The organism is Burkholderia sp. BE12 (assembly GCF_002959955.1).
In the GTDB taxonomy this organism is placed as follows: domain Bacteria; phylum Pseudomonadota; class Gammaproteobacteria; order Burkholderiales; family Burkholderiaceae; genus Burkholderia.
The window spans coordinates 1-57671 of record NZ_PREY01000035.1; the positions used below are offsets into that span (position 1 = coordinate 1).

Below are 57671 nucleotides of genomic sequence, written 5' to 3' on the forward strand. Positions count from 1 at the left end.
GCTCTGGCCGTCGCCCCGGGCCCGCCCGGACGCGATCCGCACCGGCATCCCGTTCGTGCGTTTTTCCCCGCAATTCGACTTTTGTGCGCGCGCAACAATGGCGATGCCTCGCGCCAGGCGCCATGCGGGCACCTCGAGTCCCGCATGGCGCCTGGCGCGGCGCGCTTTAAAAACCACATCTCACGAGGACATACCATGCAACTCCAATCCCATCCGGCATGCCGGCCGTTTTACGAAGCCGGCGAACTCTCGCAACTGACCGCCTTCTACGAAGAAGGCCGTAACGTCATGTGGATGATGCTGCGATCGGAGCCGCGGCCGTGCTTCAACCAACAACTCGTCACCGATATCATTCATCTCGCACGCGCCGCACGCGACTCGGGTCTCACGTTCGACTTCTGGGTGACGGGCTCGCTCGTCCCCGAGCTGTTCAACGTCGGCGGCGACCTGAGCTTCTTCGTCGACGCGATCCGCAGCGGCCGGCGCGACCAGCTGATGGCCTACGCGCGCTCGTGCATCGACGGCGTGTACGAGATCTACACCGGCTTCGGCACCGGCGCGATCTCGATCGCGATGGTCGAGGGCAGCGCGCTCGGCGGCGGCTTCGAGGCCGCGCTCGCCCATCACTACGTGCTCGCGCAGAAGGGCGTGAAACTCGGGTTCCCCGAGATCGCGTTCAACCTGTTCCCGGGCATGGGCGGCTATTCGCTGGTCGCACGCAAGGCGGACCGCGGCCTCGCGGAATCGTTGATCGCGACCGGCGAAGCGCACGCGGCCGAGTGGTACGAAGATCGCGGCCTGATCGACGAGACGTTCGACGCCGGTGACGCGTATCTCGCGACGCGCACCTTCATCGACGTGACGAAGCCCAGGCTGAACGGCATCCGTGCGATGCTGCGCGCCCGCGAACGCGTGTTCCAGCTGTCGCGCTCGGAGCTGATGGACATCACGGAAGCGTGGGTGCATGCGGCGTTCACGATCGAGCCGAAGGATCTCGCGTACATGGAACGCCTGGTGATGCTGCAGAACCGGCGCGTGTCGAAACTGCGCACGGTGTAACGCGACGGGCGCCGCCGACGGCCGGCGGCGCCCGTTTCCGGAACGACGCTCAGGCGATCAGCCTGAGCTTTCTCGTCTCCGCGAGCCACGCCTCGAACGCCTGCGCCGGCATCGGCCGCGCGTAGTAGTAGCCCTGCGCGTGATCGACGTCGAGCTGCTTGAGGAACTCGGCTTCCGCATGCGTTTCGACGCCTTCGGCGACCACCGCGAAATTCAGCGCCTTCGCGAGCGACACGACCGAGCGCACCAGCGCCTGCGAGCGCGGATTGCGGTCGATGGCCGTGATGAAGGTGCGGTCGAGCTTGATCGCATCGAGCGGCAGGCGCGACAACTGCGACAGCGACGAATAGCCGGTGCCGAAATCGTCGAGATGGATCTCCGCGCCGAGCTGGCGGAATTGCCGCATCAGCCCGATGGCCGCTTCCTCGTCCTCGATGAAGCAGCTCTCGGTCAGCTCGATGTCGAGCAGGCCCGGCTTCAGCCCCGCGCCGTCGAGAATCGACGCGAACTGGTGGACGATGTTCATGTCCTGCAACTGCCGCGCGGACACGTTCACCGCGATCCGGATGCCGAGCCCCTTCGCCTTCCACGCGGCGGCCTGCGCGGCCGCGGTGCGCATCACCCAGCGCCCGAGCGGCGCGATCAGCCCCGACTCTTCCGCGAAACGGATGAACTCGACCGGCGCGACGAGCCCGCGATCGGGCGATTGCCAGCGGATCAGCGCCTCGACGCCGTGCACGTCGCCCGTCGCGATATCGACCACCGGCTGGTAGTGCAGCACGAACTGCTCGTCCTCGAGCGCCTTGCGCAGGTTCGTGTCGAGCCACATGTACTTCGCGACCTTCTGGTTCATCTCCAGCGAAAACACGCGATACGTATGCTTGCCCGCTTCCTTCGCGACGTACATCGCGGTGTCGGCGCTGCGGATCAGCGTCTCGAGCGAATCGCCGTGCTGCGGATACATCGCGATGCCGATCGAGCAGCTCGTGTAGACCTCCATCAGCCCGAGATGGATCGGCGTGCGCAGCCGCTCGAGAATGATCTGCGCGGTCGCTTCGAGCAGCGGGCGCGTGCCGTGTTCGAACAGCACGAGGAATTCGTCGCCGCCGAGCCGCGCGAGCGTCGCCCCGGACGGCAGGCAGCCGCTGATGATCGCCGACACGTCCTGCAGCAGGCGGTCGCCGGTGATGTGCCCGTAGTGATCGTTGACGCGCTTGAAGTTGTCGAGATCGAGAAACAGGATGCCGACCTGGCCGCGCGTCAGCTCGCTCTCCTCGGCGATCGCCGTGCGGATGCGCTCGCTGATCGCATGGCGGTTCGGCAGCCCGGTGAGCACGTCGGTGGTCGCGAGCTCGGTGAGCCGCTGCTGCGCGGTGCGCTCCTCGGTGATGTCGATGCCCGAGCAGATCAGGAACTGCTCGTCGACGCCGCTGCCGCTCTGCACGAACTTGTTGCGGAACTGGAACAGGCGCGGCCCGTTGACCGTGTTGATGTAGCGCTCGACCGCGAACGACTGGTTGCTCGCGAAGAAGCCCGTGATGTTGCTGCGCGACTGCGCACCCTGCTCGGGGCTCATGAACAGCTCGAACGCGCTGCGGCCGATCACGTCGACCTCGCGCTTGCCCGTCACTTCCTCGCACAGGCGGTTGAAGCGCTGCACCATCCCGTTGCGATCGAGGATCACGACGAGCGAATTCACTTCGGACACGACCTGCTCGGCGAACGCGAGCCCTTGCGACAGGTCGCCGGCGACGGACGCGGTATCGGAATAGGCGGACGCCGTGCCGGCCCAGTCGACCGTATTGACCTTCCTGCCGACGAGATGGAGGCTGACCGGGTTGCCGAACAGCACGATGTCCAGCACGAGGTGCGACGTGACACCGGTCAGCGCGCGGATGCGCGCGGCCTGTTCGACCGTCAGCGCGACAGCGACATTGGTCAGCCCGCGGACCGCGGCCAGTTCGAGCGCGTTGCTGTCGCTGCCGAGACGCCAGCAGGGGCTGCGCGTACCGACATGCGCCTCGAGCACCGCGCTATCGTTTTCGTCATCCATGGACACGCCCCGATCCAAAAAAACGCACAGTGTAGACGGAGGCGAGCAGGCCCGCCGCCTTCCCGGGCCGCGCCGTGCGCGTGCCCGGCAGGGCAGCCGTGATTGCCGTGGCGGCCGCCTCGTCCCGTACTTGTTTGCAGCTGATGCAACCGGCGTTCGCGCGTGATGCGCGCAGGTTCTGCCTTACGAATGATGGAAGCCATCTTATCAAATGACGATGAAGATTGGCACTCACATTTAGAGAAGAGTGTCAAGGAATCGGGACTCGATTGGCAAGCCGGATTTTTCGTGTTTGGTCGCTTGCGATCGGACGGACGACGCGCCGCGCGCCGAGGGCCGCGTGCCGGGCCGGAACCCATGACGGGCGGGCGTTCGAGGCCGATTCACAGATATGGGGCCGGATCTTATGACAAGACCGTGGCAGCAGGGTCGAATCGCATGCCGCGATCCGGTTTCCGCCATTTTTGATTCCGTTCGCGAGTGAATGCGCAGCTTTATTCCACAGTTCGTTGCAATGTCCTTCACCCGCCCCCGCGTATCCGGCGCGGGGCCCGCGCCGGATGCACCGCTCAGTCCGGCGCGCCGTAGCCGCCGCCGCCCGGCGTTTCGACGACGAACACGTCGCCCGGCGCCATCTGCGCGCGGCCGATGTGGTCGAGCGCCTCGACCGTGCCGTCCGCCCGCTCGATCGTGTTGCGGCCGAGCGCGCCGGCCTCCCCGCCCGCCGCGCCGAACGGCGCGTGGATCCGGTTGTTCGACAGGATCGACGCGGTCATCGGCTCGAGGAAGCGGATGCGCCGCACCGCACCGTCGCCGCCGCGCCAGCGCCCGCCGCCGCCCGAGCCGGCGCGGATCCGATGCGAATCGAGCCGCACCGGATAGCGCCATTCGAGCACCTCCGGATCGGTGAGCCGCGAGTTCGTCATGTGCGTCTGCACCGCGCCGACGCCCGCGAAGCCGTCGCCCGCGCCGCTGCCGCCCGCGATCGTCTCGTAGTACTGGTACCGATCGTTGCCGAATGTGAAGTTATTCATCGTTCCCTGGCTCGACGCGACGCAACCGAGCGCGCCGTACAGCGCGTTGGTGATCGCCGACGACGTCTCGACGTTGCCCGACACGACGGCCGCCGGATATTCGGGGTTCAGCATCGAGCGGGCCGGCACGATCACGGTCAGCGGCTTCAGGCAGCCGGCGTTCAGCGGGATGTCGTCGCCGACCAGCGTGCGGAACACGTAGAGCACCGCCGCCATGCAGACGGCCTTCGGCGCGTTGAAGTTGTTGTCGAGCTGCGCGGACGTGCCGGTGAAGTCGATCTCCGCACACCGCGCCGCGCGGTCGACGCGAATCGCGACGCGAATCTCCGCGCCGTTGTCGAGCGGGTAGCGGTACGCGCCGTCCTGCAGCGCGCCGATCACGCGCCGCACGGCTTCTTCCGCGTTGTCCTGCACGTGCCCCATGAACGCGAGCACGACGTCGCGGCCGAACTGCGCGACCATCCGGCGCAATTCGTCGACGCCCTTCTGATTCGCGGCGACCTGCGCGCGCAGGTCGGCCATGTTCTGCTCGACGTTGCGTGCCGGATAGCGGCCGGATGCCAGCAGCGCGCGCGTCTCGGCGTCGCGCAGCACGCCGGCCGACACGAGCTGCCAGTTGTCGATCAGCACGCCTTCCTCGTCGATATGGGTCGAATCGGGCGGCATCGAGCCCGGCGTCGTGCCGCCGATGTCCGCGTGGTGGCCGCGCGAGCCGACGTAGAACAGCGGCGCGTCCGAGCCGTCCGCGAACACCGGCGTGATGACCGTCACGTCCGGCAGGTGCGTGCCGCCGTGGTACGGGTCGTTCAGCATGAACACGTCGCCGTCGCGCATGCGGCCGCGGTTGCGCTCGATCACCGTCCGGATGCTTTCGCCCATCGAGCCGAGGTGCACGGGCATGTGCGGCGCGTTCGCGATCAGGTTGCCGTCGCCGTCGAAGATCGCGCACGAGAAGTCGAGCCGCTCCTTGATGTTCACCGAGTACGCGGTGTTCTGCAGCCGCAGCCCCATCTGCTCGGCGATCGACATGAACAGGTTGTTGAAGATCTCGAGCCGCACCGGATCGGCATCGGTGCCGAGCGAGCGGCGCGTCGGCAGCGGCGTCGTGCGCGTCAGCACGAGGTTGCCCTGGGCGGTCATCCCGGCGCGCCAGCCGGGCTCGACGACGGTCGTGCCGTTCTTCTCCGCGACGATCGCCGGGCCGTCGATCGCGTCGCCGGCGCGCAGCGTGTCGCGCACGTACAGCGCCGCGTCGTGCCAGCGGTCGCCGGAATAGAAGCGCACGGCCGTGTGTGCCTGCGGCGCCGTGCCTTCCCCGCGCGGAGCGAGCGGCGCGAGGTCGACCGGTGCGTCCGAGTGGCCGATCGCCTCGACCGACGCGAGCTCGGCGACGAGCGGCGTGCCGGGCATCAGGAACGCGTAGCGCTGCCGGTACGCGGCCTCGAACGCCTGCTGCATCGCGGCGACGCTGCCGGCCGGTACGTCGAGCGCCGAATCGGTGCCCTGGTAGCGCAGGTGCACGCGCCGCTCGGTCGCGATCCGCTCCGGCGGCACGCCCTGTTCGAGCAGCGCGCCGATGGCCTCGTCGGCCAGCCGGTCGAGCGCCGCGTTCAGCGCCGGCAGCGACGCGTCGGTCAGCACGGCCTCGACCGCGCGCTCGCGCATCGCGGTCTGGTCGGCCAGCCCCATCCCGTACGCGGACAGCACGCCCGCGAGCGGATGCGCGAACACCTGCGTCATCCCGAGCGCATCGGCCACGCCGCACGCGTGCTGGCCGCCCGCGCCGCCGAACGTCGTCAGCACGTAGCGCGACACGTCGTGGCCGCGCTGCACGGAAATCTTCTTGATCGCGTTCGCCATGCTGCCGATCGCGATCTCCAGGAAACCTTCGGCAAGCGTCTCGGGCGTCTCGCGCCGCCCGGTCGCCGCGTGAATTTCATCGGCGAGCGCCGCGAACTTCGCGACCACGCCGTCGCGGTCGAGCGGCTGGTCCGCATGCGGGCCGAACACGCGCGGGAAATGATCGGGCTGAATCTTGCCGAGCATCACGTTGCAGTCGGTCACCGTCAGCGGGCCGCCGCGCCGGTACGCGGCCGGCCCCGGGTTCGCGCCGGCCGATTCGGGCCCCACGCGCAGCCGCGCGCCGTCGAAGCCGAGCACCGAGCCGCCGCCCGCGGCGACCGTATGGATGCTCATCATCGGTGCGCGCATCCGCACGCCGGCCACCTGCGTCTCGAACGCGCGCTCGAATTCGCCGTTGTAGTGCGACACGTCGGTCGACGTGCCGCCCATGTCGAAGCCGATCACCTGGCCGAAGCCGGCCGCGCGCGCCGCGCGCACCATCCCGACGATGCCGCCGGCCGGACCCGACAGGATCGCGTCCTTGCCCTGGAACGCATCGGCGCGCGTCAGCCCGCCGCTGCTCTGCATGAACTGCAGGTTCACGCCCGGCATCTCGTGCGCGACCTGCTCGACGTAGCGGCGCAGGATCGGCGACAGGTACGCGTCGACCACGGTCGTGTCGCCGCGCGACACCATCTTCATCAGCGGCGACACCTCGTGCGACACCGACACCTGCGTGAAGCCGATGCGGCGCGCGAGTTCGGCCAGCGCGCGTTCGTGCGCGGTATGGCGGTAGCCGTGGATCAGCACGATCGCGAGCGCGCGCACGCCGTCGTCGAACACGCGTCGCAACGACGCTTCGGTACCCTGAACGTCGAGCGGCACGACCACGTCGCCATGCGCGCCGACGCGCTCGTCGATCTCGACGACCGTCTCGTACAGCGCGTCGGGCAGCACGATCTCGAGATCGAACAGGCGCGGCCGGTTCTGGTACGCGATGCGCAGCACGTCGCGAAAGCCGCGCGTCGTCGCGAGCGCGGTGCGTTCGCCCTTGCGTTCGAGCAGCGCGTTGGTCGCGACCGTCGTGCCCATCTTCACCATGTCGACCCGCTCGGGCGTGATCGGCTCGCCGGCCGCGAGGCCGAGCAGATGGCGGATGCCGGCCACGGCCGCGTCGCGGTACTGCTCGGGGTTCTCCGACAGCAGCTTGTGCGTGACGAGCGTGCCGTCGGGCCGCCGCGCGACGATGTCGGTGAACGTGCCGCCGCGGTCGATCCAGAATTGCCAGCGCGCGGTGTCGGAGGGAACGGGGGAAAGATGTCGGTCGGTCATGATGGTCGATGCGTCGTTGAATCGAGGGACGAGCGCCGCCGCACGGCGCGCGTCGCGCGCCGCGTGGGGGTACCGGTAAAAAGGGGAAAAAGGGAGAAAGCGCCGCGCGGGCCGCTGCCGCTTACGCGGCGTCGAGTTCGCGGCCGCGGGTCTCGGGCAGCGTCAGCGCGGCGACGATCACCACGCCGTACGCGGCGACCGCGAAGATGCCGATGCTCGTGCCGAGCCCGTACTGCTTGGCCAGCGCGCCGATCAGGAACGGGAACAGCGCACCGATCGCGCGGCCCACGTTGTAACAGAAGCCCTGGCCGGAACCGCGCACGCGGGTCGGGAACAGCTCGGTGAGGAACGCGCCCATCCCCGAGAAGATGCCCGATGCGAAGAAGCCGAGCGGGAAGCCGAGCCACAGCATCGACGCGTTGGTCAGGTGCAGCGACGTGTACGCGAATGCGATCACCATCGAGCCGACCGCGAACAGGATGAAGTTCGGCTTGCGGCCGAGGCGGTCGGTCAGGTATGCGCTCGTCAAGTAGCCGACCCACGAGCCGAGGATGATCATCGCGAGATAGCCGCCGGTGCCCATCACCGTGAGGTGCCGCTCGGTCTTCAGGAAGGTCGGCAGCCACGTCGTGATCGCGTAGTAGCCGCCCTGCGCGCCGGTCGTCAAGAGCGCCGCGCGCAGCGTCGTCGTGATCAGCTTCGGCGCGAAGATCTCGGTGAGGCGCGGCGCGTCGGCCACTTTCGCCTGCGCGGCCTTCTCCTTCTCGTAGACGTCCGGCTCCTTCACGTAGCGGCGGATCGCGACGACCAGCAGCGCGGGCGCGAGCCCGACGAGGAACAGCGCGCGCCACGCCTGCTCGGCCGGCAGCACCGAGAACAGCAGCGCATACAGCAGCGCGCACAGCCCCCAGCCGATTGCCCAGCCCGACTGCACGAGGCCGACCGCCTTGCCGCGGTCGCGCGCGCGAATCACCTCGCCGATCAGCACCGCACCGGCCGTCCATTCGCCGCCGAAGCCGAAGCCCATCAGCGCGCGCGCCGCGACCAGTTGATGGTAGTTCTGCGCGAGCCCGCACAGCGCGGTGAACACCGCGAACCACAGCACCGTGAGCTGCAGCGTGCGCACGCGGCCGATCCGGTCGGACAGGATGCCGGCGATCCAGCCGCCGAGCGCCGACGCGAGCAACGTGATCGTGCCGATGAAACCGGCGTCGGCGAACGAGATGCCCCAGGTCGCGACGAGCGTCGGGATCACGAACGACAGCATCTGCGTGTCCATTCCGTCGAGCATGTAGCCGACCTTGCAGCTCCAGAACGCGCGGCGCTCGCGCGGCTGCGCCTCCGCGTACCACGCGAACAGGCCGCTGCGCTCGTGGCTCGCGGGCTCGGCGGCGGGCGCCGCGAGGGTCTTGCTTTCCATGGTGATGCTCCTGTCGTGATGCGCCGTCAAATGGCGTGTGGTGCGGTGTGCCTGTCGTCGGTGTGTCGTCGGTGTGTCGCGTACGGGGCGATCGGCGGGTCAGAACACGGCCAGCGACGCGTTCGTGATGTCGGTCATCAACATGTGGCCGGGCGTATGCGCGATCGCGATCGGCAGCTTCGCGTCCATCAGCGCCGTTTGCGGCGTCACGCCGCACGCCCAGAACACCGGCAGCTCGCCGTCGCGGATCGTCACCGCGTCGCCGAATTCGGGCGCGTTCAAATCCTCGATGCCCAGCTCCCGCGGGTGGCCGATATGGACCGGCGCGCCGTGCACGCCCGGGAACCGGCTCGTGATCTGCACCGCGCGGATCGCGTCGGCGCCGCGCAGCGGCCGCATCGACACGACCAGCTGACCGCCGAAGATCCCCGCGCGGCGGTTCGGGATCGACGTACGGTACATCGGCACGTTGCGCCCCTCCTCGACGTGGCGCAACCCGATTCCTTCGCGGGCGAGCATGTCCTCGAACGAGAACGAGCAGCCGATGGCAAATACGACGAAATCGTCGCGCCACAGCGCTTCCAGCGATTCGACCCGCTCGGTCAGGCGGCCGTCGAGGTAGACGTTGTAGCTCGGCACGTCGGTGCGGATGTCGAGATCCTCGCCGAGCGAGTCGATCCGGAACGCGCCCGGTTCGCCAACGCCCAGCAGCGGGCAGGCCTTCGGGTTGGCCTGGCAGAAGCGCAGGAAATCGTGCGCGTACGCGTCGGGCAGGATCGCCAGGTTCGCCTGGGCAAACGGGCCGCAATGGCCGGCGGTCGGGCCGCGGAACGCGCCGCGGCGCACGGACTGGCGGAATTCGGAAGGCGTCATGATAGTCGGTCGCGGAATCGGGATGGGGTGGCGATGACGGTGGTGTGTCATCGGATACGGCGAAGAATAGAAAAGAAAAAATTTTGTCGCCAACGAGTTTTTTTGCGTCCGTTGTATAGAATTTCTTAACGAATCTGCGGGTTTTCCCCGGTCCCGTTCATTTTTCGTCGCCGGCAAGCTGCGCATCCACCGCTCGCCCGACCGCCATGAATACCCGTTTTCTCGAAACCTTCGTCACGCTCGCCAAGCTGCGCAACTTCCGCACGACCGCGGCTGCGCTGCATGCGACGCCGGCCGCGATCTCGCAGCGCCTGAAGGCGCTCGAGGACGAACTGCACACGGTACTCGTCGATCGCGACAGCCGCGCGTTCCGGCTCACGCCGAACGGCGAATACCTGCTCGGCTACGCGAAAGCCGTGGTCGAGGCGACGCAGGAGCTGCAGGCCGCCGCGTCCGGCGAGCGCGCGCTACGCGGCAAGCTGCGGCTCGGCGTGATCGAGACGGTCGTGCACAGCTGGCTGCCGCACTATATGCGGCGGCTCGCGGCCGACTATCCGCAGCTCGAGATCGATCTGACCGTCGATGTCAGCGTCGTGCTGCAACGCCGGCTGATGGCCGGCGAGCTCGACCTGATCATCCGCGTGGAAGGCAGCGACGAGGCGTCGGTCGTGTGCGACGCGCTCGCGAACTACCCGGTGCGCTGGATCGCGCGCGCGGGGCTGCTGCCGAACACGCGCACGGGCCTCGCGCGGCAGGTGCTGCGCCAGCCGATCCTCACCTACGGGCGCGGGACCGCACCCCATCGTGCGCTGGAAGACATCGTCCGCACGCTTGCGCATGCGCACGGCGTGCCGCTGTCGGAGACGCGCATCACCGGGTCGCCGTCGATCTCGGTGATCGTGCAACTGGTGCGCGACGGCTTCGGTGTCGCCGCGATTCCGGTGCTGTTCGTCGACGCGCTGATCGAGAGCGGCGAAGTGGTCGAACTGCCGCTGCAGCCGTCGCCGCCGTCGATCGTCGTGTCGATGTCGCGGCGGGCCGACGCGCCGCGGTTCGTGCACGGGGCGTCGATCGCGGCACGCGCGGCATGTCACGAATATTGCGAGAAGAGCACGCGGTTGCTGGTCGAAGCGCTTTGACCGTGCAGCGGTGGACGACGCGCGTTCGACATCGCGACGCGAATCGCCCACAATCGCGTTCGGCGCGTCGCCGGATCGGCGCCGCGCATCGCGAATGAAGGCCGGGCCGTCCGGCCTTCGTCGCCTCGCATGACCGTGCACGACAGGAAGGCAACATGCAGATTCGCTCCGCTTCGCCCCGCCTGAACCTCGCGCGCGTCGTGATCGTCGCGCTGTATGCCGCGTCGCTGCTGCTGCCCGTCGCGGCCGAACCGCCGAATGCGGCCGGCGCGGTGAGCTGGTGGCACGGTTACACGGTGCTCGCGCTCGGCGGGCTCGCGATCCTCGACCTGCAATTCGCATGGCTCGGCAATCCGCTGCTCGTCGTCGCACTGCTCAGGCCGAGCCGTACCGTGTCGGCGCTGCTCGCCGCGGTCGTGGTCTTTGCGCTCGGGTGGCATACGATCCCGACCGACGCGAACTACGAAACGATCCGCACGTTCGGGGCCGGGTACTACTTATGGATTGCGGCGATGGCTGGCGCCGCCGCGCTGCCGTGGATCGCTGGGCGCAGGTCGCACGAGGGCGGTGCGCCGAGCCGCACCGCCGATGCCGCGGCTGCGGCCGTGCCGACCGGCACCGGCAGCCCGGTCCGACCGAATGCCGCACCGGCAGCGGCCCGACCGTTTAGCCGGCAGAGCGGCTGGACCGTGACGGCAAACGATACGCGCATCGCGTCGACCGACCAGACCGGGACGACGCGCGGCATCGCGCTGTCCGACCTCGGCGCGATCCTGATCGAAACCAGCGACCACGGGCCGTTCGTGTCGGATGTCTGGTGGGTCCTGTTCGATACGAACAAGCAGTTCGCGTGCGGGTTCCCTCAGGATGCACACGGCGCGAAGGCGGCGGTCGACCGGCTGCTGGACCTGCCCGGCATCGATCACCGCAAGGTCATCGACGCGCAGACGTCGATCCAGCACGCGACCTTCCCGATCTGGGAGCGCGCGGCGAGTAGGCCGGCCGCGCAGGGAGAAGCCGGGGCGGCTGCCTGAGCGGCAACCCTTACGCGGATGGCCCCGCATGCGGCGGCGTCAGCTTGCCGTCGCCATACTCGCGAAGCACCTGCGAAATCACGACGCGATATCCATCGAGCCAGCGCGCCTGCTTCGCCTTCGCTTCGAGATGCGCGGGATGCCGCATCAACTGCCGCAGCGCCGCCTCGGATTCCCAGTAGTAGACGTTCTGGATCAAGCCGGCTTGCGCGTTCTCCCACGTTTCCTCGCCGAGATAGCCGGGCGTCGCACGCGCCATGTCGGCGATCTGCCGGTCGAGCCGGTGGAATTCGTCGTCGTACTGCCCGGCGCGAAAAATGAAGGTCGACGCGTACATGCGCTCCATCCGAACGATTGAAAGAGCGGCAAGTGTAAGGCACGCACGGCGTGCCGCGATCGTCAGGCGGCGAGCGGAGCGGCGTCGATGCCGGAACAGTTCGCGCAACGACAGCGGCCGCACGCATTGCACGCGAGCAGGTAGGTGTCTACCACGGCCGCCGCACCGAATCCTGATAGCGCGTGAGGATGAAGCGCGCGACGTCGTCCGAGTGATACGCGGCGACGAGCCGCGCGACCCACGGCTTCGCGCGATCGGCGTCGCGCACCGTGAGCACGTTCGCGTACGGCGAGCGGGCATCCTCCAGGCTGATGCCGTCGCGCGCGGGCTGCAGCCCGGCGCGGGCCGCGTCGTCGCTGTCGATCGCGACGAACGCGGCCGTATCGAGCGCCGCGTAAAGCCGGTCGCGGCGCAGCGCGACCAATTTCAGCCCGAGCCGGTTGCCCGTGACGTCGCGCAGCGTCGCATGCAGGCCGGCCGTGTCGCGCAGCGTCACCAGCGTGTCGTTCTGCAGCAGCACGAGCGCGCGCGCCATCCCGCGCGGATCGGCCGGAAGCGCGACCGTCGCACCGGGCTGCAGTTCGTTCAGGTTCTTCAGCTTGCGCGAATAGAACGCCATCGGCAGCGTGACGGTCGGCGCGACCTCGGTCAGCGCGACGCGCTTGCGGGCGCGGGTCGCGGCAAGCTGTTGCGCATCCTCGAAGCTGGCCGCATCGATCCGACCGTCGGCCAGCGCCGTGTCGATGCGCGACGCATCGTCGAATTCGACGACGTCGACGCCCAGCCCTCGCGCGGCGGCCACCCGCTTCACTTCGTCGAGGATCTGCGCGTGCACGCCGCGCGTGACGCCGACGCGCACGGCCGGCAACGCGGTTTCGGCAGCCAGCGCCGCTCCCTGCTGCGTCGACGCGCACGCAATCAGCAGCCACGCTGCAACGAATCGTCCGATGGCGGTCGTCATGACGCGTCCCTCAGAATCGTGCGAAACCCGATATGCGACGCACCGAGATCGGCTTCCTGCCGTTCGCGCGACGACGCACGATAGCGCACGCAGTAATCGCGCGAGCACAGGAACGAGCCGCCCTTGATGACCATCGGCGTATCGTGCGGGCGCGTCGACGGCGCGACGGCCGCCGTGTCGCCGTTCGTGTGGGATTGATGCGGGCCCGTGTACGCGTCCTTCGTCCATTCCCATGCGTTGCCGATCATGTCGTAAAGACGAAAGCCGTTCGCCGCATAGCAGCCGACGGGCGCCAGCCCGGCGTGGCCGTCCTCGGCCGAGTCGAGCACCGGAAACGCACCCTGCCAGTAATTCGCGGCCGGCTTGCCCTGCGCGTCGCGCGGCGCCGCATCGAGCGATGCGTCGTCACGGCCGGCCTTGCCCGCGTATTCCCATTCGGCCTCGGTCGGCAGGTCGCGGCCGAGCCAGTGCGCATACGCGAGTGCATCGCGCTGCGTGACGAGCGTCACCGGCAGATTGCCGAGCCCCGCCACGTCGCTGCCGGGCCCGCGCGGATGCCGCCACGATGCGCCCTTCACCCACGACCACCACGCGAGGTCGCGCGCGTTCATCTCGTCGCGCGTCGGCACATGGAACACGGCGGCGCCTCCCTGCTGCTCGGCCTCGGTCACGTAGCCAGTAGCCTGCACGAATGCGGCGAACTGCGCGATCGTCACGTCGGTCTGGTCGATCCAGAAGCCGCCGACGCGTGTGCGACCGTCGCCGACCGGGCGCTCGTCCGCATAGCCGCGCGTGCTGCCGAACACGAACGCACCGCCGCGCAGATGCACCATTCCGGCCTTCGGATCGTCGCGCCACTTCGACGGCAGCCCCGAATAGCGTTCGCACTGGCGCTCCGAACCGAGCGGCGCGAGCGCTCGGCCGCGATTGAGGTCGTCGAACGCGCCGCCAGCCGGCGCCGCCGGATTCGCATAGCCCGCCGCGAACGCGGCGGCGAACAGCGTGGCGGCCAGCGCCGCGCCGATCGTCCAGAAACGGAACCGCATCGTGTCGCCCTCCGCGCTCAGTAATAGCCGCGCGGACGCAGCGGCTCGACGCCGCCGACGTTGCTCATGTAGGCCTTCCACTGGTCGACGAGCTTGCCGATCACCGACGGGTTCTGCGCGGACACGTCGGTCGTCTCGCCGCGATCCGACGCGAGGTCGTACAGCTGCCAGTGCCCGTCGAGCGGCCCGAGCGGCGGTTCGGTCCACAGCGCCTTCCAGCGGCCGTCGGCGCTGCGCAGGTACGCGCGGCCATACGCTTCGTCGCCGAACGGCGTCGTGTGCACCTCGCCCGTCGCCGAGCCCGTGAGCACCGGCAGCAGCGACTGGCCCGTGACCGGATACACGTAGCGGTTGTTGTAGACGACCTTGCCCTTGTTCTGGTCGACGCCCGTCAGCGTGTTGACGAGCGGCGGCGCCGGCTGCGACGGCGGCGTGACGCCCGCGACCGCAAGGAACGTCGCCGTGTTGTCGGTCACGTGCGTGAACGCGCGCAGCGTCGGCAACGGCTGCGACTGGCCCGGCAGGTGCACGATGGTCGGCGTCGATACGCCGCCTTCGCCCGAATAGCCCTTCGTGAGCCGGAACGGCGCCGCGCTCACTTCGGCCCAACGCAGCCCGTACTGCAGGCGCTGCGCATTCTGCTTGCCGTTGTCGGTGCCGAGCGCCGAATAGGTCGGCTCCTGCGCGTTCGCGGTATCGGTTGCGGTCGGGTCGGCGCCGGAATCGATCGGCCAGCCTTCCGCGCCGTTGTCCGACTGGAACATGATGAACGTGTTGTCGTATTCGCCGATGTCCTTCAGGTGCTGGATCAGCAGGCCGATGTTGTAGTCGAGGTTCTCGACCATCCCCGCGTAGATTTCCATGTAGCGCGCCTGTGCCCGGCGCTCGGCCGGCGACAGGCTCGCCCACCGCTTGTCGACCTTGCCGGGGCCGTAGTCGCCGTAGCCGTCCGCGGCCGAATGCACTGCGTTGACGTACTTCGCGCCGGCCGTGCCGTCGTTTGCGGTCGCGGGCGATGCGGCCGTCGTCTCCGGCAGCCCGTCGAACGGTTTGAAATCGGCGGGAATCAGGCCGAGCGCCTTCTGCCGCGCGATCCGCGCGTTGCGGATCGCATCGTAGCCGGCGTCGTACACGCCCGCGTACTTGTGCAGCCACGGATCGGGCACCTGCAGCGGCCAGTGCGGCGACGTGTAGGCCGCGTACGCGAAGAATGGTTTGCCGTCCTGCTTGTTCGCATCGATGTACGAGATCAGCTTCTGCGTATAGAAATCGGTCGAATAGAACACGGCCGGGCTGCCGCCCGCGCCGCCCGGCTGCCCGGGCTGGCCAGGCTGCACGTAGCGGCCGTCTTCCGTGTAGTTCGACGAGCCGGCCGGCTCGTGCGCGAAGTGGTTCGTCGCCGCGCCGCCGAGCAGCACGTAGCTGCGCTCGAAGCCCCACTGGTCGGGGGTCTGCCCGCTGCCCGTCGCACTGCCGACGATCCCCGAGCCGATGTGCCACTTGCCCGCGATGTACGTGTGATAGCCGGCGTCCTTCAGCAGTTGCGCGAACGACAGCGCGCGGTCGTTCAGGTAGCCCTCGTAGCCGGGCAGCCCGCGCCGCTCGTCGGTCGGCACGCCCATCGTGCCTTCGCCGACGAGATGGTGATCGGTGCCGGACACCAGCATCGCGCGCGTGATCGCGCAGACGGCGCCCGTGTGATGGTTCGACAGGATGCGGCCCGACGCGACGAGCGCGTCGAGGTTCGGCGTGTCGATCTCGCCGCCGAATGCGTGGATGTCGGAATAGCCGAGATCGTCGGCCATGATGTACAGGATGTTCGGGCGTTTTGCCGGCGGCGCCACGCTGGCCTGCGGCGGCGGATCGCTGTCGACACCGCCGCACGACGCGAGCGACAGCGCACCGGCGATCGCGGCGCAGACGACACGGAAACGGAAGGCATGCAACGGCGACGCGGGCTTTTTCATTGTTGTGGAACGCTCGATCTACGGGATCGGCGATCTTAGCGTCGCGCGCGCGGCGCCCAAAGTCGGATTCGTCACATGCTAACGGGGTGGGGGAATATGCGATGCAGGCTCAATACGGGCCATTTCGCGCGCCCCGCGCCGCGATGCGTCAGCCGCGCCCGCCGAGGCTGCCGCCGCCGTCCACGGCCAGCACCTGCCCCGTGACGAAACCGGCTTCGTCGGACAGGAAAAACGCGATCGCGGCCGCCACGTCGTCAGGCGTGCCGAGCCGGCGCGCGGGGATCGTCGCGAGCACCTTGCGCTCGGCTTCGCTGCCGACGGGCCGTGTCTGGCGGAACAGTTCCGTCTCGATCGGCCCCGGCGCGACCGCGTTGACGGTCACGCCATGTTCGGCCAGTTCGAGTGCCCACGTGCGCGTGCAGCCAACGAGCGCGCTCTTCGCGGCCGAATACGCGGTGCGATCGAGGCTGCCGAAAATCGCACGGCTGCAGATGTTGACGATGCGCCCATGACCGCGCGCCTTCATCGCGTCGGCGAAATGCTGCGTGACCTGGATCGCGGCCCGCACGTTCAGATCGAACACGGCCTGCAGCGAGCCGAAGTCGATCTGCCCGAGCGGCTGCGGCAACGCGATGCCGGCGTTGTTCACGATGCCGTCGATATCGGCCGACGCACCGATGCGCGCGAGCGTCGCGGCCGTCTGATCGATATCGGCGAGATCGCATGCGAGCAATTCCCCGGGGAAATCGACGCCCTGCGCATGCCGCGCGAGGCCGATGACGCGATGGCCGCGCCGCGCAAGCATCGAGCTGACCGCGAAGCCGATTCCGCGCGACGCGCCGGTAACGAGATAGGTGCGAGATGACATGATTCGTGCCTCGTGCGAAAGAATCGAAGACGGCGCGATGCGTGCGCTGCCGCGCGGTGCATGCATGTTCCGCACGATTGTGCGTCACGCGGAAAAAACGCGTACGGTCGCCGTGATCCGCTGCGCGCGAGCGGGCCGCCCCGACGAGAATCGGCAGCGCGCGACGCAACGCGATCCGCCATGCGAGCACCTCGCCCGCCAGCCACGCGAGCGCGACGAGCAGCGGCGCGAGCGCCCCGACGAGAATCGGCTGCTGCGACATGCCGAGCTTCGGGCTCAGCTACGTCCACGCGACATACGCTGCGTCAACCGACCCTGCGCGACGGGCGCGGATCGCGCTCGCCGCGATCCGGCGCACCCCGCCCGTCTGTGTCATCCGACGCCAGCATCCGCGGAATCTCGTCGACCAGCGCATCGATGACGACGCGCACCTTCGACGGCACGTGCCGCGACTTCGGCCGCACCGCGAACACCTCCGCGCCCGATACGCTGTTGCTGTCCATCACGAGCGCGAGCCGGCCGTCGCGCAGGTACGGCGCCATCAGCCAGCACGGCAGCCATGCGAGGCCCGCGCCGGCGGCGGCGGCCTCCGCGATCGCCTGCAGGTCGTCGAACCGCAGGCGCCCGGCCACGCGGTGATCGTGCACCTCGCCGTCCGCGCCGATGATCCGCCACGGCACCGGCTGCCCGCCGCGCGAATACGCGATGCCGACGTGCGACGCGAGTTCGTCGAGCCCCGACGGCCGGCCATGACGTTCGAGATACGCGGGCGATGCGCAGATGCCCATGCGCTGCACGCCCAGCCGCCGGCCGACGAGCGCGCTCGTGTCGGCTAGCTCGCCGATGCGCACCGCGATGTCGACGCCGTCGTCGATCAGGTCGGCCAAGCGATCGCTGAACGACACGTCGATTTCGAGTCGCGGATGACGCTCGACGAGACGCCGCATGACCGGCGCCACGCATTGCCGCCCGAACAGCACGGGCACGCTGACGCGCAGCCGCCCGGACGGCTCGCGCCGCCCCGCGTCGAGCGCGGCCTCCGTTTCGCCGAGGTCGGCCAGCAACCGCCGGCATTGCTCGTAGTAGATGTTCCCTTCGTCGGTCAGGTTGAGCTGGCGGGTCGTGCGCTGCAGCAGCCGCACGCCGAGACGAAGCTCGAGCCGCGCGACGACCTTCGCGACCGCCGAACGCGTGACGCCGAGCCGCAGCGCCGCCGCCGCGAAGCTGCCCGACTCCACGACCTCGACGAATTCCGCGACGCCTCTCAGCCGCTCGTCCATGTGATTCCGCTCCGGTTCGTTCGCAAGTTTGTGTCCCGTATGGAAACAGTTCGTGGCCAAACTCTCGCCAATGCGTCCCGATACGCAACACTATGATAGTCCGGTCCCCTTCGAACCAGGAGTCGAACATGCATGCATGGCAACTGAAACCGGGCGACGGCGTCGCCGGGCTCCGGCGCATCGACGCCGTCCGCCGGCCGGTCGGACCGACCGACGTCGTCGTGAAGATCCACTCGGCCGGGCTGAACTATCGCGACCTGATGTTCGCGCGCGGCGATTATCTCGGCATCGGCGACGCGCCGCTGATTCCCGTGGCCGACGGCGCGGGCGAAGTCGTCGAAACCGGCCGCGACGTCACGCGCTTCAAGCCCGGCGATCGCGTCATCAACACGTATTTCCCGCGCTGGCTCGACGGGCCGCCCACGCCGGCGAAAGTCTCCGGTTCGCCCGGCGCGCAATTCGACGGCGTGCTGGCCGAACACTTCGTATCCGACGAAACCGCGCTGGTCGCGATTCCCGCGCATCTCGACTATGACGAGGCGGCGACGCTGTCGTGCGCGGGCGTCACCGCATGGAATGCGCTGTTCGCCGACGGGGGCCTGGGCCCCGGCTCGACCGTCGTGCTGCTCGGCACCGGCGGCGTATCGATCGTCGCGCTGCAGCTCGCGCACGCCGCGGGGCTGCGGACGATCGTCACGTCGTCGAGCGACGCGAAGCTCGAACGCGCGCGTGCACTCGGTGCGGATGCAACGATCAACTATCGCGCGACGCCCGAATGGCAGCATGAAGTGCTGCGGCTCACCGACGGCGCGGGCGCGGATCTCGTCGTCGAGGTCGGCGGACGCGACACGCTGCCGCGCTCGGTCGCCGCGACGAAGCTGAGCGGCATCGTGTCGGTGATCGGCGGCCTCAGCAGCTTCGGCGGCCCCGAACTCGGGCTGCTGTCGCTGATCGGCGGCATCCGGCGCCTTCACGGGATCATGGTCGGCAGCCGCGCGATGCTCGACGACGTCGTTCGTCTCGTCGACGCGAAGCGAATCCGGCCCGTCGTCGATCGCGTGTTCGGCTTCGACGAAGTGCCGGACGCCTATGCGTACCTGCAGTCGGGCCAGCATTTCGGCAAGGTCGTGATTCGCGTCGCGGCGTGACGGAGGGAAAGCGGGAGAAAGCGGCGCGACGCACGGTCACGCACGCGCATCGGCGGCGACGGACGGCGAGCATCCGCCATCCGTCGCCGCCCGCTTTACCGCACTCCTCCGTTAAAACTTGTGACGAATCCCCGCATGCACCATCAGTTGCTTCGACGTCGAAGACAGGTCCGCCGCGCCAGGGATGAGCGCCTGATCGAGCGATGAACCCGTCGCGTCGCCGGCAACCCGCTGATACGCGCCCATCAGGTACACGTCCGTCCGCTTCGACAGGTTGTAGTCGGCCATCAGCCCGATCGAATGGATCTTCGGCTTCGCGCTGCCCGTCGTCGCGTCGTAGCGCACCGTCGTGTACACGTACTGCGCGCCGACGAAGAACGCGGGCGTGAACTGGTATTTGCCGTTCACCTCGAAGTTCTGGTACTTGATCGCCGTCACCGTGCCGCCGGCGAGCGGCCCCGTCACGGGCGCGATTGTCTCGTCGCCGAACAGGTAGCCGACGTTCGCGGTCGGACGCGTGACGTTGCTGTTCGTGTACGCGAAGCCGACCGTCGCGGGCCCGGCCGTGTAGTTGATACCCGCGCCGAAGATTCGCAGCCGCGCCGACGCAAAATTCGCATCGGCGCCGACCGAGCCCGAACCCGCGACCGCGCCGCCGGACGTCGCGCCCGGGTTGTTCGCGTTCAAGAACGCAGCACCGACCAGCAGCCCGCCGTGCTCGTACTGCGCGCCCACGCTCCACACCCGGTTGTTCGCGAAGCCCGTGTCGTTGCTGAAGCTGTAGGTGCCGCCGAACGAGAAGCCCGAGAAATCGGGGCTCGCGTACTTGACCGTGTTGTTGACGCGGAACGTGTTGCCCGTGTTGTCGTTATCGAGCGGGTGCGCGAACGGATAGACGCCCCAGCTCCCGTTCGCGGTCGTCGGCGCGAGATAGTCGACCACCGAATCGTATTGCCGGCCGAGCGTCAGCGTGCCGTAGCGCGTGCTGCCGAGCCCGACGTAAGCCTGCCGCCCGAACATGCGGCCGCCCTGCGCGAGCGTGCCGCTGTTCACGTTGAAGCCGTTCTCGATCTGGAACAGCGCGCTGTAGCCGCCGCCGAGATCCTCGGTGCCTTTCAGTCCCCAGCGGCTGCCCTGCGCGAAGCCGCTCGCCATCTGCCACGCGCTGTGGCCGCCGACGTTGTTCGTATAGTCAATGCCCGCGTCGACCAGACCGTAAAGCGTGACGCTGCCCTGCGCGAACGCGGGCGCTGCGCACAGCGCCGGAATCGCGACGAAAAAAGTTCTCCAGTTCATTCGTTATCCTTATTCATTTTTCCTGTCCTGCACGCGATTACCCGCGCGATTCGCGGGCCGTGCAGGCGGTTATTCTTTGCATCCGACGCGACCGATCGCGCGCCGTCTCCTCATGTGCGGCGGGTCCCGAAAGCGTGCCGCACCGCGCCGCTCACTTCGCGCCGTAGATGTCGAAGTCGAAATACTTCCGGTTGATTCGCTGATACGTGCCATTCGCGAGAATCGTCGCGAGCGCGCGATTGAACGCGTCGCGCAGGTCGGTGTCCTGCTTGCGCAGACCGAGCCCGTCGCCCTGCCCGAAGTACTTCGTGTCGTCGATCGCTCCGCCGGCGAATGCAAAGTCCTTGCCCTGCGGCTTCTTCAGGAAACCGTCGCTGGCCGCGATCGACGCCTGGAACGCCGCGTCGAGCCGCCCCGTCACGAGATCGGCGTAGACCTGGTCCTGGTTCTGGTAAGACACGATCTGCACGCCGGCCCGCTGCCAGTTCGCGATCGCATAGTCGGCCTGCGCGGAGCCCTGCTCGACGCCGACCCGCTTGCCCTTCAGCGATTCGACCGTCGGCAGCAGCGGCGAACCCTTGCGCGCGATCAGCCGCGCTGGCGCGTTCGAGATCCGGTTCGTGAACGCGATCTGCTGCATCCGCTTCGGCGTGATCGTCATCGATGACGCGATCACGTCGAACTTGCGTGCGAGCAGCCCCGGGATCATCCCGTCGAAACTCGACTCGACCCACACGCAGCGCGCCTTCAGTTCCTCGCACAGCGCATTCGTGATGTCGATCCCGAACCCCGTCAGCGTGCCGTCCGGCAGCTTGTACTCGAGCGGCGGGTAGGTCGGATCGACCGCGAGCCGGATCTCCTTGCCCGCCCAGTCGCCTGCATGTGCCGCCCCTGCCGCCAGCGCTATCGTGAGCGCCACCATCCACTGCTTCATTGCCGTCTCCTTGTGTAAATCATGAATCGAATTCGTCCGGCGCATCGGGCACCGGCGCGCCGCGTGCGCCGCGTCACGCCAGATATCGCTCTGCCAGCGCGACCCAGTAGCTCGCGCCCGTCGCGAGGCATGCGTCGTTGAAGTCGTAGCCGGGGTGGTGCAGCCCGCATCCGGTCGCGCCGTCGCCATTGCCGTCCCCGTTGCCGATCGACAGGTAGCTGCCCGGGCACGCGTTCAGCATGAACGCGAAATCCTCGCTCGCCGCGATCGGCCGCAGGTGCGGAATCAGCGCGCCGTCGCCACCCCATTCGCGCGCGACGTCGCGTGCGAACGCCGTTTCCGCCGCGTGATTGACGAGCACCGGATAGTTGTGCCGGTAGTCGATCTCGGCCGTCGCGCCATAACTCGCGGCCTGCCCGTGCACGATCTCGCGGATGCGCCGCTCGAGCAGCGCGCGCACGTCCGGCGACAGCGCGCGCACGCTCAGTTCGAGTTCCGCGTGCGGCGGAATCACGTTCGACGCGGTGCCCGCATGGATCGCGCCCGCCGTGACGATCGCCAGCTCCTGCGGATTCACGTTGCGCGACACGATCGTCTGCAGCGCCATCACGATCGATGCGCAAACCACCACCGGATCGACCGTCGTGTGCGGCGCGGCGCCATGCCCGCCGCGGCCGGCCACCCGCACGCGCACCTCGTCGGCCGACGCCATCGCCGGGCCGTCGCAGAAGCCGAGCACGCCGGCCGGCAGCCCCGGCACGTTGTGCATCGCGAACACCGCGTCGCACGGGAACCGCGTGAACAGCCCGTCGTCGAGCATGCGCTTCGCGCCGCCGAGCCCTTCCTCCGCCGGCTGGAAAATCAGGTTCAGCGTGCCGGTGAAATTCGCGCGCTCCGCGATGCAGCGCGCGGCGGCGAGCAGCATCGCCGTGTGGCCGTCGTGGCCGCACGCGTGCATCACGCCGTCGTGCCGGCTCGCATGCGGCAGCCCGGTCGTCTCGCGGATCGGCAATGCGTCCATGTCCGCGCGCAGCCCGAGCCGCTTGCCGGCGCCGCGCGCCAGCGTGCCGACCACGCCGGTGCCGCCGAGGCCGCGCTCCACCCGATAACCCCATGTTGTCAGGCACTCGGCGACGAGATCGCCGGTCGCGCGCTCCTCGAAGCCGAGTTCGGGATGCGCGTGCAGCCGGCGGCGCAGCGCGATCATCTCGGCCTCGATGGCGGCTATTTCAGGAAAAATCCGTGTTTGATCCAACCCCGCTACTCCTTCGCTGCGTTCCGGTTGCCGATCGCCGGGTGGCGGATCGTGACGGGATCGTATGCAGCGAAAATCCCGGCGAACAGCCGCGGTTTCGTTATGATGACAACCTTTCGTTGTCGGGTATCGCACCATGAAGCTGCATCAGTTGCAGGCGCTCGTCGCGAGCGCGGAGGCCGGCAGCATCCGGGGCGCAGCGCGCACGCTCGGGCTGTCGCAGGCGGCCGTCACGCGCGCGTTGCGCGAGCTGGAGGCAAGCGAGCGCCTGCCGCTGCTCGTGCGTGCGCCGGAGGGTATCGGTTTTACCGAATACGGGAAAACGCTGCTCACGCATGCGAAGCTCGTGCTGAAGCAACTGGAGCACGCGCAGAGCGATCTCGAACGGATGCGCGGGCGCGTCGAGGGGCGGCTGAGCGTCGGCGTCACGCCATGGCTCACCATGACGTTCCTCGCGGAAACGGTGCTGCGTTTTCGAGAGCGGATGCCCGACGTGCGTCTCGAACTCTACGAGGCGCTGATCGCCGTCGCGCAGCCGCTGCTGCGCGACGGCAGCATGGATTTCGCGCTCGGGCACGTGCAGCCGGGCAGCGCGCAGGAATTCGCGTTCGAGCCGATGCTGCGTTACGAGACCTCGGTGATGGTGCGCGCCGGCCATCCGCTCGAACGCGCGCGGTCGATCCACGATCTGCTCGACACCGACTGGGTGCTGAATTACGCGGCGGACGGCCAGGCGGCGCTCGTCGACTATCTGTTCGCGCGCCACGGCGCACAGATCGACGAGCGGCGCATCGTGCGCGCGCAGTCGGTCGCGATGCTGCAGACGATGCTAGAGCAGGCCGACATGTGCACGTGGTGCCCGACGATTCTCGCCGCCGTGCCGCCGTTCGGCGAGCGGATGCGCGCGCTGTCGCTGAAGGAGACCTTCGAGCCGCGCGAGCTCGGCATCGTCACGCGCCGCAGCAGCACGCTGAGCGATGCCGCGCGCTGCTTCATCGACTGCCTGCTGCAGGTCATCCGCCGCCACGCGCGCTCCGCGCGCAAAGAGGATCTCGCGTTGTTCAGGACGGTGTCGCTGCTGATCTGACGCGCCCACGTCGCGCGTGGCGTCCGGCGGCGGACCAAACATTCACGAAAGATTTACTTGCCCATGCTTCTGTCGATTCCGCTGCTGCTGGCCACCTCGCCGGCGCATGCGCAGACGCGCCTGAGCATTTCATGCACGTCGACCACGGGGAACGGGACGTGCACGGCGTCGGTCGGGGGCGCCGTGGACGAACACGTCGCTCCATTGGCAAGCAGCCGATGTCTCGATGACGATTCTCGACAACACGAGCGTCAGCTTCTCGTGCGTCACCAACTTTCACCCGGGGCCATATTTCCGCCATGCCGAGTATTTCGAACGGGAATACCAATATCCCGACGGTCGCCACGGTTCAGTTGAGCTGTTAACGACCGACGTCGCGCCGTCGCGCGAAATTGGAAAGGTGACGATGCATCGGCGTCATGCCGACCGGCACGCCGATGCACGCGTTCTTCAATCCATCACACCACCGGATCGACCACCGCAATCGGCTCCCCACGCGCCTCGATATCGCGCCCCGCGAGCAGACACAGATCCTCGCGATGATGCGTGGCCACCACCTGCACGCCCACCGGCACGCCGTTCGCGAGCGACGTCGTGACGGCCAGCCCCGGCAGCCCCATCGCGGGCAGCGCGCGCAACGTGAGCTGCGCTTCCCACACGCGGTCGAAGCCGTCCGGCCCGTGCAGGTCGAGATCGTCGGGGAACGGCAGTTCCGACGAAACAGGCAGCAGCAGCACCGCATATTCGTCGAGAAACAGCCGCCACGCCCGCGTCAGCGTCGTGCGCCGGACCAGCGCGCGGCTAATCACGTCGGCCGGCAGATCGCGCACCTTGCCGCGCACGGCGGCGATCACCGCGGCCGCGCCCGGATCGCCATCTTGCTCGACCGCGTTCGCCAGCGCGCCGAACCCGTCGCCGAGCCACAGCTGTTCCTGCAACAGCGCCGCCTCGCGCATCGGCGGCGTATCGTCGATCTCGTCGACGGCCCAGCCCGCATCGACCAGCCGGCGCGCGGCATCGCGCAACGCGCCCTCGACTTCGGGCGCGACCTCCAGGCCGCGCGGACGCACGCACAGCGCTGCGCGCTTCGGCACCTCACGCCCGTCGAACGGCACCGCGACGTGCCACGGATCGCGTGGGTCCGGCGCGGAGAAGGCACGCAGCGCGAGCGAGAGATCGTCGATCGTGCGCGCGATCGGCCCGGCCGTCGACATCAGTTGCGCGCCGATCGCACGCTCCGGCGACGACGCATTGAACGCCGGCACGCGGCCGAGCGATGGCCGGATCCCGTGTACGCCGCACGCATAGGCCGGGTAGCGCACCGAGCCGCCGATGTCGGTGCCGACCGCGAGCGGGCCGATCCCGGCGGCCACGGCCGCCGCCGCGCCGCCGCTCGATCCGCCCGGCGTCAGTGACGGATTGCGCGGATTGCGCGTATGGCCATGCACGAGATTCGACGTGAACCAGCGCAATGCGAACGTCGGCGAATTGGTGCGGCCGAGCAACACCCCGCCGGCCTTCCGAATGTTGGCGACCACCGGGCTGTCGGCGGGCGCGATCAGGTTTTCCTGCAGGCGCGTGCCGTTGGTCGTCGCGAAGCCGGCCTGATCGACGTTGATCTTCACGGTGACGGGTACGCCCGCGAGCGGCCCCGGATCGTCGCCGCGCGCGATTGCGCGATCGACTTCGTCGGCCTGCCGCCGCACGTCGTCGGGGCGGTGTTCGACCACCGCGTTGATCGCGGGATTCACTGCGTCGAGACGATCGAGCACGGCGTCCGCCACTTCGCGCGCGGATACGTCGCGCTGCCGCACGCGTTTCGCGAGTTCGGTTGCCGACAGCTGCCAGAGTTGCGTCATGACTTCTCCTGGGTGGAAAGACATCACCATCACTCACGCGCCGCACCTTCTCACGAAAGCGCGGCGCCGCATTCGCTCACTGCGTGTCGTGCTTCGCACGCTCGGCGGCGGCGATGATCGCGTCGGCCACGGCCTTCGGCTGGCTCAGCATCGCGACATGGCTGGCGTTCACGCGCGTGACCGTCGCGCCGATCCGCTTCGCCATTGCTTCCTGCAGCGTCGGATCGATCATCCGGTCCTGCGTCGCGACGACGAACGTCGACGGCTTCGCATGCCACGCGGCCTGCGTGACCTTCTCCGAGATGCACCCGCTATACCACGGCCCCTGGGTCGCCGCAACGATGCGTTGCTGCGCGGGCGGCAGATCCGGCGCGAAATCCTGCGCGATCGCCTTGTCCGAAAGCCGTGCGAAACCGCCCGCGTCCTTGCGCAGTTCGCCGGCCCATGACGGTGCCGGCAGCCCCTGCGTGACGTCGGCGATCGACTGGCCGTTGTCGGGTGCGAACGCCGCGACGTACACGAGCGACTTCACCTTGTCGTCGTTGCCCGCATCGCTGATCACGACGCCGGCCCACGAATGCCCGACCAGCACGACCGGCCCCTTCTGTTCGTCGATCGTGCGCTTCGCCGCGGCCGCGTCGTCGGCGAGCGAGCTCAGCGGATTCTGCACCGACACCACGTGCAGCCCGCGCGCCTCGAGCAACGGAATCACGCGGTTCCAGCTCGACCCGTCGGCGAACGCGCCGTGCACGAGCACGACGTTGGCGCCCTTCAGGTCTTCCTTCGGCGCGGCCTGCGCCGCAACCGCACCGAACAGTCCACCGATTACCGCGGCGGATACCAGAACGCGTTTCATCAAACCGGCCATCGTCATGCTCCTTTGTTTGTCGTGTTGTCGAAATTAAGTACTGCAGCGCAGGGCGCGCCTGCATGGGGCAGGCGCGGCGCGCAATCACGAATGCGCGTACAGGTCGTCGGCGGCGTTGCGGGCAGCACGCGACGGCGCCGCGTCGCGATGGGCGGCCGGCGTCGACGCATCGGCCATGTTGTCGTCTTGCGACTTCGACGGGCCGTTCTGGTCCGAACGTGCGACCTGCTCGGCAGCCGCGACGGCGTTCTGTGCGGCGGCGATGTCGTCCGGGTAATGCGCTTCGCTGCCGGCCGGGTTGTAACCGGCCTTCTCGAGACGGATGAGGTCCGCGCGCACTTCGGCACGCGTGAGGCCGTGGCCGGTATCGGCGAACGACAAGGCGGGTGCGACGGCGAGGACGGCAACGGCGAGGATTCGAGCGGCTTTCATGAGGGTTCTCCTTGAACGAAGTTGAGGTGTCGATCACTTGGCATCCGGTGCGAACGTCTGGCACCGAACGTTTTCTGCATGTCGACAGTAGAACCCGCGCACGTATCCGGCATGTTTCCGAAACCGGGGCTTTCTGCATGCCAGTTTTTCAGGAACGGCCGCAGATACAGTGCGATACAAACCCGCTTGCCGGTGCGCTCCGCCGTTCCCCCGCACCACGAAAAAGGCGTGCCTCGCAGGGCACGCCTTTTCGCTTCACACAGCCGTGTCAGGTCACGGCGCGAGCCGCGTGAACACGTAGTCGTGGTTCTTCACCCGCGCCTGATGGCACGCAAAGCACGTCTGATGCTGGCCGATGTCGGCCGGCACGCCGTTGATGAAGCGCCCGAACCCCCAGCCGCCCGTCGAGGCATAGCGGCGCGAGTCCTTCACCATCACCTGCACGGTCGTCGCCTGCCCGGGCACCGTCGCGGGCGGGAACTCGTCGGACTGCTTGCGCTTGTACGCGAGCTTCACGAGGATCGTGCCGTCCGGGAACGGCAGCGTCGCCTGTTCGAGCGCGCGGATCGCGACCGGGTTGCCGAGCACCACGCGCAGCTCGTCGAGCGGTGCGGCCTCTTCGGCCGGCGCGACCATTTCCCACTTCCGGTAGCCGGGCGGAATCGTCACGCCGTAGATCGGCGACGCGGCCGCGGCCGGTTTCGGCTGCTCCGCGAACGCGGCCGGGCCGCTGGCCGACCACGCACCGGCCAGCAGCACGCCTGCGACGAGCACATGGCGCGCACCGCGCCGCCTCACTCCCGCGCGGGCCCGCATCACAGATGCTCCACTTGCAGGATCGCATCGGCGAATGCCTGCGGCGCTTCCTGCGGCAGGTTGTGGCCGATGCCACCGGTGATGGTCCGGTGCTGGTACTTGCCGGTGAACTTCTTCGCGTACGCGGCCGGATCAGGATGCGGCGCGCCGTTCGCATCGCCTTCCATCGTGATCGTCGGCACGGTGATCGCGGGCCCGGCCGCGAGACGCCGCTCGATGTCGTCGTATTGCGCTTCGCCCTTCGCGAGCCCGAGCCGCCAGCGATAGTTGTGGATCACGACAGCCACGTGATCGGGATTCCGGAACGATGCGGCCGAGCGCGCATAAGTCTCGTCGGAGAACTGCCACTTCGGCGACGCAAGTTGCCAGATCAGCTTGTTGAACGCATCGCGATTCTGCGCGTAGCCGAGCTCGCCGCGCTCGGTCGTGAAGTAGAACTGATACCACCACTGGAGTTCGGCCTGCGGCGGCAACGGCTTGGCGTTCGCCGCCTGGCTGCCGATCAGGTAACCGCTCACCGACACCAGCGCCTTCACGCGTTGCGGCCACAGCGCCGCGACGATGTCGGCCGTGCGCGCGCCCCAGTCGTAGCCGCCGAACACCGCGCGGTCGATCTTCAGCGCATCCATCAGCGCAATGATGTCGACGGCCGTCACCGCCTGCTGGCCGTTACGCACGGTGTCGGCCGAGCGGAACGTCGTCGAGCCGTAGCCGCGCAGGTACGGCACGATCACGCGATAGCCGGCCGCGACGAGCAGCGGCGCGACTTCCGCGTAGCTGTAGATGTCGTACGGCCAGCCGTGCAGCAGGAACACGACCGGGCCTTGCTTCGGCCCGAGATCCGCATAACCGACGTTGAGCACGCCCGCGTCGATCTGGTGGATCGTGCCGAGCGACGCGGCGCCGGCCGCGCGCTTCGCCGTCGAGGCATCGGCCGCCGACTGCGCATGCGCCAGCGCGCCGAAGCCGAGGTCGGCCAGGCTCAGGCTCGCCAGCGTCGTGCCCAGGATCAGGCGGCGGCGGGTGTTCACGGTATCAGGCATGACTCGTTCTCCATTGTCGATCGGTAAGGAAAGGCCCGCGGCACGTGCGGGCAATCGGATGTCGCCGTTCGCAGCGGCAGCGCATGGCACCGCGCCGCCGTGTGAATCGCTTCACCGGTTTTATATCCGAACCATCGGGAGGCTTTGTATCTCAACGTATCCGTGTGCGAACACGACACACGGCGATTCAAAAAACGCGAGGAAACGACGCTTCGGCACGGCCGCGCGGCACACGCGGCCCGGTGCGATGCTGCGTCAGAACAGCGTATCTGGCGGACAAGCGGTTTGCGCAGGCGTTGCAGCCCTTGCCTGAAAACGAACACGAGCCGCGCGACAGGCCCCCCGCATTCGTCGTGCAACCCGCTTACACGCGCCGCAACGGCCGGAACCCGGCACGCACTTCACGCGCGAACAATTCCGGCTCCTCCCACGCGGCGAAGTGCCCGCCCTTGTCGACTTCGTTGAAGTAGATCAGGTTGTGATAACTGCGCTCGGCCCAACTGCGCGGCGCCTGGTAGATCTCGCCCGGAAACACCGTGATCGCCGCCGGCAGCGAGATGTCCACCGCGTTGAAGTTGTTCGAGTGATCCTCCCAGTAGATCTGCGCGGCCGACGTCGCGGTGTTCGTCAGCCAGTACAGCGAGATGTCGTCGAGAATCTCGTCGCGCGGAATCGAGCGCTCGGGCACGCCGCCGCTGTACGTCCACTGCGAGATCTTGTCGTACATCCACGCAGCCTGCCCGGACGGCGAATCCGCAAGCGCATAGCCGACCGTCTGCGGACGCGTGACCATCATCGCCGAGTAGCCGCAGTTGTCGCGATAGAACGTCGCGAGCTTCTCGTACGCGGCCTTCTCCTTCGGCGACAGCGAAGCCGGCGCGGGCGCATCGGTCGCGAGCAGCGTCGCGATGTCCGGCGGCACCGTCGCCGGCATGTTGACGTGAATCCCGGCCAGCCCCTGCACGCGCTGCATCGCCATCCGGTGCGAAATCACCGAGCCGCAGTCGCCGCCCTGCGACACGAAGCGCGTATAGCCGAGCCGCGCCATCAATTCGCCCCACGCTCGCGCGATGTGGTCGGAACCCCAGCCGGTCTTCGTCGGCTGCCCCGAAAAACCGAAACCCGGCAGCGACGGCACGACGACGTGGAACGCATCGTCCGCGCTCGCGCCGTGCGCGGTCGGGTCGGTCAGCGGGCCGATCGCCTTCACCAGCTCGAAGATCGACCCGGGCCAGCCGTGCGTCATGATCATCGGCATCGCGTTCTCGTGCCGCGACCGCACGTGAATGAAATGAATGTCGAGCCCGTCGATTTCCGTGATGAACATCGGGAAACCGTTCAGGCGCGCCTCGCCCTTGCGCCAGTCGTAGTCGGTGCCCCAGTAGCGCAGCAGCGCCTGCATGCGCGCGAGCCGCACGCCCTGCGATTCGTCCGCGACGGTCTCGCGGCCCGGCCAGCGGGTCGCGGCGATCCGACGGCGCAGGTCGGCCACGGCTTCATCGGGAATGTGCGCGGTGAACGGGCGTATGCCGCTCGCGCCGGTGGCCGCATGCAGCGCGGTGGGCAGCATCGCCGAGACCCCGGCGGCCACGGAAGTGGCCAGCAGGTGGCGACGCATCGGGGAAAACGGTGTGGAAGACATCGTTCGGCATCTCCTTTCGTGAAGTGGAAAGTGAACATGCCGCGCGCGGGATCGCGCCTTGGCTTTCAATCCGGCGCGCCCCGGCCACGCGGCGTCGCCAATTTGAAAGGTTCGATGTATCCCGGATTTGTCTGATTTGTACGCGTTTGTAGCCGTTGCGCGGCGAGCCAACACGCTTTCGCCGCCGCTCGCCCGTGTGACGCTCAGAGCGCCTTGACGATCGCGCCGTCGACGCGAATGTTCTGCCCGGTGACGTAGCCCGCGCCGTCCGACAGCAGGAACGCGACCGTTTTCGCGATCTCGCCGGTCTTGCCGAAGCGGCCGGCCGGAATGCGCGCGACGATCTCCGGCGTTTCCGGCCAGCTGTCGATGAAGCCCGGCAGCACCGCGTTCATCCGGATGTTCTCGGCCGCATAGCGTTCCGCGTACAGGCGCGTCCAGGCGCTCAGCGCCGCACGCAGCGCCGACGACACGGGCATCGGCTGCTCGGGCGCGTCCGCCGCGAAGCTCGAGATGTTGACCACCGCGCCGCCGCCCTGCTTCTGGAAGATCGGCGTCACGCGGCGCATCACGCGCACCACGTTCAGCAGGATCAGGTCGAGCCCCGCGTGCCAGTTGTCGTCGGTGATCGCCAGCAGCTCGCCCTTCGGCGGATGGCCGGTGTTGTTCACGACCGCGTCGATCCGCCCGTAACGCGCGACCGTTTCTTGCACGAGCCGGTCGATATCGGCTTCTTCCGTCACCGAGCCCTTGATGCCGAAGCCGCCCAGTTCCTCGCCGAGCGCCACCGCGCTGCCCGACGGCGACATCAGCGCGACGCGGTAGCCGGTCGCCGCCAGTTCCCGCGCGATCGCCGCGCCCATGCCCTTGCCCGCCGCCGTGATCAACGCTATTTTTTCTACAGTCACGATCCGCTCCTCGTTCCGATGCTGCCGCCGCGCAGCCGCCATTCGGCGCGCCATGGTGGTAATGTAGGCGCATCGATTCCGACTGTCGAACCAGTATTTCTGCCGACAGCCGATAGTTTTTCTACAGCCTGACAATGCCGCCACGCCCTTCCCGCCTGCCCCCGCTGAATGCGCTTCGTGCGTTCGAAGTGTCGGCGCGGCACCTCAATTTCCGCGCCGCCGCCGATGAGATCGGCGTCACGCAGGGCGCCGTCGCGCAGCAGGTGCGCCACCTCGAGGACGTGCTCGGCCTGAAGCTGTTCGAGCGCCTGCCGCGCGGCCTCGCGCTCACGCACGACGGCGCCGCGTATTTCTCCGACGTGCAGCGCGCGTTGCACGCGATCGCCGACGCGACCGACAAGCTCGTGAAACGGCGCGCCGCGCTGACGATCAGCACGACGCCGTCGTTCGCGTCGAAGTGGCTGATCCCGCGGCTCGCGCTGTTCACCGACGCGCATCCCGACTACGACGTGCGCGTGATCGCCGACCCGCAGATCGCGACGTTTCGCCACGACGGCGTCGATCTCGCCATCCGCTACGGCAAGCCGCCGTTCGGCAAGCATCTCGCCACCCATGCGCTGTTCCCGCTCGACGTGCATGCGGTATGCAGCCCTTCGGTGCTGAGCGCGCCGGCTTCGCCGCGTGCGCTCGCCGGCCAGGTACTGCTGCACGACGCGCACGACCTGTGGCCCGAGTTCCTCGCGGCGATGCCCGAACCGGTCGACGTCGATCCGCACAAGGGGCTGCGCTTCAACCAGACGTCGCTCGCGATCGATGCGGCCGTCGCCGGCCAGGGCATCGCGCTCGCGACCGAGCCGCTCGTCGAGCGCGACATCGCCGCCGGACGGCTGTGCAAGCCGTTCGACTTCGCGTTTCCGCTGTCGGTGGGGTTCTATCTCGTGTATCCGGCCGAACGCCGCGACGACGACGCGATCGCGGTGATGCGCGAATGGATGGTCCGGGCCGCGTCGGACGGGCGGACTTGAACGGCTCGAGCGCGCCGGGTTCGCGTCAGGGCGCGATCCAGCGGGCGTCGTAGCCGCTTTCGTTCAGGTCGAATACCGCTCGACGATGGCCCGCGCGCGCGAGTTCGAGCCAGTCGATGCGCGTGACCGTCATGTGGATCAGGCAGAAGTTTTCGTAGCCGTCGCCGGTGGGTGCGGCGCCGCCGACATGCGCGACTTCGGGCGACGCGACCGGCGTACCGGGCGGCAACGGAGCGCGATACAGCAGCAACGTATGCGGGCGGCTCGCTTCCCAGATCGCACGCCGTTGCGCTTCGTCTTCGCAGATCGACGCAACGCCTTCCGCGCGAATCTGCACGAGTGCGTCGAGATCGTTGGCGACGATCGAGATACACGGATCGCGACGCAACTCCGCGACCTTCGCCGAACGCGCATCGGTATGAAACGACAGCACGCGCTCGGTGCGATTCACCTGACGCAATACGATCGTCCGGACCTTCGGCGCGCCATCGAGGCCGAGCGTCGCCGCCTGCAACATCGTGAACGGCGAGCGCTGCACGCGCACGCCGGATTCGAGGCAGGACCACAGGCGGTCGTAGGTTTGCGCGAGCGATTCGGAGGTCGAGTCGGACATGAGGCGGCGGCGATCGTCGGTGTTTCGATCGCGCAAGCTTAACCGTTTGTTTCGGCGACGGCTCGCATGCGATGCGCCGCCGCCCGTGCGGCGCTCAGTTGTAGCCGAGCACGACCTGCGCCGCATCGCCGGCATCGCTCGCAGGCTCCGCGCCGAAGCGGCCGAGCACGTCGGCCACATATTGCGGCCCCGCGCTGATCTGCGACGAGCGGTGCTTCGCCGGCCGCTTGTCGCCGGCGCCCGATGCTGCTGCGCCCGTCGATACCGTTTCGTCGATGGTGACCGTCATGTCGATGTCTCCTTACGCGGCGAGCGCCGCACCATACGCGCGCACGAGGCGCGCGACGCCTTCCCGGATCGCATCGACGTCCGGCGCGGCGAACGACAGGCGCAGCGACGCTGCGTCGACGTTGTCCGCGAAGAACGCCTTGCCGGGCACGAACACGATCTTGTTGGCGATCGCCTGTTGCAGGAGCACGTCCGACGGCACCGCGCCGAGCCGCGCCCACACGAACATCCCGCCTTCGGGACGATGGAATTCGATCGCATCGCCGAAACCGTCGCGCAGCGCGTCGCACATCGCGTCGCATTTGCGCCGGTACGCGGCCGTGATGCGCGGCAGATGGCGTTCGAGCGCGCCGTCGGCCAGGTATTCGGCGGCGGCGGCCTGCGTCCACGGCGCGCTGCACAGATCGACCGTCTGCTTCGCGATCACGCAGCGCCGCGCGATTTCGGCCGGCGCGATCGTCCAGCCCACGCGCAATCCCGGCGCGACGATCTTCGACAGGCTCGCGAAATGCACGAGCCAGTCGCGCGCGCCGTCCACTTCGCCGGCCAGCGCGAGCATCGACGGCACGGCTTCGCCCGCGAAACGCAGGTCGCCGTATGGATCGTCCTCGACGATCAGGAAACGGTATTGCACCGCGAGACGCAGCAGCTTCAGCCGGCGTTCGCGTGTGAGCGTCGCACCCGTCGGGTTCGCGAAGGTCGGGACCGTGTAGAGCAGCTTCGGCTGCGCGATCGCGCCGGACGCGAGCTGTTCGCCGAGACGATCGACGTCGAGCCCTTCGCCGTCGACGGGGATCGTCACGATGCGCGCCTGTTGCAAACGCATCGCCTGCAGCGTGGCCGGGTATGCCGGTTGTTCGGTCAGCACGACGTCGCTGGGCGACACCATCACGCGCAGCAGCAGGTCGAGGCCTTGCTGCGAGCCGGTCGTGACGAGCAGTTCGGCCGACGTGCAGGCGACGCCGCGACGCGCCATCAGCGCGATCAGTTGCTGCTTCAGTTCGGCAAGGCCGTCGGTCGGGCCGTATTGCAGGCAGCGGACGGGCTGCGCGTACGCGCGTTCGGCGGCCGCATTCAGGCCGTCGATGTCGAACAGGTCGCTGGCCGGGTAACCGCCCGCGAAGGAAATCATGCCCGGTTCGGACAGGTACTTGAACAACTCGCGGATCGGCGAGCCGGCGGGATTTTGGAATGAGGGCGTGAACGCGTACATGTCGTCGTGAGCGGGTGGGCGCGGACGGCCGGGATAGCCGTCGCGTGCCGGCCACCGCGGCGCTTCTGGCGCCGCGGCGGTGAATTCGAGCCACGATTGTCGATAGTCATTAAGGGCTCGGCAAACGATATCTATGCACTAGGTCTTGCGGTTTGGTCATCAAATGGGGGAAGCGGGACGCGGTTCGATGCGGGGTTCGGACGCTGCCCAACCCGCCGATCAATCACCCACCCACACCCCGATTAGCCTCGATCACCGTCAAAGCAGCCATATTCACGATCCGCCGCACGGTTGCGCTGGACGTCAGGATGTTCACGGGCGCGTTCACGCCCAACAGGAACGGCCCCACCGCCACATTGCTCCCCGCCTCGGTCTTGAGCAGGTTGTATGCGATGTTGCCGGCATCCACGTTCGGACAAACCAACAGATTCGCCGCCCCTTTCAACGGCGACATCGGCAGCAGCTTCGCCCGCAGCCCTTCATCGAGCGCACAGTCGCCATGCATCTCGCCATCCGCCTCGATATCCGGCGCCCGTTCCCGCACGATCTCCAGCGCCCGGCGCATCTTCACGCCCGAAGCCGCACTCCCCGACCCGAAATTCGACCGCGACAGCAGCGCAACCTTCGGCGTCAGATTCAGCCATTCCATCTGCCGCGCCGCCGCGATCGTGAATTCAGCGATCTGCTCCGCATCGGGGTTGTCGTTCACGTGCGTATCCACCAGCGCGACCGTCCGCTGATCGAGCAACAGGATGTTCATCGCCGCGTAGGTCGACGCCCCCGGCTTCTTGCCGATCACTTCGTCCACGAACCGCAGGTGATTGTGATACTCGCCCACCGTCCCGCAGATCATCCCGTCCGCATCGCCGAGCTGCACCATCATCGCGCCGATCAGCGTCAGGCGGCGGCGCATTTCCACGCGCGCCATTTCCTTCGAAATACCGTCGCGGCACCGCAGTTCCCAGTACTTCGTCCAGTACTGCGGGAAGCGCTCGTCGTATTCCGGATTGGTCACTTCGACGTCCTGACCGAGACGCAAGCGCAGGCCAAATCGCTCGATGCGCGCGAGCAGCACCTCCGGACGCCCGACCAGAATCGGCCGCGCAAGCTTCTCGTCGACGATCACCTGCACCGCACGCAGCACCCGCTCGTCCTCGCCTTCGGTGAACACGATCCGCGCCTTGCCGCCGTCGCGCACGAGCTGACGCGCGGTCGCGAACAGCGGCTTCATGAACGCGCCCGAGTGATAGACGAATTGCTGCAACTGCTCGACGTACGCATCGAGATTCGCGAGCGGACGCGTCGCCACGCCGCCTTCCATCGCCGCCTTCGCCACCGCCGGCGCGATCCGCACGATCAGGCGCGGGTCGAACGGCTTCGGAATCAGGTATTGCGCGCCGAACGACACGCCGTATGCCCCGTAGGCCGCCGCGACGACTTCGTTCTGCTCTTCCTCGGCCAGCCCCGCGATCGCGTGCACCGCGGCGATCTCCATCTCGCGCGTGATCGTCTTCGCACCCACGTCCAGCGCCCCGCGGAAAATGTACGGGAAACACAGGACGTTGTTGACCTGGTTCGGGTAGTCCGAGCGGCCCGTCGCGATGACGACGTCGTCGCGCGTCTCATGCGCCAGTTCCGGGAAGATTTCCGGCGTCGGGTTGGCCAGCGCGAGAATCAGCGGGCGCGCCGCCATTTCCTTCAGCATCTCCGCCGTGAGAATGCCGCCCACCGACAGCCCCAGGAACACATCCGCGCCGCCGATCACTTCGGCGAGCTTGCGCGCATCGGTTTCCTGCGCGAAGCGCGACTTGGCCGGATCCATCAACGTGGTACGGCCGCGATAGACGACGCCTTCGATGTCGGTCACCCAGACGTTTTCCACCGGCAGCCCGAGGTCGACCAGCAGATCCAGGCACGCCAGCGCGGCGGCACCGGCGCCCGACGTCACGACCTTCACTTCCTTGATGGACTTCCCGACGACCTTCAGCCCGTTGATGAACGCGGCGGAAACGGTAATGGCCGTGCCGTGCTGATCGTCGTGGAAGACGGGAATCTTCATGCGTTCGCGCAGCTTCTGCTCGACGGTGAAGCATTCCGGTGCCTTGATGTCCTCGAGGTTGATGCCGCCGAACGTGGGTTCGAGGCCGGCAATGATGTCGACCAGCTTGTCCGGATCGGTCTCGTTGATCTCGATGTCGAACACGTCGATCCCGGCGAACTTCTTGAACAGGACGGCCTTGCCCTCCATCACCGGCTTCGACGCGAGCGGGCCGATGTTGCCGAGGCCAAGCACGGCGGTGCCGTTCGTGATCACGCCGACGAGGTTGCCGCGGCTCGTGAAGCGGTGCGCCTGCAGCGGATCGGCGGCGATCGACTCGCACACGCTCGCCACGCCGGGCGTATAGGCCAGCGCCAGATCGCGCTGGGTCACCAGCGGCTTGCTCGCTACCACCGAGATTTTCCCGGGGGTCGGAAACTCGTGATAGTCGAACGCGGCCTGCTGCTGTGTCTCTGTCTGTTTCATGTTGTGGTCCCGGCGTGGGCGCCAGGCCAGTCCCGGCGCGATCCATGAAGGGATTCTAGGGATCCGCCATAACGTGATGATTCTGTTTTAATATCGGTCCATCACTTTTTTCTTATGAATGCATGACCAGTCAATGAATTTTGACGCGAACGACGTGGTCAGGCGGCTCGGCGCTCGTCTGAAGATTCGGCATCTGGTGCTGTTGTTGCAGATCCAGCAGCACGGATCGCTGACGCGCGTCGCCGAGCACATGGCGAGCAGCCAGCCGGCCGTGACGAACGCGCTGTCCGAGCTGGAGAGCATGTTCGGCACGCCGCTGTTCGAGCGCTCGTCGCGCGGCATGCGGCCCACCGCGCTCGGCGCGGTCGTGCTCGAACGGGCGAAGGCGATGATCAAGGATCTCGACCACCTCGCCCGCGAGATGGAGGCCGTCGCCGCCGGGCATGCGGCCCATCTGCACATCGGCGTGATTCCGTTCATCTCCGGCCAGATGCTGTCGGCGGCGCTGAAACGGCTGCAAGCGCGCATGGAGCGGCGCCTGACCGTGACGATTCACGAAGGCACCAGCGATCAGTTGCTGCTGCAACTCCGGGATCACAGTGTCGACATCGTGATCGGGCGCGCGTCGTCGGCGATCGATCTCGGGCAGGTTTCGTTTGAGGTGCTGTACCAGCAGCAGCCGCGCGTGATCGCGAGCCGGCGGCTGGCGGCGAAGCTCGCCCGCACGCCGCTGGACTGGCACAAGCTGCACGCGCTCGACTGGATTCTCGGCGCGCCGCATACGCCGATGCGCGAACAGGTGACCGACCTGTTCCTGTCGGCCGGCATCGCGCCGCCCGTGCCGATCGTCGAAAGCTACTCGTCGAAGCTGATCGGCGAAATGATCGCGTCGAGCGACGAGGCCGTGTCGATCGTGCCGGCCGATATCGCGGAAGAACTCGTGCGGATCGCCGGCGTGGCGATCGTGCCTTATTCGCTGGTGTGGACGCTGCCGCCCATCGCGCTGTTCACGCGCGCCGCCGATTCGCAATCGCCCGCGCGCGATCTGCTCGTCGACGCGCTACGCGGGGTGTGCAAGGAGACGTACGGGGACGCGCAGCGATAACGCGCTACTTGCCGACGGCGAGGCGGCGTAGGATTTCCGGACGCTCGGCGCTCGGCACGTGATCGGCCCCCTCGCCCCTGTCGTAGCGTTTGCTCGTACGGTAAGAAAAGCGCTTCGCGTATTGATGGGCGGCGGAGCCCTTTCATCGAATCATACGGGGCGGAATATTGCATACCGGTCGCCTTCCAGTTTCTCCATGTACCGGTAGTCATGAAGCGTCAGATCGACCGGCTGGAGCAATTTTTCATCGCCGGCTTCCTGTTCATCGTGGGCGCGCGTATTGAACAGACTCGACGCGTTGGAGGAGTTCACGAGTGCATCAAGCCCCATCGCATTCCAGTCGAGATGCCCTCGCAGCAGATAAAAATGCATGATTCCGCATTGCTGATGGGCCCAAAAATCATGCCACATGAATGAATCGGGGCGCCACACGGAATTATGACTCTCGAAATACGACGCCCCTCTCATTGGCATGCATTCAGGCGTCGAGATGATGATGTATCGCGCCCGGTAGTTCAGGAACTCCAGCAAGTCGCGGCCCTGCGAATGGCGCATGTGCTCGATGACGTCCCCGAGGATCACCGTATCGTACACATCCGCTGATCGTTCATAGAGCGTGTCGCTCACCCCGGCGATGATGTCGTCGTATCCATTCTCGATCAGGATCGGATGGGTCTCCACGTCGCATTCCAGCGCCGTGAAATGACAATTCGGCACGACCTTCTTGAGCAGGCGCCCGTATTTGCCGCCTCCGGCGCCGATATCCAGTATTTTCGCCGGGTTGATGAGCTTGATCAGATGCTGAGTGATTCGATCAAAGGTGGGCCACGAATATCCGATCTGCTCCAATTCAACCCCCTGAAGATTGCCGCGGAAGAGCCGGCCTTTTGCCTGCGTGGCAGAGCCGCGGCGACGCGGCTTCGAACGACGAAGCACATTCGCGAACGCGCGACGTTCAATCGCGTAACCCACGCTCTACGGATGAAAAGTCTCGCCCCGCTTCAGCATGTCGATGAATTCCGCGATCTTGCGCGCCCTTGTTTCGGGCTTCTTCGCGTTCTGGATTCGAAACAGGATCGCATAGCGATTACGGCTGTTCAGCGTCGCGAAAAACTTCCCTGCTTTCGGATTGGCGTCCAAAGCCGCCTGCAGGTCGTCCGGCACGATCGAATTGCTCGCCGACGTATAAGCCGCCTCCCAGCGGCCGTCCTTCCTCGCCCTTTCGATTTCGCCCATGCCGGCCGCGCGCATTCTGCCCGAGGCGATCAGCGCTTCGGCCTTGTCCTTGTTGAGTTTGGACCAGATGCTTTTCGCCGAGCGCGGGGTGAAACGTTGCAGCCAGTATTGCTCGCTCTCGGCCTTCTTTTGGCCATCGATCCAGCCGTGGCAGAGCGCGCTTTCCACCGCTTCTTCATAGGTGACGGTTCGCTGCCCCGCGCCTTTTTTCGCGAGCCGCAGCCATGCTCCGGTCGACGTGCCGCCGTTTTTCCCCAACCAGCTTTCCCATTCGGCCTGACTGGCAAATGTCAGCGCGCATTCGGTCATGTCACGATCCTGAATCGTTGAGTTTGCAACGATTCGGAAGCCACCGATCGACAAACGAGCGGCGGCCACCGAAGCAACTCATTCCGCACGACCGCGTCAAAGAATCCGGTTCAACGCATCGGCAAACCGCTTCACCGCGCCATCGACATCGTGCAGTTTGTCAAGACCGAACAACCCGAGCCGGAAGGTCTTGAAATCCGCCGGCTCGTCGCATTGCAACGGCACCCCCGCCGCGATCTGCAAACCGACGTCGGCAAACTTCTTCCCGGTACGAATACCGTCATCGTCCGTGTAACTGACCACGACACCCGGCGCCTCGAACCCTGGCGCGGCCACACTCCTGAACCCCTTCTCCGTCAGCAGCGCACGAATGCGCTCGCCGAGTTCGAGCTGTTCCGCCTTCACCTTGTCGAAACCGTATGCGTCGGTTTCCTTCATCACGTCGCGCAGCGTCGTGAGGCTGTCCGTGGGCATCGTCGCGTGATACGCGAAGCCGCCGCCCTCGTATGCTTCCATGATCTGCAGCCACTTGCGCAGGTCGCACGCGAAGCTGGTGCTGGTCGTCGAATCGATGCGCTCGCGCGCGAGCGGGCTCAACATGACCATCGCGCAACACGGCGATGCACTCCAGCCCTTTTGCGGCGCGCTGATCAGGATATCGACGCCGCTCGCCTGCATGTCGACCCACACGGTGCCCGACGCGATGCAATCCAGCACGAACATGCCGCCGACCGCATGCACGGCATCGGCCACCGCGCGCAGGTACGCATCGGACAGCATCATGCCGGAGGCGGTTTCGACGTGCGGTGCGAACACGAGATCGGGTTTGTTTTCCCTGATCGCGGCGACCACTTCGTCGATCGGCGCCGGCGCAAAGGCGGCCTGCCTGCCTGCCTCGACCGGACGCGCCTTCAGCACCGTCGTTTCGGACGGAATACTGCCCATGTCGAAAATCTGCGACCAGCGGAAGCTGAACCAGCCGTTGCGGATGACGAGGCACTTCCTGTTCGTCGCGAACTGTCGCGCCACGGCTTCCATGCCGAACGTCCCGCTGCCCGGGACGATCGCGACCGACTTCGCGTTGTAGACTTTTTTCAGCGTGGCGGAGATGTCGCGCATGACGCCCTGGAAGCGCTGCGACATATGGTTGACCGAGCGATCGGTGTACACCACCGAATATTCGAGGAGCCCCTCGCGGTCAACATCGGGAAGTAAACCTGGCATGCTCGCCTCCGGTGAAAGATGAACGATGGAATCAGGACGAGCAGCGTCTTCGATTCGATACTGCTCCGCACCCATGCAAATGCGTCATTTCCTCGACGAAAGCAGATTCTAACGAACGCGACCGGCCGATTGGCGCATATTTTGTCTGCCGCGGGGCCCGGTGTTCGTCGACGCCGGCCCATGCCGCGCACATCGCCCCGCTCCGTGTAAGGGTTAACGACGCGTGCGGCAAGCGTCCCATAACATGTCGACCAGACCCTTCACGACGGAAATTTCGATGACCTCCTCTCCCGCATCGTCACAGCAGTCGTCAACCGATCCCGCGCTCGCCGAGCGCATCGACGCGGTCCTGTCCCGCCAGCTCGACACGCAGCGCCTCGTCGGCGCGGTCGTCCTCGTCGCCCGCGACGGCGAACTCGTCTATCGCCGCGCGGCCGGGCTCGCGGACCGCGAATCGGGTACGCCGATGCGCGAGGACACGCTGTTCCGGCTCGCGTCGGTGACGAAGCCGATCGTGTCGGCGGCCGCGATGGCGCTCGTCGCACAACGCAAGCTGTCGCTCGACGAAGACGTCGCGCGCTGGCTGCCCGCGTTCCGGCCGGCACTGCCCGACGGCCGCGTGCCGACGATCACGGTGCGCCAGTTGCTCGTGCATACCGCCGGTCTCGACTATCGCTTCAACGAAACCGACGCAAACGGTCCCTATGCGCGCGCAGGTGTCTCCGACGGGCTCGATGGCGCATCGATCACGCTCGCCGAAAACCTGCGCCGGATCGCCAGCGTGCCGCTGCTGTTCGCGCCCGGCACCGGCTGGAACTATTCGCTGTCGATCGACGTCGTCGGCGCGCTGATCGAAGCCGTCTGCGGCGTGCCGCTCGCCGATGCGATCGATGCGCTCGTGCTGCGCCCGCTCGGCGCGCGTGACACGGGCTTCGTCGCACGCGATCCGGCGCGGCTCGCCACGCCGTACGTCAACGACACGCCGCGGCCGCACCGGCTCGCCGAGAACGAGACGGTGCCCATCGTCGACGGGTTCGTCGGCGTCACGTATTCGCCGTCGCGCGCGCTGAATGCACACGCGTTCGCATCGGGCGGCGCCGGGATGGTCGGCAGCGCCGGCGACGTGTTGACGGTGCTGGACACGCTGCGCGCAGGCGGCGGCGCGATCCTGCCCGCCGAACTGGTCGACGAGATGGGCCGCGTACAGACCGGCGATCTCGAATTGCCGGACCTGCCGGGCGCGGGCTTCGGAATCGGCTTCTCGGTGCTGCACGATCCGCAGGCGGCTGCGTCACCGGAATCGGTCGGCACCTGGCGCTGGGGCGGCGTCTACGGTCATTCGTGGTTCGTCGACCGCGCACGCGGGCTCACCGTCGTGTCGCTGTCGAACACGCTCTACGAAGGCATGAACGGGCAGTACACGCTCGATCTGCGGGACGCCGTCTACGGCGCGGGATAACCGGCCCGCGCGACAAAAAAGGCCCGACAAAGTCGGGCCAACGGGTTTGAGACACAAGGAGAATCCCGCCCACCCCATACCGGGCGGTCACGCCGCGCTACACGACGTTCTTTTCGACGATCGGCCGGTTTTCGAGCACGCGCGCCCAGCCGAGCGACGACAGGTCGAGCGTGTCGTAACGCCCGCCCAGAATGAGTTCACTGACGCCACGCCCCGTCGCCGGCCCTTGCTGCAGCCCGTGGCCGCTGTAGCCGTTCGCGAACACGACGTTGTCGAGTTCGGGGTGGTAGCCGATGATCGCGTTGTGATCGAACACGTTGTACTCGTAGTAACCGGACCAGCAATTCTCGACGCGCAGCGCCTCGAATTCCGGCACGCGGTGCGCGAGCGTCGGCCAGATCACGTCGTCGAACAGGTCGTGATCGACTTCGTCGAGCGGCAGGTCGTCCGGGTCGCGATCCGGGCTCGGCGACGTGCCGCAGATATACGTCCGCCCCTCCGGCCGGAAATACACGCCGGTCGGGTCGATCAGCAGCGGACAATCGGCGAGCTTCGCCGGCGACGATACGTTGAAGATGCTGCGCCGCCGTGCATACACGGGAATATCGATGCCCATCATCGACGACAGCGTGCGCGTCCATGCACCGGCCGCGTTGACCAGCGTGTCGCACGCGTAGCGCTCGCCGTCGCCCGTCACGACATGCGTGATCCGGCGCCCGTCGCGCACGACGTCCTTCACGTCGGCCGGCACGTAGCGCGCACCGAGCGCCTGCGCCTTCTTGCGCAGCGCCTGCACGAGCCCGTAACCGTCGAACCAGCCTTCGCCGCTCACGCCGTACGCGCCCGACACGAGATCGTCGACGTTGAGCCACGGAAACCTCGCGCGCAGCGCGTCGCCGTCCATCAGCCGGATATCGGCGCCGAGGCTCGTCTGCAGCGCATGGTTCTCGCGCAGCGTCGCGTCGCCGGCCGGCGTCGCGAGGAACAGGTAACCGCCTTCGTGCAGATCGATCGACGGCCGGTTGCCGTCCACTTCGAGCCGTTCGCCGATCGTGCGCAGGAAGTCGATGCCGAACAGCGACATCTCGATCGACAGCGGCGTGGAGAACTGCTGGCGAATCGACGCAGCCGACAGCGCCGACGACGATCTTGCATAGGTGGGATCGCGTTCGATGACGGTCACGGCGACCGTGGGATCGGTGGCGCGCAGGAAATACGCGATCGAGCTGCCGATCACGCCACCGCCGACGATGACGACTTGAGAACTCACGACTGACTCCGGTTGCTCGCAACAGGCTCAGGGCCTGTTCACGCTGATGACGGGCTTGCGCTGGCTCTCGCCAGCCGTCCGTGCCCGTGGGTGGTTCGCGCCGCGACTCGCACGGCGTCGCGCGGGCAGACTTACTCGACGATCGCTTCGGCTATTTCAGCACGTCCGGCGTCGCCGCGAAAGCCCGCTCGCGCGTGTTGCGTTCAGTCCGCCGATTTGGTCGTGACAGGCTGCCACGCGGCGTTCTTCACTTCATACAGCGTCGAGCTCGGGTTCTTCAGGTCGCCCGTGTTCGTGAATGCGATCGTGCCCGTGATGCCGTCGTAGCGCGTACCCTTCAGCGCGCCGTTGAAATCGGCCGGCTTCGTCGAGTTCGCCTTCTGCATCGCGTTGATCGCGATCCACGTCGCGTCGTACGCGAACGGCGCATACGCGAGCATGTCGACGCCGTACTTCTGCTTGAATTTCGTTTCGAACAGCTTGCCCTTCGCGAGACGCGACAGCGGCTGCCCGTACTCCCACACCGACGCGCCTTCGGCCGCGTTGCCGGCCAGCCTGATGAAGTTCGCGTTCATCACACCGCCGCCCGCGAGGAACTGCGCGCGAATGCCGAGCTGGCGCATGCGCTTCACCAGCATCGCGGCCTGCGCGTCGAGGCCGCCGAAAAATACGAGGTCGGCATTCGTGCTCTTGATCTTCGTGAGCTGCGCGCTGAAGTCGACGGCCTTGTCGTTCGTGAATTCGCGCGCGACGATCGCGCCGCCGTTCGCCTTCACCGCCTTCTCGAACTCGTCGGCTTCGCCCTGGCCGAACGCGGTGCGATCGTCGATGATCGCGATGCGCTTCGCCTTCGTCACGCTCGCCGCATACGCGCCGGCGTTGCCGGCGTTCTGCGTGTCGGTCGCGATCACGCGGTACACGGTATCGAGCCCGGCGCGCGTGATGTCGGGATTGGTCGCCGACGGCGTGATCATCGGAATGCCGGCCTTCGCATAGATCTTCGACGCGGGCAGCGTCGTGCCCGAATTGAAGTGGCCGATCACGACGGCGACCTGCGCGTCGGCGAGCTGCTGCGCGGCCTGTACGCCGGTGCGCGGATCGCTCTGGTCGTCCTGCGACGCGATGACGAATTTCACCGGCTTGCCGCCGACCGTCGTGCGCGCGGCATTCGCTTCGTCGACCGCCATGCGTACGCCGTTCTCGATGTCCTTGCCGTATGCGGCGCCGCCGCCCGTCAGCGGGCCGGCCACGCCGACCTTGACGATCGTCTCCTGCGCCCGGGCCGCGCCCGTCTGGAACGCGAGAAGCGCGGCGGTCACTGCTACGCCGGAAAGCGAACGAATGCGGAACGTCATGGCAGTCCTTCTTCTGGGGGTCGGGATGCAACGCGCGAGCGCCGCGCGTCGGCAACCTCCTGCGCGCCGGTAATGCCTTTCCGTGCCGAGGTGCGTGCGACGCACCGATCCGCCGGACGATTACCGCGACTCCGTCTCCGAAGAGCCTTTCATCGCGAAAGAGGTGAATGGATTGTGGGTAGCCAATACCCGTGCAGCAAACGAAATATCGGAACTACGTTGTGAGGATTTGTCATCAAGTTCCGCTGTCATGGCCGATCCGCGGCCCGTCCGACGGTGGACCGTGGAGGGAGGTATTCGGTGGAGAATGGCGGCCGCGCCGCTGGATAAAGGCCGACCGTGTCATGCTGCCAACGCATCATCGTTACGACGCCGGCCCGGCCGGCGTGGGCAACGCCGGCGGGGTGCGCCGCGTCATCGATCAGTGCCGATCGGTGCCCTTGTGGTTGCGCACCGCATCGGCCGCCTCGCCGGCCTTCTCCTGAAGCTTGCCGGCCTGCTGCTCGGCCACGCCTTCCGCTTCGGTTTCGCGGTCGCCCGTTACCTTGCCGAGCGCTTCCTTGACCGAACCCTTGACCTGCTTGAGCTTGCCCTCGATGCGATTCCTGTCCATGGTCGTCTCCTGCGATGGTTGAGGAAAGCCGACGATGCCGCGCCCCCGCGCCGCACCGCCGAGTGGACAGGATCGCAAGCGTGCGCCGAGGGCGGCAGATGCGGATGCACCAGTGCGCATGGTGCATTCGTACCGGCGCGGTCAGTCCTGGCCCTTCGCCGCGCCCTTGTCGCCGCGCGCGCCGTTGCCCTCGGCCGCGCCGACGACCCCACGCTCGCGCGCCCATACGATCGCCTCGCCGCGGCTGTGCACGTCGAGCTTCGCGTAGATCGTCGCGACGTGATTGCGCACGGTGTTCGGCGCAAGCCCGAGGCGGCCGGCGATCTCCTTGTCGGCCAGGCCGTGGCACAGCAGGTCGAACACGTCGCGCTCGCGCGCGGTCAGGTCGGACAGCTGCGCGCCCGCATCCGGCGCATTCGCGCGCCGCACGTTCGCGAGCTTCTCGATCAGCGTGCGGCTGAACCATGACGCATCCTGCATCGCGGTCTCGATCGCATAGACGAGCTCCATCTCGGTACGCTTGCGGTCGCTGATGTCGAGCAGCGCGACGAGCAGGCAGTCGCGCCCGTGGATCGCGACGGGGTCGGCCGACACGACGCAATCGCGTACGTCGCCGTCGCGCGTGCGGATCTGCACGTCCGCGTTGCGCACGTTGCCGTCGCGGGCGAGCCGGCCCTCGATGCGCGGCCACACGCCGCGCTCGGCCCACAGCCCGATCTCGTCGGCGGATTTGCCGAGCAGGTCGCCTTGCGCGTGGCCTGTCATCGCGGCGAACGCGTCGTTCACGTCGAGCAGCTCGAAACGGTCGGCCGTGACGATCGCGGTCGCGACCGGCGCCATCCGGAATGCCGTCGCGAAGCGCTCCTCGCTTTGCATCAGCGCGCGCTCGGCCTGCTTGCGCGGCTCGAGATCCATGAACGTGAACAGCATGCACGCCTCGCCGTTCATGTCGATCGGCTGCCCGGCGACGACCACCGCCTTGGTGCTGCCGTCGGCCAGTTTCAGCACGGCTTCCATCTGCGGGATCGTCGCGCCTTCGCCGAGCCGCTCGATCGCAAGCTCGCGCCGCTCGGCCTGCTCGAGCACGTCGACCTCGTACACCGAACGGCCGAGCACGTCGTCGCGCGCGTGACCCGTCATGTCGAGAAAGCCCTGGTTGACCTTCACGTAGCGCAGGTCGTCGAGCCGGCAGATCACGGCAGGCGCCGGATTCGCGTTGAAGGTGCGCTCGAAGCGCTCCTCGGCGCTCGCCCATTCGGTCGCGTCGTGCAGCACGAGCGCGAGGCAGTCGGGTGCGCCGGCCGCGTTCGTCAGCACCAGGCTGCGGATGCGGTGAACCCAGCTCACCGATTCGTCGGCCGCCGATTCGACTTCGACCGTCACGTCGCTGAACTCCTCGCCGGCGATCACGCGATCCATCGGATAGTGGCCGTCGCGCACCGGATGGTTGTTCCGGTAGCGCAGCCGGAAACGCTCGCGGTATTCGGTGACGTCCGCGCCGAGCGCCTTCAGCTCGGTCACGCCGTGCATCGCGAGCGCGGCCTCGTTCGCCCAGACGATCCGCTGGTCGGGCTCGATCAGGATCACGCCCTCGGTGAGCCCGGCGATGATCTGGTGCAGTTGACGCCGGTCGGTATGCGACTTGAGCGCCTGTTCGTCTATTTGTTCGTTCATCGAATCGTTGTCCCTGTCGTCGACATGAGCGCCGGCCGAGCGCCCGTTCCAGTGGTACGCACGACCGGCGCGTGCGGCGATGATCGCGTGCCGCACAACGGCCCGACAGGCGCGGATGCACTATCTCGAATAGTACATTCGCACGCCGCTCGCGACCGTGCGGTGCCCCGCCGAACGGCGCAGCACGGCCCGCGCGGCCGTCGCGCCGCGTTGCCCGGGCCATGGTGCACGTCGCGTGCCCGCCCGTTCCGTTTCGTCCCCGGTGCAAACGCACTAGCCAATCAGGTGAATTTGCGCGATGTCCGCTCGCGTTCGCGTCGGTACGCTGGTACTGCATCGGCGCTTATGCGCTGCCCTTTCATCCCGCAGAGGAGGACACCAGGATGAAATTGCATCAGACACCCGATCCGACACGGCCGGAACCGTCCCCGGACCATCCGCCCGAACCGTCGCCCGGCACCGACCCGCCGGTGCCGCTGCCGCCCGACGTGCCGCGTCCGGACATGCCGCCGCGCGAGCCCGGCTACGACACCCCGATCGCCCGCTAAGGCCGGGGCATGCACGGGAACGATCCGTGCTTCCCGATTGATTCACCCGCCAATCGAAGGAGAACATCAATGAACAAGACCTCGCACCTTTCGACACTGCTCGCCGTCAGCGCGGCCTTCCTGCTTTCCGCCGCCCCGCTCACGACCGCGCACGCCCAGGCCTCGTCGACCGACAGCGGCATGGCGACCGAATCGAATCAGCCCGTGACCGACACCTGGATCACGACCAAGGTGAAGAGTGAGCTCGCGACCACCGACGGCGTGAAGAGCACGGACATCAGCGTGAAGACGGTCGACGGCGTCGTCACGCTCACGGGCGTGCTGCAGAACAAGACCGCCGTGAAGAAGGCCGTCGCCGTGACGCGCGCGATCAAGGGCGTGAAGCACGTCGACTCATCCGGCCTGAAGGCGAAGGCCTGAACTATCACGCGGCCGCGTGCCGCACTTTTCTCCCCTTACGAAAGGAGCACACCATGAACGAAGACAAGATCAAGGGCCAGTGGAAGCAGCTCACCGGCAAGCTGAAGGCCAAGTGGGGCAAGTTGACCGACGACGATCTCTCGGTCGCGGAAGGCAATCGCGATTATCTGGCCGGCAAGATCCAGGAGCGTTACGGAATCGCCCGCGACGAAGCCGAGAAGCAGTTGAAGGAATTCGACCGCGAGCTGTAACGCGCAAGTCGTCTCACCCCGCCGCGACGCGCCCCGCGTCGCGGCCACGAGGAGGACAACGACATGGGCAAATATCTGATCGCATGGCTGCTCGGCGTACCGATCGGGCTGCTGGTGCTGTTTTATCTGGTCACGCACCTCTTCTGACGCACGCGACGCCCCGTCGACGAATGAAAACGGGCCGGCGGCTGAAACCAGCCGCCGGCCCATCTGTTTTCTTACGCGTCGCGCTTACTTCGCCGCGTTCGCCGTCATCTTGAAGATGCCTTGCGCGTTGCCCGCGTCGAAGCGCAGGTCGGTCACCCAGCGGCGTGCCGTCTGGTCGAACGTGCGCTTGCGCGTGATGAACTCGTAGAACGAACCCGGCACGTTGCGCTTCACCGTGCCGCCGTCGCGGGTGCGGAACTCGCGCTCGACGGTATCCGCGCGATACGCGGTCTGGAACACGCGGCCCGAGCGCGAGCGTTCGACTTCCGGCTTCATCGGCCGGCCCTTCGCCTTTTCTTCGTCGGACAGCTTGAACACGTCGGCGACGCGGTCGGTCGCGTGGTTGAACGCATTGCCTTCGGTCGCGATCCACGCCATTTCCGCCGATTCCATCAGCAGCGTTTCATAGTCGAGCTCGTTCGGCAGATCGTGCTGGCGCGCGAACGCACCGACGATTTCCGGCAGCAGCGCGTGCGCGGCTTCCAGCGACAGCCAGCCTTCGCGCTCGACTTCCCACAGCAGCGCGACGGCCGCCGGCGACAGCGGGTCGCGCGACGTGCTCACGACATTCGTCACGGCCTGCTGGAATTCCTTCGAGAAACGCTCCGGATGCAGTTCGCTGACGAAGAACTGCGCGATTTCGTCCGGCGCGTCTTCATGCGCGTACGCGCGGCCGGTCATGCCGAGCTTGTCGAGCGGGTAACGGCCGTTCAGGCGGAAGCCGAGCGGACGCAGGATGCGCGTGAACGCGGCCTCGCCCGGCGGCAACGCGCCCGTGTGCGGCCAGCGCACCGTGCGCAGCGCGCCATGGTCGAAATAGACCGAGCCGCCGCTTTCGATCGCATCGGCCGTGTACGCGCGGCCGTTCGCCGAACGCTCGAGCAGCCCTTCGAACAGCGCCATGTTCATCGCCTGCGCGATTTCCGCGCGCGTCACGATGCCGTCTTCCCATTCTTCGAGGATGGCCGGCATGTTCAGGGTCGAGAACAGGGCGTCGGTCTTCGCCTGTCCCAGCAGCTTCGTCAGCAAGCTGTCGATATTCGGATTGCGCATCGGGATTCTCGTCTCGGGGGACCGCCGGCAAACGTGCCGGCAACTCGTCGGTCGGCCGCCCAACGGGCGCCTGGCCTTGCGTGGGGAGCATTATTCAAAGGGTTGCAGCGGGGCGTAAAGCGAGATTAAATTGATACGTGATGAGTTTTTGGAATTATCAGCCGTTCTTCGCCTGCGCTTCACCCCGCCGCCGCGAGGTTCGTTCGTCAGACAAATCAAGGGTCCGTTTGGAGATGGAATACCCCGTTCCCATGGCATTCCATCTCTAAACGGATCCCCGACATCATGCGCAAATTCAAGATCCCCAACATGGGCGCGCTCGTGGCTTTCGAAGCCGCTGCCCGCCACGAGAGCTTCACGCACGCGGCGAAGGAGCTGTTCCTGACCGAAAGCGCGGTGTCGCGGCAGATCGCGACGCTGGAGGCGAGCCTCGGCGTGCGGCTGTTCGCACGCGTGAAGCAGCGTGTCGTGCTGACGCGGGCCGGCAAGCTGTATGGCACGCAGGTGCGGCGCGCGCTGGAAACGCTCGACCGCGACACGCTGTCGATCATCGCGCACGGCAGCGGCGGCGGTTACCTGGAGCTCGCGGTGCTGCCAACCTTCGCGTCGCACTGGCTGATCCCGCGCATCAAGAGCTTCTACGACCGCACGCCCGACGTGCGCGTGAACATGGGCAGCCGCACCGACCTGTTCTCGTTCGAGGATACGCACTTCGAAGCCGCGATCCACTACGGCAAGCCGACCTGGCCCGGCACGTCGTCCGACTATCTGTTCGGCGAGGAAGTCGTGCCGATCTGCTCGCCGTCGCTGCTGAACGGGCCCGTCGAGCGCGTCGAGGATCTGCTCGCGTATCCGCTGCTGCACTCGACGACGCGCCCCGGCGCGTGGGCCCAGTGGTTCGAGACGCACGGCGTCGAGGACATCCGCACGATGCAGGGCGTGCGCTACGAACTGCACACGATGCTGATCAGCGCGGCCGCGGCCGGGCTCGGCGTCGCGCTCGTGCCGAAGTTCTTCGTCGAGGAACAACTGCAGCAGCTCGGGCTCGTCGTGCCGTGCGACGCGACGACCGTCGGCGATTCGGCGTACTACCTCGTGTATCCGACCGAGTTCAGCCACAGCAAGCCGCTGGAATCGTTCCGCGGCTGGCTGCTCGAACAGGCGAGCGCATATGCGGCGCCGGAGCGCGACGCGCACGACGCCGCCGAGGAGGACGACGAGGACGTCGAGTAACGGCGCCATCGCGCCATCGCGCCGGCGTCATCGCGCGGCGCCGCCGCATGCGTGCCGCGCCGGCGCGGCCGGCCATGCCGGACACATCAATCGCGAGGCGGATCATGGGCGGTCAGGTGCGGGTCATCGTGACGAAGACCCGCATTGTCGCGCACCGCATGCGTTACATGTGCCACTTCACCGTGGCGGTCAGCGTGCGCGGATCGCCGGGCATGTTGTACAGGTCGGCGTTGCCGTGCGCGGCAATGAAGTAGCGGCGATTGAACAGGTTGTCGAGCGTGAGCGTCACGTCGACCTTCTTGCTGCGATAGCCGGCGCCCAGGTTGAACACCGTGAACGACGGCAGCGTGACGAGATCGCTCGCCGACGTGTAGCGCGCCGACTGGAACTGCATGCCGGCCGCCGCATAGAAACCGTACGGCAGCTCGCGCTTGAGCCACAGGTTCGCGCTGTGGCGCGGCATCAGCCCCGGCGTGTTGCTCGACACCGCGAGGCCAGCCGCCGTCGATTGCGCGGAACCGTCCACCGTGCCGTTCAGGTACGCGTAACCCGCATACACCGACCACTTCGGCGCGATCTCGCCGGTGAAGCCGAGCTCCATCCCGCGCACGTGCTGCGTGCCGATCGGCAGCGCATAGCCGGGATTCGCCGGGTCGCCGATCTGCTGGTTGGTCTGGCGCATGTCGAACAGTGCGACGCTGGCCGTCGCCTTGCCGCCGAGGTCGAAGCGCGAGCCGACTTCATACGCGGTGGTCTTCTGCGGCGCGAGCGCGGCGCCGTTCGAGAACGCGCCGGAACTGATCAGCGTGTCGGCCAGCGGCGAGAACGACTGGCTGAACGACCCGTACAGCGTGAGCCAGTCGAGCGGTTCGTAGATCAGGCCGACGCGCGGGCTCCACGCATGATCGGTGCGGTCGAGATTGACGTTCGACGACGTGTAGTCGTGGCGGGTCTGGTTCAGGTAATCGAAGCGCAGGCCGGCCAGCACCTTCCAGTGTTCGGTCAGCGAGATCAGGTCCTGCGCGTAGACGCCCGCGAGCCCGACGACGGTCGACGCGTTCGTCTTCGCGCGCGCGCCGGTCGGCACGCCGGGCAGGACGACCGGCTGCGGATCGAAGAGATCGTAGGTCGCGACCTTCGACACGCTGTAGATCGTATCGAACTTCTGCTGCTGCGACAGTTCCAGCCCGTACAGCAGTTCGTGGCGCATGCCGAACAGCGACGTCTTCTGCGTGAGTTCGAACAGCCCGTCGATGCCGTGATCGGTACGCTGGCGCGTCGACTGGTCGAGCGTGACGACCGGGTGCGCGGCGGTCTTGATCGGCTCGTACGTCACGTAGTTCTTCCGCTCGAGCGAGAAGTCGTACGCGCGGATCGCGCCGTGGAACGACAGCGAATCGTCGAAGCGGTGATCGAGCGACACCGTCGCGCTTTTCGCGGAGATGTCGTTGTAGGAACTGTTCCCGCCGTCGGCCGACCCGTAATACGTGTTGATCGGCACGTCGACCGGCCGGCCGCGATACGCGGGCAGGCCCTGATCCGACGTGCGGCGGTCGTGCAGGTAGTCGAATTCGACGTTCAGCACCGTGTCGCGGTCGAGCTTGAACTGCGCGGACGGCGCGATCGCCTGCCGGTTGAGCTGGAACTGGTCGCGAAAGCTGTTCGAATTCTCGGCCGCGCCGGTCATCCGAAAGCGTGCCGCGTCGTTCGGGTTCCAGCCGAGGTCGAATTCGCCGCGCCGTTCGCCTCGCGTGCCGAGCGTCACGCCCACGTCGTTCACGGGGGTCGCCAGCGGCCGCTTCAGCACGCGATTCACGATGCCGCCCGCCGAACCGCGCCCGTACAGCACGGCCGCCGGCCCCTTCAGCACCTCGACACGCTCGACGTTCGACAGGTCGCGGTAGTACAGCGCATCGTCGCGAATGCCGTCGACGTACTGGTCCGTGATGCTGTTGAAGCCGCGGATCGTGATCTGGTCGCGCTGGCCGTCACCGACCGAGAAGCCGACGCCCGGCACGTTGCGCAATGCGTCCTGCAGCGACGTCGCGTTCTGATCCTCGATCACTGCGTGCGGCACGACGTTCACGGTCTGCGGCACGTCCATCAGCGACATGTCGGTCTTGGTCGCCGCGCGCGAATGGCCGCCGTCGTACGACGCATGTTCGGCGGCCGCGTTGACGGAAATCGCGGGCAGGGTCGCCGCGGCGTCGGCCGCCTGTGCAAACGAAGTGCGGGCGCCGGCCAGCGACGTGGCGATCAGAAGCGCATGGCACGCGCTCGTGTTGAGTTTCATCGTGAACGTAGAAGGTGGTGAAGAAAACGGCGAACGAGAACACGCCGGCCCGCGCACACGTCACGCGGCGAATCGGCCGGCGCAGCCCTTTCCGTGAAGACGACGACGCGCGTGGAGGATCGCCCCGTCGCGCAGGCCGGCGATCGAATAGCCGGCACGGATCGATGCCGGCCGGCTCTACCGGCCCGAAAAAAGCCGTGACGTTCGGTCACGGCTCGTAATGCGGCGAAATAATAAACGAGAATGATTCGTGTTTTTAGTTAATTTTTTACGTGTCGCCTGCCCGCAACGTGAACGCGCATGACGCCCCGCATTTCTGACGAATACCTTTCTATTTCAGGCCGCCGAGCGGCTTGATTCGCAATGAAAACGAAAGCATTGAATCGATCGCCTCATGCGGCAACGATCGGTAAAAGATGGGAGTGGGGATACGACGACGGAGAAGCTGGAGAGGACCACGAAGGATTGGGTGAAGGAGACGGGACGGATTCACCGGTCCGGTGCGCGCCGGACCGGGCAACCCCGACCCGGCGCTCCGGGCAGCCGACCTCGTATCGGCAGCGCGGCGGATCTTCTTCTGTTATTCACTACGTCTGCTCTCAGGTTCACTGCATTTTTTCCTCGCCGCGCCGCGTCATTATCCGCTCAATTCGCCCGAAGTAAAACGTTTGCGGTTGCACCCAAGTTGTTATTCCGGCGATTCGGAAACATTCTTTCCAAATGCTTTCGGCCATTGCGACGCGTTTCGACCCATGTTGCATTCGGTGCGGCGTTCCTTTTAAATGGAACTGGTTCCATTTGCTGAATCGACGCTAATCGAACGTGACGCGTCGGCGCGTGCGCGTCATGATGCCGATTCAGCATCGAGGATCATTCAGCTCAGGATTCGCATCGCCCGTCCTTCCCGGACACCCCGTCAAACGAGACCGTCATGCCCGATTCCGCCTCCCTGCAGCACCTGTTTCCCGCCTTACAGGACATCCCCGCCGAATTCCGGCTGGCTTCGCCGATTCACCAGCGCGTGTCGCTCGTCGACGGCGAATTGCGACCGTGGGACGGCGCGACCAAGACCGTGCTGTCGCCCGTGTGCGTGCGGCAGGCGGACGGCAGCGTCGAGCAGGTCGAGATCGGCAGCTACCCGGTGATGGGCGAAACGGAAAGCGACGCGGCGCTCGACGCCGCGGTGCGCGCGTACGACGCCGGCCGCGGCGAGTGGCCGACGATGAAGGTCGAGCAGCGCATCGCGTGCATGCAGGACTTCATCAAGCGGATGGTCGCGCAGCGCGAACTCGTCGTGAACCTGATCATGTGGGAAATCGGCAAGAGCCTCGCCGATTCGCAGAAGGAATTCGACCGCACCGTCACCTACATGACGCAGACGATCGACGCGCTGAAGGAGCTCGACAACGCGAACTCGCGCTTCGTGATCGCGGAAGGCACGATCGGCCAGATCCGCCGCACGCCGCTGGGCGTCGTGCTGTGCATGGGCCCGTACAACTATCCGCTGAACGAGACGTTCGCGACGCTGATTCCCGCGCTGCTGATGGGCAACACCGTGGTGTTCAAGCCGCCGCAGTACGGCACGCTGCTGTTCGAGCCGCTGCTCGAGGCGTTCCGCGGCGCGTTCCCGAAGGGTGTGATCAACACGATCTACGCGCCGGGCGCGGTGGTGGTGCCGCACATGCTCGCGTCGGGCAAGATCAACGTGCTCGCGCTGATCGGGTCGAGCAAGGTGGCCGATCACCTGAAGAAGCAGCACCCGAAGTCGCACCGGCTGCGCGCGATCCTCGGCCTCGACGCGAAGAACGCGGCGATCGTGCTGCCCGACGCCGATCTCGACCTCACCGTGAAGGAGTGCCTGCTCGGCGCGCTGTCGTTCAACGGCCAGCGCTGTACCGCGCTGAAGATGCTGCTCGTGCATCGCTCGATCGTCGACGAATTCCTGAAGCGCTTCACCGCCGCGCTCGAACAGCTGAAGATCGGCATGCCGTGGGAAAAAGGCGTCAGCATCACGCCGCTGCCCGGCATGCATCGCACCGCCTACATGACCGATGCGATCGACGACGCGAAGGCGAAGGGCGCTCACGTCGTCAATCATTCGGGCGGGGAATTCAGCAAGACGCTGTTCTACCCGGCCGTCGTGTATCCGGTGTCCGAAGGGATGAAGCTGTACCGCGAGGAGCAGTTCGGGCCGATCATTCCGGTCGCACCGTTCGACGACGTGGAAACCGCGCTCGATTACGTGACGACGTCGGATCACGGCCAGCAGGTCAGCATCTTCGGTTCCGATCCGGCGCAGATCGGCGCGCTCGTCGATCCGCTCGTGAACCAGGTGTGCCGCGTGAACATCAACTGCCAGTGCCAGCGCGGGCCCGACGTGTTCCCGTTCGCGGGGCGCAAGGATTCGGCCGAGGGCACGCTGTCGGTGAGCGACGCGCTGCGTGCGTTCTCGATCCGCTCGATGGTCGCGGCAAAGCAGACCGACAGCAGCAAGCAGTTGCTCGACTCGATCGTGTCGGATCACCACTCGAAGTTCATCAATACGGGCTTCATTTTCTGAAGCCGTCCTGATCGATGCCGGAACCCGCGTCGCACGTCGGTGCGGCGGGTTTTCCGGCACGCATCGCGCGGCTAGACGTTCGTCACCAGCAGACGAATCCCCGCCACGCCGAACACGACGGCCAGGCACGCTTCCATCGCGCGACGGCCGCGCACGTACAGCCGCCGCGCCCCATCCATCGAGAACACCAGCGCATAGCCGCCGAACACCATGCTGCCGATCGCGAGGCAGCCCGGGACGACGGCGCCGTGCGCCCCGCCCCCGTTCGACGACAGCGCGACGATCGAGACCCACACGAGAATCGCCTTCGGATTGGTCAGGTGCAGCATCGCGCCGCGCACGTAGAAGCGCGACAGCCGCTGCTCGCGCGCCGCGTTCGCCGATGCCGCCGGCGGGCCCGACAACGCCGTGCGCGCCGACTTGAACGCGAGCCACAGCAGGTACAGCCCGCCGAAGACCTTGATCGCGACCAGCAGCTTCGACCACGCGAGCAGCGCGGCCGACACCCCGAGCGCCGCCACCGTCGCCCAGAACATCGACCCTGAAATCACGCCGAGCGCAAACGCGAGCGCCGCCTTGCGGCCCTGGTTCGCGGCGACCGACATGATCGCGAGATTGCTCGGCCCGGGGCTGGCCGTGCCGATGAAATAGGCCGTGTAGGCAAGCAGCAGATTGGCCGAGAAGAAAGTGTGGACGCTCATGTCGAATCTCGCGGGGATGATCCGGAGATTGTTGGCAAACCTGCGCCGTCTGCCCATGGACAATTGCGCGGCCGATCGCTGGGCCAGTTGGGTGACCACGCAACCGATCGCCCCTCGCCGGACCGTCTCTGTTTTGAAACAACCGGCGTGCTCGCCGCCGGTTCGCGCGATGCAACGGCGCGAGTTGCGCGCAGCCGTTTCTCGTCGGCGGACGCACGGCGGGCGCGGCCGAACCGCCCGGCACGCGCCGCTCCGGCCGTTCGCCGGCGCAAACGCGCGACGCACCCGATGCCCGCGTTACGTTACATCCGTGAAGCATTTCGCGTCGCCGCGCCGCTTCGGGCGCCCGACGCCGCCCGCCTTGCGCCCGTAGATGCCCGCCTCGACCGCCCGCGCGATCCAGTCCCGGCGGGACTCGCCGACCGATGGCGGATCGCGGCTCAACATTGCTCAACAATCGTCCGGCGGCGCTGGTACGGAATCTGCATTCCGTTCGGGCAGAAGCCGCGTGCGGGACCGCGCGGACAGGAATTCACCCTCGGGCGCGTCAACGGATACGCCCGTACGATATGCATACGCAACGAGGCTCTTCATGGATGCGCAGCCCAACTCGTCCGACTCGTCGTTCCAGCTCTTCCTCGCGAAGGTGCTCGAACAGCCGCTGCCCGACTGGACCGAAAAACAGCAGATGGAACTCGAGATGGCGCGCACGCTGTCGACTCACATGGTCACGCTCGCCGAAGACATGCGCGGCCGCACGCCCGATCTCGCGCGCTGCCTCGTGCTGCTCCGCTACGCGAAGGTGCTCGACTTCATGCTCACGTCGCTCGCCGCGCACCGCGACATTCATCCGCAAACGCTGCGCACGCTGTTCCGGCTCGCGAACCTGAAGGTCGACGATGCCTATCCGGTGTGAGCCGGCGCAACGGATCGTGCGTCGCGCACGGCCATAGCGGCAACCCGA

The 57671-nt window shown here is 67.1% G+C and carries 48 protein-coding genes; 14 read left to right on the forward strand and 34 right to left on the reverse strand.

Features of this window, described 5'->3' with window-relative positions:
- The first annotated feature begins 195 nt into the window (after positions 1–195).
- Positions 196–1059: a crotonase/enoyl-CoA hydratase family protein gene (locus tag C4B30_RS29145; protein WP_089501241.1), complete on the forward strand. Its 864-nt coding sequence runs from the start codon at positions 196–198 to the stop codon at positions 1057–1059.
- 49 nt (positions 1060–1108) lie between these two features.
- Here the strand turns inward: C4B30_RS29145 and pdeR are convergent, their stop codons facing one another.
- From pdeR to C4B30_RS29165, 4 genes are all read right to left on the reverse strand, one after another.
- Positions 1109–3112: a cyclic di-GMP phosphodiesterase gene (gene pdeR / locus C4B30_RS29150; protein WP_027782280.1), complete on the reverse strand. Its 2004-nt coding sequence runs from the start codon at positions 3110–3112 to the stop codon at positions 1109–1111.
- Between the two features lie 569 nt (positions 3113–3681).
- Positions 3682–7320: a hydantoinase B/oxoprolinase family protein gene (locus C4B30_RS29155; RefSeq protein WP_105133306.1), complete on the reverse strand. Its 3639-nt coding sequence runs from the start codon at positions 7318–7320 to the stop codon at positions 3682–3684.
- 121 nt (positions 7321–7441) lie between these two features.
- On the reverse strand, positions 7442–8740 hold the full coding sequence (locus C4B30_RS29160; protein WP_105133307.1) for an MFS transporter: 1299 nt from the start codon (positions 8738–8740) through the stop codon (positions 7442–7444).
- 99 nt (positions 8741–8839) lie between these two features.
- Positions 8840–9613, reverse strand: a complete 774-nt coding sequence (locus C4B30_RS29165; RefSeq protein WP_105133308.1) for a putative hydro-lyase — start codon at positions 9611–9613, stop codon at positions 8840–8842.
- 206 nt (positions 9614–9819) lie between these two features.
- On the opposite strand from C4B30_RS29165, the gene C4B30_RS29170 reads away from it, so the two are divergent.
- Both C4B30_RS29170 and C4B30_RS29175 read left to right on the forward strand, forming a co-directional pair.
- Entirely contained in the window at positions 9820–10752 is a 933-nt protein-coding gene (locus C4B30_RS29170; protein ID WP_027782276.1) for a LysR family transcriptional regulator, read from the forward strand.
- Positions 10753–10907: 155 nt separating this feature from the next.
- The gene (locus tag C4B30_RS29175; protein WP_089501237.1) at positions 10908–11786 is read left to right on the forward strand and encodes a hypothetical protein; all 879 of its coding nucleotides are present in this window, start codon (positions 10908–10910) and stop codon (positions 11784–11786) included.
- 10 nt (positions 11787–11796) lie between these two features.
- On the opposite strand, the gene C4B30_RS29180 is transcribed toward C4B30_RS29175, so the two are convergent.
- The 6 genes from C4B30_RS29180 to C4B30_RS29205 form a co-directional block, all read right to left on the reverse strand.
- On the reverse strand, positions 11797–12123 hold the full coding sequence (locus tag C4B30_RS29180; protein ID WP_089502295.1) for an antibiotic biosynthesis monooxygenase family protein: 327 nt from the start codon (positions 12121–12123) through the stop codon (positions 11797–11799).
- Between the two features lie 148 nt (positions 12124–12271).
- Positions 12272–13084 (reverse strand): MetQ/NlpA family lipoprotein, encoded by an 813-nt coding sequence (locus tag C4B30_RS29185; protein WP_089501236.1) that lies wholly within the window; start codon positions 13082–13084, stop codon positions 12272–12274.
- Entirely contained in the window at positions 13081–14130 is a 1050-nt protein-coding gene (locus C4B30_RS29190; RefSeq protein ID WP_105133309.1) for a formylglycine-generating enzyme family protein, read from the reverse strand. The genes C4B30_RS29185 and C4B30_RS29190 overlap by 4 nt, the downstream gene beginning before the upstream one ends.
- A gap of 17 nt (positions 14131–14147) precedes the next feature.
- Positions 14148–16097, reverse strand: coding sequence for an arylsulfatase (locus C4B30_RS29195; protein WP_089501234.1), 1950 nt, complete (start codon positions 16095–16097; stop codon positions 14148–14150).
- 148 nt (positions 16098–16245) lie between these two features.
- A complete protein-coding gene (locus C4B30_RS29200) occupies positions 16246–16965 on the reverse strand; it encodes an SDR family oxidoreductase (RefSeq protein ID WP_027782270.1) in 720 nt (239 codons plus the stop codon).
- 305 nt (positions 16966–17270) lie between these two features.
- Positions 17271–18245: a LysR family transcriptional regulator gene (locus tag C4B30_RS29205; protein WP_089501233.1), complete on the reverse strand. Its 975-nt coding sequence runs from the start codon at positions 18243–18245 to the stop codon at positions 17271–17273.
- A 128-nt stretch (positions 18246–18373) separates the two neighbouring features.
- Between C4B30_RS29205 and C4B30_RS29210 the strand changes: the two genes are divergently transcribed.
- Positions 18374–19393, forward strand: a complete 1020-nt coding sequence (locus tag C4B30_RS29210) for a zinc-dependent alcohol dehydrogenase family protein (RefSeq protein ID WP_105133310.1) — start codon at positions 18374–18376, stop codon at positions 19391–19393.
- Positions 19394–19504: 111 nt separating this feature from the next.
- Here the strand turns inward: C4B30_RS29210 and C4B30_RS29215 are convergent, their stop codons facing one another.
- From C4B30_RS29215 to C4B30_RS29225, 3 genes are all read right to left on the reverse strand, one after another.
- Entirely contained in the window at positions 19505–20689 is a 1185-nt protein-coding gene (locus tag C4B30_RS29215) for a porin (protein ID WP_089501231.1), read from the reverse strand.
- Positions 20690–20840: 151 nt separating this feature from the next.
- Positions 20841–21623, reverse strand: a complete 783-nt coding sequence (locus C4B30_RS29220; protein ID WP_105133311.1) for an ABC transporter substrate-binding protein — start codon at positions 21621–21623, stop codon at positions 20841–20843.
- A 73-nt stretch (positions 21624–21696) separates the two neighbouring features.
- Positions 21697–22830: a M20 aminoacylase family protein gene (locus C4B30_RS29225; protein WP_373558209.1), complete on the reverse strand. Its 1134-nt coding sequence runs from the start codon at positions 22828–22830 to the stop codon at positions 21697–21699.
- A 184-nt stretch (positions 22831–23014) separates the two neighbouring features.
- Between C4B30_RS29225 and C4B30_RS29230 the strand changes: the two genes are divergently transcribed.
- On the forward strand, positions 23015–23965 hold the full coding sequence (locus tag C4B30_RS29230) for a LysR substrate-binding domain-containing protein (protein WP_027782265.1): 951 nt from the start codon (positions 23015–23017) through the stop codon (positions 23963–23965).
- A 458-nt stretch (positions 23966–24423) separates the two neighbouring features.
- Here the strand turns inward: C4B30_RS29230 and C4B30_RS29235 are convergent, their stop codons facing one another.
- From C4B30_RS29235 to C4B30_RS29275, 7 genes are all read right to left on the reverse strand, one after another.
- A complete protein-coding gene (locus tag C4B30_RS29235) occupies positions 24424–25824 on the reverse strand; it encodes an amidase family protein (protein ID WP_105133312.1) in 1401 nt (466 codons plus the stop codon).
- Between the two features lie 76 nt (positions 25825–25900).
- Positions 25901–26692 (reverse strand): alpha/beta fold hydrolase, encoded by a 792-nt coding sequence (locus tag C4B30_RS29240; protein WP_105133340.1) that lies wholly within the window; start codon positions 26690–26692, stop codon positions 25901–25903.
- Positions 26693–26776: 84 nt separating this feature from the next.
- Positions 26777–27124, reverse strand: coding sequence for a DUF4148 domain-containing protein (locus tag C4B30_RS29245; RefSeq protein WP_105133313.1), 348 nt, complete (start codon positions 27122–27124; stop codon positions 26777–26779).
- 273 nt (positions 27125–27397) lie between these two features.
- Positions 27398–27940: a cytochrome P460 family protein gene (locus C4B30_RS29250; RefSeq protein WP_027782261.1), complete on the reverse strand. Its 543-nt coding sequence runs from the start codon at positions 27938–27940 to the stop codon at positions 27398–27400.
- Positions 27940–28983 (reverse strand): alpha/beta fold hydrolase, encoded by a 1044-nt coding sequence (locus C4B30_RS29255; protein ID WP_105133314.1) that lies wholly within the window; start codon positions 28981–28983, stop codon positions 27940–27942. The genes C4B30_RS29250 and C4B30_RS29255 overlap by 1 nt, the downstream gene beginning before the upstream one ends.
- Before the next feature lie 364 nt (positions 28984–29347).
- Positions 29348–30625: an epoxide hydrolase family protein gene (locus C4B30_RS29265; RefSeq protein ID WP_027782259.1), complete on the reverse strand. Its 1278-nt coding sequence runs from the start codon at positions 30623–30625 to the stop codon at positions 29348–29350.
- Positions 30626–30828: 203 nt separating this feature from the next.
- The gene (locus C4B30_RS29275; RefSeq protein WP_105133341.1) at positions 30829–31533 is read right to left on the reverse strand and encodes an SDR family oxidoreductase; all 705 of its coding nucleotides are present in this window, start codon (positions 31531–31533) and stop codon (positions 30829–30831) included.
- Between the two features lie 134 nt (positions 31534–31667).
- Between C4B30_RS29275 and gcvA the strand changes: the two genes are divergently transcribed.
- Positions 31668–32558, forward strand: coding sequence for a transcriptional regulator GcvA (gene gcvA, locus C4B30_RS29280; protein WP_105133316.1), 891 nt, complete (start codon positions 31668–31670; stop codon positions 32556–32558).
- A gap of 25 nt (positions 32559–32583) precedes the next feature.
- Here gcvA and C4B30_RS29285 read toward each other — a convergent pair whose 3' ends face one another.
- The 4 genes from C4B30_RS29285 to C4B30_RS29300 all read right to left on the reverse strand — a co-directional run bounded on the left by C4B30_RS29285 (position 32584) and on the right by C4B30_RS29300 (position 37196).
- Entirely contained in the window at positions 32584–33171 is a 588-nt protein-coding gene (locus C4B30_RS29285) for a pyridoxamine 5'-phosphate oxidase family protein (RefSeq protein WP_105133342.1), read from the reverse strand.
- Positions 33172–33265: 94 nt separating this feature from the next.
- Positions 33266–33460, reverse strand: a complete 195-nt coding sequence (locus tag C4B30_RS29290) for a hypothetical protein (RefSeq protein WP_105133317.1) — start codon at positions 33458–33460, stop codon at positions 33266–33268.
- 12 nt (positions 33461–33472) lie between these two features.
- The gene (locus C4B30_RS29295; protein WP_105133318.1) at positions 33473–34672 is read right to left on the reverse strand and encodes an aminotransferase-like domain-containing protein; all 1200 of its coding nucleotides are present in this window, start codon (positions 34670–34672) and stop codon (positions 33473–33475) included.
- A 223-nt stretch (positions 34673–34895) separates the two neighbouring features.
- Complete coding sequence (locus C4B30_RS29300) at positions 34896–37196, reverse strand: NADP-dependent malic enzyme (RefSeq protein WP_105133319.1); 2301 nt, start codon at positions 37194–37196, stop codon at positions 34896–34898.
- A 133-nt stretch (positions 37197–37329) separates the two neighbouring features.
- On the opposite strand from C4B30_RS29300, the gene C4B30_RS29305 reads away from it, so the two are divergent.
- Positions 37330–38301, forward strand: coding sequence for a LysR substrate-binding domain-containing protein (locus C4B30_RS29305; RefSeq protein WP_027782250.1), 972 nt, complete (start codon positions 37330–37332; stop codon positions 38299–38301).
- A 150-nt stretch (positions 38302–38451) separates the two neighbouring features.
- Here C4B30_RS29305 and C4B30_RS29310 read toward each other — a convergent pair whose 3' ends face one another.
- From C4B30_RS29310 to C4B30_RS29320, 3 genes are all read right to left on the reverse strand, one after another.
- On the reverse strand, positions 38452–39273 hold the full coding sequence (locus C4B30_RS29310) for a hypothetical protein (RefSeq protein WP_158683546.1): 822 nt from the start codon (positions 39271–39273) through the stop codon (positions 38452–38454).
- A gap of 3 nt (positions 39274–39276) precedes the next feature.
- A complete protein-coding gene (locus tag C4B30_RS29315) occupies positions 39277–39846 on the reverse strand; it encodes a YdeI/OmpD-associated family protein (protein ID WP_105133321.1) in 570 nt (189 codons plus the stop codon).
- Positions 39847–39942: 96 nt separating this feature from the next.
- Positions 39943–41070 (reverse strand): aminotransferase class V-fold PLP-dependent enzyme, encoded by a 1128-nt coding sequence (locus tag C4B30_RS29320; RefSeq protein WP_105133322.1) that lies wholly within the window; start codon positions 41068–41070, stop codon positions 39943–39945.
- A gap of 277 nt (positions 41071–41347) precedes the next feature.
- Here C4B30_RS29320 and C4B30_RS29325 point away from each other — a divergent pair, with 277 nt between their 5' ends.
- The gene (locus C4B30_RS29325) at positions 41348–42529 is read left to right on the forward strand and encodes a serine hydrolase domain-containing protein (protein WP_105133323.1); all 1182 of its coding nucleotides are present in this window, start codon (positions 41348–41350) and stop codon (positions 42527–42529) included.
- A gap of 97 nt (positions 42530–42626) precedes the next feature.
- Here the strand turns inward: C4B30_RS29325 and C4B30_RS29330 are convergent, their stop codons facing one another.
- The 4 genes from C4B30_RS29330 to C4B30_RS29345 all read right to left on the reverse strand — a co-directional run bounded on the left by C4B30_RS29330 (position 42627) and on the right by C4B30_RS29345 (position 47441).
- Positions 42627–43799 carry an NAD(P)/FAD-dependent oxidoreductase gene (locus tag C4B30_RS29330; RefSeq protein WP_105133324.1) on the reverse strand — a complete coding sequence of 391 codons (1173 nt, stop codon included), beginning with the start codon at positions 43797–43799 and terminating at the stop codon, positions 42627–42629.
- Positions 43800–44002: 203 nt separating this feature from the next.
- Entirely contained in the window at positions 44003–45154 is a 1152-nt protein-coding gene (locus C4B30_RS29335; protein WP_105133325.1) for a branched-chain amino acid ABC transporter substrate-binding protein, read from the reverse strand.
- Between the two features lie 421 nt (positions 45155–45575).
- Entirely contained in the window at positions 45576–45767 is a 192-nt protein-coding gene (locus C4B30_RS29340; protein WP_027782241.1) for a CsbD family protein, read from the reverse strand.
- Positions 45768–45908: 141 nt separating this feature from the next.
- The gene (locus tag C4B30_RS29345; RefSeq protein WP_027782240.1) at positions 45909–47441 is read right to left on the reverse strand and encodes a helix-turn-helix transcriptional regulator; all 1533 of its coding nucleotides are present in this window, start codon (positions 47439–47441) and stop codon (positions 45909–45911) included.
- A gap of 383 nt (positions 47442–47824) precedes the next feature.
- On the opposite strand from C4B30_RS29345, the gene C4B30_RS35725 reads away from it, so the two are divergent.
- The 3 genes from C4B30_RS35725 to C4B30_RS29355 all read left to right on the forward strand — a co-directional run bounded on the left by C4B30_RS35725 (position 47825) and on the right by C4B30_RS29355 (position 48660).
- On the forward strand, positions 47825–47989 hold the full coding sequence (locus C4B30_RS35725; protein ID WP_175888599.1) for a hypothetical protein: 165 nt from the start codon (positions 47825–47827) through the stop codon (positions 47987–47989).
- A 69-nt stretch (positions 47990–48058) separates the two neighbouring features.
- Entirely contained in the window at positions 48059–48409 is a 351-nt protein-coding gene (locus tag C4B30_RS29350) for a BON domain-containing protein (protein ID WP_105133326.1), read from the forward strand.
- A 53-nt stretch (positions 48410–48462) separates the two neighbouring features.
- Complete coding sequence (locus tag C4B30_RS29355) at positions 48463–48660, forward strand: CsbD family protein (RefSeq protein ID WP_027782238.1); 198 nt, start codon at positions 48463–48465, stop codon at positions 48658–48660.
- Between the two features lie 231 nt (positions 48661–48891).
- Here C4B30_RS29355 and C4B30_RS29360 read toward each other — a convergent pair whose 3' ends face one another.
- On the reverse strand, positions 48892–49920 hold the full coding sequence (locus C4B30_RS29360; RefSeq protein ID WP_089501209.1) for a DUF1338 domain-containing protein: 1029 nt from the start codon (positions 49918–49920) through the stop codon (positions 48892–48894).
- A gap of 285 nt (positions 49921–50205) precedes the next feature.
- Here C4B30_RS29360 and C4B30_RS29365 point away from each other — a divergent pair, with 285 nt between their 5' ends.
- The gene (locus tag C4B30_RS29365) at positions 50206–51153 is read left to right on the forward strand and encodes a LysR family transcriptional regulator (protein ID WP_027782236.1); all 948 of its coding nucleotides are present in this window, start codon (positions 50206–50208) and stop codon (positions 51151–51153) included.
- Positions 51154–51316: 163 nt separating this feature from the next.
- On the opposite strand, the gene C4B30_RS29370 is transcribed toward C4B30_RS29365, so the two are convergent.
- Positions 51317–53446 carry a TonB-dependent receptor gene (locus C4B30_RS29370; protein ID WP_105133327.1) on the reverse strand — a complete coding sequence of 710 codons (2130 nt, stop codon included), beginning with the start codon at positions 53444–53446 and terminating at the stop codon, positions 51317–51319.
- Between the two features lie 931 nt (positions 53447–54377).
- Here C4B30_RS29370 and C4B30_RS29375 point away from each other — a divergent pair.
- A complete protein-coding gene (locus C4B30_RS29375; protein ID WP_105133328.1) occupies positions 54378–56006 on the forward strand; it encodes an NADP-dependent glyceraldehyde-3-phosphate dehydrogenase in 1629 nt (542 codons plus the stop codon).
- Positions 56007–56077: 71 nt separating this feature from the next.
- Here the strand turns inward: C4B30_RS29375 and C4B30_RS29380 are convergent, their stop codons facing one another.
- Positions 56078–56707 (reverse strand): LysE family translocator, encoded by a 630-nt coding sequence (locus C4B30_RS29380; RefSeq protein ID WP_105133329.1) that lies wholly within the window; start codon positions 56705–56707, stop codon positions 56078–56080.
- Positions 56708–57299: 592 nt separating this feature from the next.
- On the opposite strand from C4B30_RS29380, the gene C4B30_RS29385 reads away from it, so the two are divergent.
- Positions 57300–57623, forward strand: a complete 324-nt coding sequence (locus C4B30_RS29385; protein ID WP_027782232.1) for a hypothetical protein — start codon at positions 57300–57302, stop codon at positions 57621–57623.
- Positions 57624–57671: the final 48 nt, after the last annotated feature.

Excerpts from the sequence above, each read along its gene's own strand:
- C4B30_RS29160 (WP_105133307.1), bottom strand. The coding sequence starts at position 8,740 with ATGGAAAGCAAGACCCTCGCGGCGCCCGCCGCCGAGCCCGCGAGCCAC.
- gcvA (WP_105133316.1), top strand. The coding sequence starts at position 31,668 with ATGCCGCCACGCCCTTCCCGCCTGCCCCCGCTGAATGCGCTTCGTGCG.
- C4B30_RS29315 (WP_105133321.1), bottom strand. The coding sequence starts at position 39,846 with ATGACCGAATGCGCGCTGACATTTGCCAGTCAGGCCGAATGGGAAAGC.
- C4B30_RS29380 (WP_105133329.1), bottom strand. The coding sequence starts at position 56,707 with ATGAGCGTCCACACTTTCTTCTCGGCCAATCTGCTGCTTGCCTACACG.
- C4B30_RS29325 (WP_105133323.1), top strand. The coding sequence starts at position 41,348 with ATGACCTCCTCTCCCGCATCGTCACAGCAGTCGTCAACCGATCCCGCG.
- C4B30_RS29345 (WP_027782240.1), bottom strand. The coding sequence starts at position 47,441 with ATGAACGAACAAATAGACGAACAGGCGCTCAAGTCGCATACCGACCGG.
- C4B30_RS29355 (WP_027782238.1), top strand. The coding sequence starts at position 48,463 with ATGAACGAAGACAAGATCAAGGGCCAGTGGAAGCAGCTCACCGGCAAG.
- C4B30_RS29165 (WP_105133308.1), bottom strand. The coding sequence starts at position 9,613 with ATGACGCCTTCCGAATTCCGCCAGTCCGTGCGCCGCGGCGCGTTCCGC.
- C4B30_RS29365 (WP_027782236.1), top strand. The coding sequence starts at position 50,206 with ATGCGCAAATTCAAGATCCCCAACATGGGCGCGCTCGTGGCTTTCGAA.
- C4B30_RS29245 (WP_105133313.1), bottom strand. The coding sequence starts at position 27,124 with ATGAAAGCCGCTCGAATCCTCGCCGTTGCCGTCCTCGCCGTCGCACCC.
- C4B30_RS29220 (WP_105133311.1), bottom strand. The coding sequence starts at position 21,623 with ATGAAGCAGTGGATGGTGGCGCTCACGATAGCGCTGGCGGCAGGGGCG.
- C4B30_RS29305 (WP_027782250.1), top strand. The coding sequence starts at position 37,330 with ATGAATTTTGACGCGAACGACGTGGTCAGGCGGCTCGGCGCTCGTCTG.
- C4B30_RS29350 (WP_105133326.1), top strand. The coding sequence starts at position 48,059 with ATGAACAAGACCTCGCACCTTTCGACACTGCTCGCCGTCAGCGCGGCC.
- C4B30_RS29155 (WP_105133306.1), bottom strand. The coding sequence starts at position 7,320 with ATGACCGACCGACATCTTTCCCCCGTTCCCTCCGACACCGCGCGCTGG.
- C4B30_RS29340 (WP_027782241.1), bottom strand. The coding sequence starts at position 45,767 with ATGGACAGGAATCGCATCGAGGGCAAGCTCAAGCAGGTCAAGGGTTCG.
- C4B30_RS29230 (WP_027782265.1), top strand. The coding sequence starts at position 23,015 with ATGAAGCTGCATCAGTTGCAGGCGCTCGTCGCGAGCGCGGAGGCCGGC.
- C4B30_RS29200 (WP_027782270.1), bottom strand. The coding sequence starts at position 16,965 with ATGTCATCTCGCACCTATCTCGTTACCGGCGCGTCGCGCGGAATCGGC.
- C4B30_RS29290 (WP_105133317.1), bottom strand. The coding sequence starts at position 33,460 with ATGACGGTCACCATCGACGAAACGGTATCGACGGGCGCAGCAGCATCG.
- C4B30_RS29170 (WP_027782276.1), top strand. The coding sequence starts at position 9,820 with ATGAATACCCGTTTTCTCGAAACCTTCGTCACGCTCGCCAAGCTGCGC.
- C4B30_RS29300 (WP_105133319.1), bottom strand. The coding sequence starts at position 37,196 with ATGAAACAGACAGAGACACAGCAGCAGGCCGCGTTCGACTATCACGAG.
- C4B30_RS29190 (WP_105133309.1), bottom strand. The coding sequence starts at position 14,130 with ATGCGGTTCCGTTTCTGGACGATCGGCGCGGCGCTGGCCGCCACGCTG.
- C4B30_RS29185 (WP_089501236.1), bottom strand. The coding sequence starts at position 13,084 with ATGACGACCGCCATCGGACGATTCGTTGCAGCGTGGCTGCTGATTGCG.
- C4B30_RS29145 (WP_089501241.1), top strand. The coding sequence starts at position 196 with ATGCAACTCCAATCCCATCCGGCATGCCGGCCGTTTTACGAAGCCGGC.
- C4B30_RS29180 (WP_089502295.1), bottom strand. The coding sequence starts at position 12,123 with ATGTACGCGTCGACCTTCATTTTTCGCGCCGGGCAGTACGACGACGAA.
- C4B30_RS29335 (WP_105133325.1), bottom strand. The coding sequence starts at position 45,154 with ATGACGTTCCGCATTCGTTCGCTTTCCGGCGTAGCAGTGACCGCCGCG.
- C4B30_RS29385 (WP_027782232.1), top strand. The coding sequence starts at position 57,300 with ATGGATGCGCAGCCCAACTCGTCCGACTCGTCGTTCCAGCTCTTCCTC.
- C4B30_RS29250 (WP_027782261.1), bottom strand. The coding sequence starts at position 27,940 with ATGCGGGCCCGCGCGGGAGTGAGGCGGCGCGGTGCGCGCCATGTGCTC.
- C4B30_RS29320 (WP_105133322.1), bottom strand. The coding sequence starts at position 41,070 with ATGCCAGGTTTACTTCCCGATGTTGACCGCGAGGGGCTCCTCGAATAT.
- C4B30_RS35725 (WP_175888599.1), top strand. The coding sequence starts at position 47,825 with ATGAAATTGCATCAGACACCCGATCCGACACGGCCGGAACCGTCCCCG.
- pdeR (WP_027782280.1), bottom strand. The coding sequence starts at position 3,112 with ATGGATGACGAAAACGATAGCGCGGTGCTCGAGGCGCATGTCGGTACG.
- C4B30_RS29225 (WP_373558209.1), bottom strand. The coding sequence starts at position 22,830 with ATGATCGCGCTGCGCCGCCGGCTGCACGCGCATCCCGAACTCGGCTTC.
- C4B30_RS29285 (WP_105133342.1), bottom strand. The coding sequence starts at position 33,171 with ATGTCCGACTCGACCTCCGAATCGCTCGCGCAAACCTACGACCGCCTG.
- C4B30_RS29265 (WP_027782259.1), bottom strand. The coding sequence starts at position 30,625 with ATGTCTTCCACACCGTTTTCCCCGATGCGTCGCCACCTGCTGGCCACT.
- C4B30_RS29215 (WP_089501231.1), bottom strand. The coding sequence starts at position 20,689 with ATGAACTGGAGAACTTTTTTCGTCGCGATTCCGGCGCTGTGCGCAGCG.
- C4B30_RS29255 (WP_105133314.1), bottom strand. The coding sequence starts at position 28,983 with ATGCCTGATACCGTGAACACCCGCCGCCGCCTGATCCTGGGCACGACG.
- C4B30_RS29375 (WP_105133328.1), top strand. The coding sequence starts at position 54,378 with ATGCCCGATTCCGCCTCCCTGCAGCACCTGTTTCCCGCCTTACAGGAC.
- C4B30_RS29295 (WP_105133318.1), bottom strand. The coding sequence starts at position 34,672 with ATGTACGCGTTCACGCCCTCATTCCAAAATCCCGCCGGCTCGCCGATC.
- C4B30_RS29360 (WP_089501209.1), bottom strand. The coding sequence starts at position 49,920 with ATGCGCAATCCGAATATCGACAGCTTGCTGACGAAGCTGCTGGGACAG.
- C4B30_RS29370 (WP_105133327.1), bottom strand. The coding sequence starts at position 53,446 with ATGAAACTCAACACGAGCGCGTGCCATGCGCTTCTGATCGCCACGTCG.
- C4B30_RS29240 (WP_105133340.1), bottom strand. The coding sequence starts at position 26,692 with ATGGCCGGTTTGATGAAACGCGTTCTGGTATCCGCCGCGGTAATCGGT.
- C4B30_RS29195 (WP_089501234.1), bottom strand. The coding sequence starts at position 16,097 with ATGAAAAAGCCCGCGTCGCCGTTGCATGCCTTCCGTTTCCGTGTCGTC.
- C4B30_RS29210 (WP_105133310.1), top strand. The coding sequence starts at position 18,374 with ATGCATGCATGGCAACTGAAACCGGGCGACGGCGTCGCCGGGCTCCGG.
- C4B30_RS29235 (WP_105133312.1), bottom strand. The coding sequence starts at position 25,824 with ATGACGCAACTCTGGCAGCTGTCGGCAACCGAACTCGCGAAACGCGTG.
- C4B30_RS29205 (WP_089501233.1), bottom strand. The coding sequence starts at position 18,245 with ATGGACGAGCGGCTGAGAGGCGTCGCGGAATTCGTCGAGGTCGTGGAG.
- C4B30_RS29175 (WP_089501237.1), top strand. The coding sequence starts at position 10,908 with ATGCAGATTCGCTCCGCTTCGCCCCGCCTGAACCTCGCGCGCGTCGTG.